Genomic DNA, 57,461 nt, shown 5'->3' with positions numbered 1-57,461 from the left:
TTTCCAACCGCTGGGCATGGCAGCCACGTCATCAAGGCACTCTGATTTTGTGGCGCAGACCAATCGCAGCGCGCTGCACATGCTGGATGATGGCCATTGGGCAGCGCTGCTGGTGCGCGACGCTGACGCACAAGCACCAGCCGGCGGCATCAGTTCCACTGTTCGCGATCTTGCGGAATGGATGAAGCTGGAGCTTTCCGGCGGTATTTACAATGGCAATCGGCTGATCCCCGCGGATGCCTTGTCTGCCACGCACCAGCCTTTGATGACCCGCGGCAACAATCCGGTAACAGGCGCCAGTTCGTTTTACGGGCTTGGCTGGAATGTGGAATTTGAACGTTACGGGCTCAGCTGGGGCCATGCCGGGGCGTTCAGTGTCGGCGCGCGCACTCTTGTTACCCTCTATCCACATTCGGGGCTTGGCATAGTTGTTCTCGGCAATTCGTTCCCATCCGGAGTACCAGAGGCGCTGGCGGCGAGCTTTTTTGACCTGGCGTTTGAAGGACGTGTGACCCGCAACTGGGCCGAGCCGTGGAACGCGGCCTATGCCGGCCTGTTTGGCCCGGCGATTGCAGAGGCAGAACAGACCTACGCCAAGCCGGAAACTGTCAAACCAGCACTGGACCTTGACGCTTACGCAGGCCGTTACGCCAATGACTATTTCGGGGAAGCAGAGATTGCGGTGTCGGATGAAAAGCTGGTTCTGACGATGGGGCCAGACGCCCACAGCCGCTTTGACCTGACGCATTTCGACCGCGACATCTTTCTTTACCACCCCGCGCCGGAAATGCCTGAGATGCCGGTTGCGGTCAGCTTTACCATTGGAGCGGATGGGCGCGGCGCAACGGTGACAATGGATGATCTGAACAGTTCCGGCCTTGGCACGCTGACACGCAAACCTTGAGGATCCTTTCCCAACGCATGAAAACAATTGGTATCCTTGGCGGCATGTCGGCCGCATCAACGCAGATCTACTATCGGGAACTGTGTGCCCTTACAAAGCAGCGCCTTGGCGGTTTGCATTCGCCGGAACTGCTGATCCGATCCCTGGATTTCGCGCATATTGAAACCTTGCAGAAATCCGGCCAATGGGACGAGGCTGGCGAGGTGCTGAACCGCGAGGCCACGGCGCTGGAAAATGGTGGGGCGGATTTCATCATTCTTGCCACCAACACCATGCACAAGCTGGCAGAGCAGATGATGCAGGGCGTCAGCATCCCTCTCCTGCACATCGCTGATGCAACAGCATTCGCCATTCAGGAACGGGGCCTTAGGGCACCGGGGCTGATGGCGACGGCGTTTACAATGGAGCAGTCATTTTATCTGGACAGGCTGAAGGTGGCAGGGCTGGAACCGATTGTGCCGAACGCTGCGGACAGGGCAGCAACCCATCAGATCATTTATGAAGAACTGTGCCGCGGCATTGTAACCGAAGAGAGCGAAGCAGCCTATGTGTCCATTGCCGCCAGGTTGGAGACGCGTGGCGCGGACTGCCTGATCCTTGGCTGTACAGAGGTTGGCATGTTGCTGAATGAATCAAACGTGCCGATCCCGGTATTTGATACAACGTTGATTCACTGCAATGCCGCTTTGGATATGGCTCTGGGTGTCTAGCTCCCGGCGAGTTTTATCGAAAGAGCGGCGGGCTGTGGCGATTAACGGCCGCCAATCATCATCGGCGATTTTACCGTATTTTACTTCAAACAAAGCGGGCCCGGGCTTACTCTCGACCATCCAACAAACACGGAGCCGAGGATATGTCACCGAACACTCTCGATCCAAACACACCCGTTCCAAGCGCGGAAGCCCTGCGCAATGAGATGTTTGAGAAGCGGCGCGCTGCGACGGAACTTGAGAACAAAAACCGCAACAGCAGGCAGGACGAGCTCTCGAAATTTGCTGACGAGTTTTTCAATCAGCATGTGGGCGAAAAGGAACGCGCCACCATCCGCAACCTCGTAACGCGGGCGTTGAAAGACGGCAAGATGGAAGCCCTGGTCTACAGTTTTCCATCCGACTTCTGCAGCGACAGTGGACGCGCCATCAACAGCGGCGATCCGGACTGGCCGCAGACTCTGCAGGGCAAGGCCAAGGAACTTTACGACCGGTTCAAGGAAGTGGCGCAGCCGCAAGGCTATCGGCTGAAAGCCATGGTGATCAATTTTCCGGGTGGCGTTCCCGGCGACATCGGCTTTTATCTCAACTGGGAACCGCCAGCCAGCTGACCCGGAAACCTGCTCAGTTCGACGCGCAGAAAATCACCCCCGAGGCGGATTCAGGTCAACCAGCGAATCCTCTGCACGGGGCGATGGCACTGCCGACACGTAAACCCCTGCTTTGCGCAGCCCTGCAATAAAATGCTCCTGATCTTCGTCGCGTAGAATGCGCGATGTCACTTCCTTGCGGGTATCCTCCAGATATTGCGGGGCATTGAGTTCCAGCCATCCTAGTTCCACCTGAGCCTCCAGCATCTTTCCGCGCTGGCCGTAAATAGCGATCATGATGAGATGGTAAATCGGATTCCCACTCAGGTTCGAGGTGCGGGCCCAGCGCTCGGCTTCCGCATAATCGCCGCCAATATATGCGCAGATTGCCATCGCTGACTGGAAATACTCCATCGGACCGGGATTTCGATCAATGCTGAGCGAGATCAACTCACAACCACGTTCCCATTCTCCCGACAGAGCCAGACGAAAACCATATTCCGCAGTGAATTCCGTATCATTCGGATTGATCGCATAGGCACGTTCGCCAATGTACAAAGCATTTTTGACATCGCCGCTGAAAAATTTGGCGAGCATTTCGGCCTGCAAAGCACGCACATTGCCGGGGTCGAGTTCCGCAGCACGATCGGCGGCCTCCACCGCAAGATCAATAGGTGGCGGCCCGGAGGATTCAAGGCGATAGCGAAAACGCAACTCGTCCAGATAGGTCAGTGACAGCAATGCCCAGGCAGTTGCATAGCCTGGATAATCAATGACAACCTGCTTGAGACAATCCTGAACTGAGGTATGCGTCTGCCGGTTAAGATCAGAGCGATATCCGTAATAGGACAAGGTACAGGCATACGCTTGAGCGCCCTTCACCTGCGACTTCACGAGCTCGGACGCCGTTGCCTGAAAGATCACCCCATAGGGTTGGGCCAGGGCAGTTGCCACCTCCCCGGCAAATTCCGTTTCAATATCAAGCAGCTCGCGTCGGCCAAGTGCCGCATCATAAGATTTTGTCCAGATAATCGCCTTGCTTGAGCGGTCGATCAGGCGCGCCGAAAATCTCAGACGGTTGTCATCCAGACGAACGCGGCCTTCCAGTCCGTAAAGCGGCAGTTCGGAACCGTGGCCCGGCTCCGTCATTGCGCTTCCTGAACGATCGCCAGCCAGAATAACAATCTCTTTGAACCGCGCCATCTGGCCGATCAGTTCATCGGTTAACCCTCGAGCAAAAAGTGACGAGCTTTGTGTACCTGTAATATCTTCAAAAGGCGCGACAATGACCGTGGGAATGGGCGGTACGGCTTTCAAAGCAATATCTGGTTCACTTGCCCGGAACGTTGGCACAATTGAACTGCTGAACACGACCCAGAGGCCAGCGCCGATCAACAGCGCAGCAGCGGACATCATGCCCGCCGTGCGGGCAGTGCCCTGTACCAATGGTGGACGCCTGGGATTAAGTTCACTCGTCATGGCCTTCAATTCGTGGAAACGAGTGAAAGCCGGGACATAACCACCTTTCGGTATGGTGATCAGGATGGGATCCTGCTGCCCCTCCAGCAGATAATAGTGTTCGAGAGCTCGCCGAACCCGACCAGCTTCGATGCGAACGGCAGGGTCGTTCTGTGCATCAAAGGACGCATCGCGCCCGAACACCTCCAGCGCGATGGAATAGGCCTTGATGCGGTCGGCACGCCCCTGCAACGTTTCTTCGATAACGTAGGACAGGAATTTTTGCGCACGATCAGGCGCATCAAAGGCCCGGCTCGATAAAACCCTGGATAGTTGCTGACGTATCTCATCGTCGGCAATTGGCACATGCAACGGCGGATCTGCTGGACGCACGAAATTCATCGTTTCACCCCCATGCATCACCAGGACCGGCAGTCCCCTGCGCATCCCGGAGTACCGGGTATATTATGCGGCATTAAAGCGCAGATCAATCATCGTTTTCGCCTTGGCTGGCCCGGTTTACTCCTGGACGATGACCCACTGATCCGAAGGATTAAACGTTCGGATTTGCTCACCTAAGGTTGCGGACTCATCTCCAAGGTCAGCCTCGTAGACGATGCCGCTTTTGTTGACGACGAAGGTTTTGACGCCGGTAATTCCGTATTTTGCGGGCCAGGCGACAAGCCCGAAACCGGCGATCATATTGCCGTTAATGGCGTAGTCGAATTTTCCGCCGGCAACATTGTCGCCCTGGCCGGTAAGGATACGGTAGTGGTAGCCGTTATATCCAAGTCCCGCTTTGGCGTCTTCCAGCGCGCTTCCCTCCATCAGTCCCGAGCCCGCCGGGCTTTCGTCGCCATCGCCCTGTTCGTCGGGCCAATAGAGTCCGTCGTGCTGGCCTTCGGTGCTGATCAGCTTTTGCGCATATTCCAGAACACCATCATCGTCTCGGTCGCGCGATGCGTAGTCCTCCTGGGCATCGACATAGAACCGCATTGTGGCAATGGTCGCCAGCTCGTTCTCTCCCACGCGACGATCGGCGATCTCTTCAAGCCCGGCATAGGTGTCGAAGACCCATTTTCCATCATCCATCCGCACCAGTGGAAATGGTAGCGGCCATAGCTGATTGCCGATTTCCAGAACCTTGCCACCGTCCTGATCTTCGGCGAGCACCACTTTTTCCTTCACGCCTGCCTGTATTTTCGCGTAATTGTCTCTCGCGCCATCACTGGCTTTCGCCTTCGCTGCATCCAGGCCAAGCAATTGCGTCAGCCTGTCAAAATCGCCGCCGATGATGGTTGATTTAAACGCCTCCACCGCTTGCTCAGGTGTATCAAATGCCGGTGGATCTTCCGCCGACAGATATTCAGTAAGCGGCGGATCATTGTCATCCGCAGCGGCAGCAGCCACCGCCACCATCATTGTGCTGAAAAGAAGCGCTCCGAAAACCGGAAGCACCCGTGTTTTGTGTGCCGTGTTCTTCATCGCCCGTTCCTTATCGAAGCTGTTAACGACGACGACCGCCGCCATGCGGCATAGCCCGCCCGCCACCGCCCCGGTGGCTGCCCATGGATTGCGGCCGGCGATGTCCGCCGCCATGCATCGACTGACGGCCGCGGCTGGACGACATCTGAATCTGCCGCTTGTTGCCGACATTGCCAATCGCGGAGCGATTGCCGGGTTTCATCACCTGACCGCCGGGCTTTGGCCGGGTTACCTTTCGATTGACGTTCTTTGGGGCATTGGAAATTTTCCTGTTGGCTGCCGCCGGCCGGTTGGCGACCGCCTTGCTGACATCACCGCGATTGACACTTGCCGCCCGTTCGCGCTCGGGGCGGGTCTGCCTGGCTGCGGCCTTGCTCTTGCGCACATCGTCAATTGATATCTGCGGCCTGTTGGAAACCCTGTTGCCACCATTGGGCAGAGCCTCCCTGGCCCGTGTGGCCAGATTGTTGCCACGGCTCGCCTTGAACTCGTTCTTGAACTGGCCGCGGTCGATATTGGCAAGCTGGTTCTTGTCCAACCTGATCTTCGAGCGGTCAATGTTCTTCCAGTCGACATCGCCCATTTTGAATTTGTCGCGGTTGATGTCGATGTTGTTGAAGCATCTGTCGCAATCCACATCGACATCGCCGTGCCAGCGGCCGCCCCATACGCCCCAGTCGTCCCAGTCGACGGCGGCCGCCCATATGGCAGCGCCGGTTATGGCGGCTGCGAAATACGGCGCGGAAGGATAGTAATAGCTTGGATAGGGTTCGCTGTAGTAACCGATAGGCGCCTGAACGTAGCCGGGTTGATAAAGCATCTCCGGCTCGTATTTCGGCACGTAGATTTTTTCCGGGTCGACTGGCCGGATCACCACCGCCTCTCCCTCGGTTTCCACTTTCAGCTTGTCATCGGTTTTGATGATGCCGTTCGCCACGGCCTTGTCGCGCAGATCCTGAATGGCCATCAGCACGTCTTTCTGCTGATAGGCAAGTGCGCTTCCAAGCGCCTGCGTCCAATCGAGATCGTCGCTCATCATTTTTACAATGTCAGGATAGTTGAGCAGCGAAATCACGCTGTCGTCCCAATTGTCCTTGGGCACCAGATCCGCGTTGGTTTTCTTCTGCTCCAGAAACCTCTCCGCTTCAATGATTTGCAAAGGGTAGACAGAAGCGGAAGATATCAGCGCCACCAGTTCGTCTGGATAAAGCGTGATGCGCGCCACCAGCACTGCAAGTTCATCCGCTGTCAGAAGGTCCGGCGCTGCATCCTCCTGATTGCCGGCCGCAGCAACCGGTGTGGTCTGCTGTGCCCGGACCGTGGCATTGATCCCCAGGCCAGAAGCAACAGCCACGAGGATACTCAAGACGCGCATAAATGGTGAAAGGCCGTGCAATCGCATCACATCAATCCTCATGCTCGCCAGCGCCACGGATGGCGCGTCTGTGAAGAAGTTGCCGACAAATGCCCGAAGATGTTTCCAGGACCATGCCCGGAAACGGAAACAGAGAATAATCTCAGAACAAACTGATTTTGCATCCTGCGCCTTCAATCCCTTCAAGAACAGTGTGCTGCTGAAAAATATATGCAATCCCGTCAGCGCCGCTGTTTTGTCTGGTCAAGGTCAGGGGGCGCTCGCGCTGGCAGCCCCCCCGATCAGGCGACTTTCGGCACAACACGCCGCGGGCTGGTGTCTTCAATATAATCGCTCGGACGCTTTTGCCGCTTTCCCAGGTTGGGTGGGTCGAATTTCACCCGCTCGTAGGGGATGGACTGAAGAATGTGGGAGATGCAGTTGATGCGCGCCCGCTTCTTGTCATCGGAAGGCACAATCCACCACGGGGCGTGTTCACTGTCCGTCATGCGCAGCATCTCGTCATAGGCGAGCGAATAGTCCCACCATTTCCGGTAGGATTCGACATCCATGGGGCTCAGTTTCCACTGGCGCACGGGATCATCAATGCGGCGGCGGAAGCGGCGCTCCTGTTCGTCCTCGCTGACCGTCAGGAAATATTTGAGAAGGATCGTCCCGCTTTCAACAATTGTCGCCTCAAAGCGTGGAGCAAGTTCCAGAAAGCGCCGTGCCGCCTTCTCGCTGCAGAAGCCCATGACCCGATCGACACCGCCTCGATTGTACCAGCTTCGATCAAAGATCACGACTTCGCCGCCGGCTGGCAGTTTGGCGATATAGCGCTGCATGTACATCTGGGTTTTCTCGCGATCGCTTGGTGCCGGCAATGCGGCAATGCGAAAGACGCGGGGGCTGACCCGCTCGGTCAGGCGTTTGATGATGCCGCCCTTGCCTGCTGCATCACGCCCTTCAAAAATCAGGACGATACGGGCGCCCGACTTTTTGACCCAGGCCTGCAGATGGGCAAGCTCCACAGCGAGCTTCTCCATTTGCCCGCTGTAATCGTTAACCTTGTCATCGCTGCGTTCTTCGGCAGGCGCAGCTTCAGCTTTTCCATGCTTCCTTCCCATTGCCGCATCTCCTCAATCTTCATTCGATGCTTGATCCTAAAGGTTTTTGAAATCGGGAAACCGTAGCATCGTGTAGGTTCTATTGAATTCCTGAGCATGATTGACGCCTGTGAGGTCTTGCCCCCGGCCAATTTCTGCCTCCTGAAACCACTGAAGTCATGGCCGAATGATGCGAGCACGCGCGTAGTCTCAAGTATATTACGTCACGCGTTTTCACGGAGGCACTATTCTGAGTGTCTGTCGAGATGGCCCATATCCCCCGACGAGAGGCTTTCCATGACGCAACGAAGCGGATCAGATTTGAATGATGAAGGCCTGGCCTCGGCCCTCCGGCGGTTCCCCACGCATGCGCCGCAAATTCGTGACCTCATCATGCGCAACGAGAATTTCCGGACAATCTGCGATGACCTTGCGTGTGCGGAACAGGCGCTGCTTGCCGTAGATCGCCTGCAGGTCGGCATCCGGGAAGCCCGGCGGCGTGAGTTCAAGGAAATGGTTGATACACTCTCCACGGAGATTGAGCGGCTGCTGACCCAGACAAAGGTCATCAACATCAGTGGCTGGCATGACAAGCAACAATAGGTCTTGCCTTCAGTTTGCAGTGTGGAGGAAAAAATGATCCGCCTTTGAAAGTCGGCACGGATTTGATGACAATCCCGGGGTCTTTCCTTGCGGAGTTTCCCGCTTTTGTTACGTGTCCAGGCAAGCGTAACATTCCGTATGCTACCCCTTCAAACAGGGCATCTCTCTATCAAGCAGCTTTTGCTTTTCATAAAATCTCCACAACCCAAAATCTAAGCCCACCTGTGCGATCGCCAGCTTGGCAAGGGTGCGCAAATTGGAGGAAAGCGAGATGCGAGACGCAGGAATTTATGCAAATTTTGTGGATCTCAGCCCGTTCGAGATCAAGGACGAGCTCATCAGGCTGGCCCAGACCGACAAGGCGGGGCGTGCATATCTCAATGCCGGGCGCGGCAATCCAAACTGGATAGCAACCAAAGCGCGTGAAGCTTTCTTTCTGCTTGGTCAATTCGCTCTGACCGAGTCAAAACGTGTTCTTTTCGAAGAGGAAGCCGGCCTCGCGGGAATGCCACCGGTTGAAGGCTGCTATAAACGTCTGAAAGCGTGGGTCGAAAAGCGAAAGGGCGATCCGGATACACCCGGTGCCGAGACGCTGGAAGCCACGGTGGATTTTGCAATCAAAAAATTCGCGTTTGACCCGGACAAATTCGTCAATGAACTCACGGACTCCATTATCGGTGACCACTATCCGGTTCCCGATCGCGCACTTGTGCACAACGAGGCAATCACACACGAATACCTGATGTGGGCAATGTGTGCGGGTCACCGCCCAAGCGCCAAGTTTGACCTTTACCCGGTCGAAGGTGGCACAGCCGCCATGTGCTATATATTCAAGGCGTTGAAGAACGCCCGCCTTCTCAATTCGGGCGACACGATCGCGCTCGTTACCCCTATCTTCACCCCTTATGTGGAAATGCCGCATCTTGAAGATTATGCGCTGAAGCAGATCCACATTTCAGCAGAGGCGGAAGACCGCTTTCAGTTAACGGATGAAGACCTGAAACCGCTTGAGAACAAGTCGGTGAAGGCGCTGTTTATTGTTAATCCTGGAAACCCGTCAGCCGTTGCGATCGATCGGGAAAGCATGGATCGGCTCATCAATTTCGTCACGTCCAAACGGCCTGACCTGATGATCTTGACGGATGACGTCTACGGCACCTTCGTGCCGAATTTCGAGTCTGTGATGGGTCATTTGCCACACAACACCATCGGGGTTTATTCCTACTCGAAATATTTCGGCTGCACCGGGTGGCGCCTCGGCGTTGTTGCCGTTGCGCAGGACAACATCTTCGACAAGATGATCCAGGCTCTGCCCGAGTCGACGCAGAAGCTGCTGGACGCGCGCTACAAGGCACTGACCCCCAACCCGCGCACTCTCAAATTTATCGACCGGATTGTAGCCGACAGCCGCGACGTGGCGCTCAACCACACGGCGGGCCTGTCTTTGCCGCAGCAGGCGATGATGTCGCTGTTCGGCCTGGTTGAGATGATGGACGAGGACAGAACTTATCAGAAAGCCTGCATGGCCATCTGCCAACGTCGTTTCGACAAGCTGATGAATGGAATGGGAATCGAGTTTGCTGCCCGGCCGTATTTCGACAGGTATTACGGCATTATCGACTACGAATACTGGGCGCGAAAATATGTGGGCGACGAAGTGACCGACTGGGTGAAGGAAAACATACATCCGCTGGACATTGCCTTCAAACTTGCTGAAGACCACGGGGTTGTTGTTTTGAACGGATCTGGCTTCGAGGCGCCAGGCTGGTCTGTGCGCGTATCCTTTGCCAACCTGCCGGATGATGCTTACGACTCTATCGGCCGGGCCATTCGCTCCGTCGCACGGGGCTATCTTCAGGCCTATCGTGCTTCCAAGGGGGATCTGGCGCAACCCTAGAACAGGCCGGCTTTCCAACTGCGGCAGCATTGGCCACCCGGTCAGTGCCGCCAGTTCATCGGTGGATCCGCCATGTTTGCGACAACGTCCTGATAGTGGCGGATTCCCGATTGAGCCGTTGCAAACATGCGGTTAGCACCGAGCCGCTCTGCAAATCCCGATGCGCGCACATAGTCGAGGACGTCAGGATTAAGCCCGGCCAGCCAGAGCACAACCCCTTGCGCCGCAAGATTTCGTTCGCTCTCCACCATCATCTGCAGCGCTGAATATTCGATATCGAAAACCCTGCTCAGGTCGAGCATAAGAACGCGCGGCCTTGCCTGAAGTACCCGTGCGCGAATTCCATCGGCAACGTGCTGCACATTGACGAAAAAGAGCCTTCCCTCCGGCCGCAGGATCAGCAATCCTTCGAAGGTCTCGTCATCGGGGTGCCTGGGCGAGGCCGGACGCAGAACATCCTCTCCGCGTTTTCGGCCTATCACATGGATGCGCGGGTTCGCCGCCTGACTGGACAGTCCGATCAGGGACAGGATGATGGCAACGACAATTCCCTGCAGCGTGCCGAACACAAGCACGCCGAGAAAGGCAGCCAGCGCCCATCGAAATTCCATTCTGCGAACCCTGCGGATATGCAGAAACTCGCGCGGCTGGATCAGGCCGACTGAATAAACGATCACAATTGCGGCGAGCACGGCTTGCGGCAGAAGACTGAGCAAGGGTGCCAGAGCCAGCATGGTTGCCGCGGAAACCGCCGCGGTGACCATGGAAGCTTTCTGCGTTTGTCCGCCAACGGCGCGAACCACTGCAGATTGCGAAGTTCCGCCGCCGGAGGGCATCGCTCCGAAAAAGCCTCCGAAAAGATTTGCAGCCCCGGTCGCCACAAGTTCACGGTTTGGCCGGATTGGCGGCTCAGCCTGCTTGGCAAAGGCGCGCCCGGCGGCAATCGTTTCGGTGAAGCTCATAAGAGCAATACCAATTGCGCCGGGAAGCAATTGCCTTGCCAGATCGATATCGGGCAATGTAAGCGACGGCAGCGCTTGAGGAATATGACCAACGACGGCGACGCCTTGCGAGGTCAGGCCGAAAGACCACGAGGCCAGAATGCCGGCGCCAACCACTGCCAGCGGCGCGGGCGAGTGCGGCCACAGCCGCTCCATGAAGACCAACAGGACAAGAGCCGTTCCGCCTACGGCAAGTGTTACACCCGAAGTGTCGGGAAGGTGTTGGAAAAGTGCCAGTATATCCCGGAAAAAGCCTTCCTTGACGATATGGACACCCAGCAATTTCGGCAGTTGGTCAAACACTATGACCAGCCCTATGCCGGCCTTGAAGCCTGTCAGGACCGGTGTGGAAATGAAATTTGCGACAAAACCCAGCCGCAATGCCGAGGCGGCGATCAGCAGAAGCCCGGTCAATACTGTCAATGTGGCTGTGGCGGTGATCAATCTTCCAGCGTCACCATCCGGTACGGCCAGCGAAAGTTCCGTTGCCGTCAAAATTGCAAGGGTGGTCGTCGAGCTGACACTCAGGACCCGCGAAGTCCCCAGAAATGCATAGATGATCATCGGCACGAACGCCGTATACAAGCCGACACTGACCGGCAAACCGGCAACCGTCGCATAGGCCATGGCTTTGGGCAGCACGACCGCGGCCGCCGTCAGACCCGCAATAAGGTCCGGGCGCAGTGTGCCGATTGACGGCGTAATGCCTTGGATGGCGCGTGGCGACCAGCGCATGGTGTTCTTTCTCTTGAATGTCGTGGCCGCTGCGGTTGATGGCGCGCAGCCACAGGCCGCGCTTGCCCGTTATCGTTTTGCCCGGGCTGCAACGGCGTCGGGTTTGACCAGCTTCAGCCCTCTGGCTTTCTCGTAGCCATGGATTTCTTTCACATCCAGCTTGCGCATGAAATCAATGGTCTCCTGCGTCAGCACCTGGCCCGGCACCATGATTGGAAAGCCCGGTGGATAAGGGATGACGAAGTTGGCCGAAACCATGTCCGGACCCTCACGCAGCCGCCGGTCGCATTCATCACCGTTCAGCGGCACATATTCGCATATGGAGGCATCATAGGCGTTGAAGAACGCGGTGCGCATATCGCCTTCAGGCGTCGTTTTTCCCGCATCGCCTCTGTACACGTCGTGGAAGTGACTGAAATTTGGAAGGTCGGGCACGTCGGTCATCAGTGACTTAACCCGGGCTGCAAATGCCGTCCGTTCACCTTCGCCACCATCGGCCAGACGCTTTTCGATGCCATGGCAGATTTCAACAAGCACGCGGACAAGATGCGCAACATCGCTGCGCGTATTGTTGATGTTCGATTGCAGCAATACGCTGTTGCGCGATGTTTTGTTGATCTGGATACTGTACTGGTTAGCCAAAAGACCCTTGAACTGGGTTCCATCGAAACCGGCCGTGCCGCACACAAGGGTCATGCGGGTGGGGTCCAGATAGAACTCATCCTCCCGCATGGCCTTGACCGCTGTGGCCCAGGTGGTGCCCGGCGTCAGGTAATCTGTAAATCCTGACTGCCGGTAGGCAGCGGGTATCATTTCGTCGGCACCAAGGACGCGAAAATATTTTGAAATCAGGGGGTGCTCGTTCACGGCCTGCCGGATTTTCAGCGCAATCTCGATCGCGTTCATCACCAGCCCGTAGCCATCTAGTTCCATCTGCCGCCGCGCCACGTCCAGGCTGGCGATCAACTGCTGGTTAGGACTGGTTGAAGCATGCGTGAACACGGCTTCATGGAATTGCGCTTCCACAGTGTGGAAATCGACATCCTTGACGAGCAGCATCGAGCCCTGCCGGATCGCGGACATAGATTTATGGGTTGAATTGGTCTGGTAGACACGCAAACGCACAAGGCGCGGGTCAGGGATCAGGTGGGTGGCAAGCAGCACATCGTCGGAAGCGTCCTTGCCGATCTCCTCCTGCTGTTTTTCGTAAGCCTTGATCGAAGCGGGGTCGCGCAGCCATTCCTCAAGATCGGCCGCCGCCCCCATGGCGGTGCGTGGACGCAGGAAGGGCGAGAAGCGAGCAAAACCGGACCATGCCTCATCCCATAGAAAGATAAGGTCCGGCTTGATGGCAAGGCATTCCTCCATAACGCGACGGACATTGTACATATGCCCGTCAAAAGTGCAGTTGGTCAGGTCCAGCAGCTTCAGACGATCAAGACGCCCTTCCGCCTTCAGCGCCAGCAAAGCGCGCTTGATGGTGTCGAGTGGCACTGCGCCATACATCGAGTATTCCGTCATCGGAAAGGCTTCGACATAATATGGTTGGGCACCGGTGAGGACCATGCCGTAATGGTGGGATTTGTGGCAGTTGCGGTCCACAATTGCGATATCACCGGGCGCAAGAAGCGCCTGCACCGCCATTTTGTTGGATGTGGATGTGCCATTGGTGACAAAGAAAACGTGGTCAGCACCGAAGGCGCGAGCGGCTAGCTCCTGGGAGCGTTTGATGGTGCCAGTCGGCTCCAACAGGCTATCAAGTCCGCCCGTCGTCGCACTGCTTTCCGCCAGAAACAGGTTGAGTCCGTAGAACTCACCCATGTCGCGGATCCACTCCGATTTGAAAACAGACTTGCCGCGAGCAATGGGCAAAGCGTGAAACGTGCCGATCGGCCGCCGCGCATACTTCTTCAGATTGTCGAAAAACGGTGTTTCGAAGCGGGCCTGCACGCCTTCCAGAATGGCGAGATGCAGTTCCAGCGGCTCTTCGACAGCGTAGAAAATGCGCCGCACGGCATCCGCTGCCCGGTCACCGGCTATTTTTTCAACCTGGCGGTCGGACAGCAGGTAAATGTCAAGTTCGGGCCTTATCCGCTTCAGCGCGCGCGAAAGGTGAAGCGCGGACATGTCAGGGCTTTGCGTTTCGCCCAGCGGGTCCAGCACTGTGCGCAGAACCGGCGCGTCATGGCGCGAGCGGTAGGGGAAGCCTTCGGCAAGGACAACGGAAACTATGTCCGGGTTCAAGGCGGCTGCGCAGATCGCATCTTCAAAAGAGCCGACAAAAACCGGCTCATAAATGAAAGCATCCTCCGGCCGGCGCAATCTGCGGATTTCAGCGGCCAGAGCGGGCCACCGCGCGGCTGGCTGGCTGTTAACGTAAAGGACTTCAAAATAGGGGCGGCGGCCATTCGTTTCACCCGTTGCGGGCGGCATGACATCGACCACTTCCTCCGGTGACATCACGTCATGGACGTCCCATTCAGCCGCGCGCCCCTTATAGGCGCGGGTCAGAAGCCCGTTCGATATGCGCCGGGCCAGCTTTGCCGAGCCACCTGCGTCGTTCGTGGCGATACGCTCTTTCAGCGCTTCAAGCAGTTTTGCGCCGGGATAGGCGTTATATTCCTCGATAATCTCCAACCCGGCCAGCGCCTCCTCCAGCGCCGCCCTCTCACCACGCTTGGCCGCCCAGGCATCGGCGAGCGTTGTGACCTCGCGCCAGTTGTCGGCTCGCGCCGAATGCATCTGCAGAAACTGATTTTTGTGTGCGGGCTTGCCTGACATTGCTTCACTCCCACCATTGGTTCGGCCCGTGAATGTGTGGCCGTAATGTTCATTCGTCTGGTCAGATTTCCGGCAATTGCGGTCAGGCAAGCAAAAGCACCAGCACCATGCCCCAGATGGTCAGAAGTGTGTTGCCGACGGCGTAGGTGACTGTATAGCCAAGACCAGGGATCTGACTTTTGGCCCGATCATTGATCATGCCGAGCGATGCCGTCGTTGTCCGCGCGCCGGAGCAGCAGCCGAGCAGAATAGCCGGGTGAAAACGGAAGATGTATTTGCCGACATACATCGCAAGAACCAGTGGCACCGTGGTGACGACGATGCCCCACAGAAACAGGCTGAAACCGAGTTGCTGGAGTCCGGCCACAAATATTGGCCCGGACGATATGCCGACAATTGCGATGAAAACATTCAGACCGACCGAATTCATGAACCAGACCGTGGGCGACGGAATGCGCCCGAATGTCGGGCGCACGGACCGCAGCCAGCCGAAGAACAGTCCGGATATCAACGCACCGCCCGATGTGGACAGGGTGAGCGGCACACTGCCGACCCTGAAGGTCAGTGCACCGACCAACGCACCGATTGCTATTGCGGCGCCTATGAATGCCACGTCAGCCACATCGGTTTGTGCGTCCGGGCGCCCAAGGTCCTTGGTTGCGGCAGCCGTGTCCTGAGTGCGGCCGACGATTGTCAGAATGTCGCCACGATAGATTTTCGTATTGGGCAGAATTGGTATTTCAGTCGCGGTGACACCACGCACGATCTTGCGCAGGAAGACCCCGCGCGCCGATGGCCGCGTTGAAAGTTCCGCAAGTGTTTTCCCGTCCACTTCCTTGTTCGTGATGTAGACGTCAATACCATCGGCAGCCACAGCAAGCAGTTCGCGGTCGTCAACTTCGGAGGCAACGGTTCCGATCAGGTCAACCAGAACTTCACGACGGCCTGCAATTGCAACAATGTCACCCGCAGCAATAACCGTGTCAGTGGTCGCGTCTTCGATAACACCCGAGCGGCGAATGCGTTCAACGAAGACGCGCTCTGAGGGCAGCAGGCTTTCAGCCTCCAAAGCCGTCATGCCGACTATCCGTGCACCGTCTTTGACGCGATACGCGCGCAGTTCAAAGTTATGCCAGGCAGTTCCAGCGCCACCGAGCGCTTTTTTGCCGCCATTCTCTTCCTCGTATCGCTTGCACTCCGCTTCCAGATCAATGTTCAGCAGTGCCGGCCCGAAGAGAGCCAGCACAATGGCCGAGCCAACGGTTCCGAAAATATAGGTGACAGCATAGGCGACAGGCATGGCATCCAGCATGGCCTTGCTCTGTTCCGGTGGCAGACCCAGGCGATTGATGGCGTCTGTTGCAAGCCCCATGGAAGCGGATATCGTCTGCGAGCCGGCATAGAGACCAACCGCAGAGCCGATGTCATATCCAGCAATCACCGCGCCGAAATATGCCGATGCAAGGCAGAACAAACAGACGACAACGGCAAACAGCGCCTGTGGAATGCCGTCTTTTGCAATACCGCGCACAAATTGTGGTCCAACCCCATAGCCGATGGCGAAAAGAAACATCAAAAAGAAAAACGGCTTCAGAGGCGGAGATACTGTGATGCCCAACTGGCCAATCAATACGGCGGCGATCAGCGTTGCCGTTACGGCGCCAAGACCAAGGCCCTTATAGGTGAAGGAACCGAAGTAATAGCCAAGACCCAGTGCCAGAAAGATTGCAATTTCCGGATATGTCCGAAGCGTAGTGACAAACCAGTCTATCATCAGAGTTACCTCTTCATTGATGACATCAACTACAGGGTGAATTTTCGTCGGACCCGCGACGCTCATCTGAAATGACTTGCGGTTCAACGCATCGATACGAGTTTCAGACCTGAACGGAGCCTATGGCCAGACCGTTACCGACGGGCAGCGAAAATCTTGTATTTTACGGAGAGACTACTGGTCAGGCTCAGCAATCAATGCATGCTGGCGGTTGATCTGCGGATGCTTACGACTGGAGAAAGATTTCTCACACGCCTGCCCTGTTACCAGAATGGCAGCCGTTTGCTGAATGACGCATTTGAGCTTGCTGGCAGGAAACAGTGTAAAACTATTCGCCCGTGTTCATGCACAGGTTGTCATAAGCATCGCAGCGCCTTTAGGATCTGGCTCAGGTTCCGCTTAATGGCGCACGGCACTTGATAACGTTACGCAGGGGAAACTCATGCAACAACTACCATTTGTCCTACCGCGCGGTGTACTGTTGCTTCTCTTCCCGTTACTGGCTTCAACAGGCTCATTGTCCGCACAGGAACTGGCCAAGCCGGCGGATGACAGCAAGCGTGCAGAACAGCTGATCCCCAAATTGCGGGTTGGCGATGATACGGCCTATCTGGAATTTTACGGCCAGATCAACAAAGGCATTCTGTATTCCGACGATGGCGGCTCTTCAGAAACCTATTTTCCTGTCGATAATGGTAATTCATCCTCGCGTATCGGCCTTCGCGTCTACAGCCTGTTGGAAAACAACCTGTCGATCGGGGGAAATCTCGAATGGGAGTGGAATCCTTATTCGACCAACTACGTGGATCAATTGAACAAGGATGACTACGACTGGGACACCAATCTGCTTCGCAAAGCGGAAATTTATGTTGAAATGCCAGACCTGGGAAAGCTTTGGTTTGGACAGGGCAGCATGGCTTCTGACGGGACCGCAGAAGTCGACTTTTCCGGAACAACCGTCGTTGGTTACTCTCTGGTCTCCGACATGGCCGGTGGCCCGTTCTTCCGATCGACCGATGGCACGCTTTCAACCGTTCAGATTAAAGACGCGTTTTCCAACTTCGACGGAGTCGGGCGCAAACTGCGCGTTCGGTATGATACCCCCTCATTCGCAGGTTTCAGCTTCGCGACTTCGGTAGGTCAGCAGGTGGTTCCTGAAGAATCCGGCACGACCGTGTGGGACATGGCCGTGCGCTATGACGGAACTTTTGACGACTTCAAAGTTGGCGGCGCTATAGGCTTTTCGAGACCGGGCGACAGCACCTCGATTTATGATGCTTCGGTCTCAGTCCTCCATCAGCCCACCGGTCTGAGTGTTACGCTTGCCGCAGCCTATTCAGACAAGAAGTCGTTTGATGGCCAATACGGCTACGCCAAACTTGGTTATCAGACCGATATTTTCGAGGTCGGTAAAACGGCGTTTTCCATCGACGCCTATTTTGGAAGCGACATCGCCGGAAACAATACAGACAGCGACTCATACGGCATTCAAGTCGTCCAAAATATCGACTACCTGCAAACGGAAGTTTACCTGGGCGCCCGAAGCTATTCGTATGAGGATGAGGCGGCAGATTACGAGGATAGCTTCGCTTTCCTTGCTGGGGCACGGGTGAAATTCTGACACGGCGGCGCCACGCCTGAAAATGCGGTGGGCTTCGGTGCGTGCGGGAAACGTCTGGAACTTGTGGTTGGCTACAAGCTTATCGTTGATGACCGGCAATAAGCTTTGCACGTCAATCCTAAGGAAAGGGCTGTTTATGAAACCGCTATTGGCTACGGCCGCAACATACGTTCTGCTGACCACGGCCGCCCTGGCACAGAACACTGGCACGGCAAATTTCGTTGACGCAGAAGGCAAACCCAGTGGAGCCGCAACACTGACCAGCACGTCCACCGGCGTTCTGATCGAGTTGGAGGTGAATGGCCTGCCGAGCGAGGAATGGGTTGCCTTCCATGTCCACGAAACCGGTAGCTGCGATCACACAACCGGCCATGATTCCGCCGGAGGCCACTTCAATCCCGCGGATGTCGAGCATGGTTACATGACAGAGACGGGTCCCCATGCTGGAGACATGCCGAATATCTATGTTCCCGCCAGCGGAACGGCGAAAGCGCAGGTGTTCAATTCGCTGGTGGCACTGGATGACAGTGAAAATGGAATAGTCGGACGCGCGCTGATGATCCATGCGAATGCTGACGATTACAGCAGCCAGCCGTCGGGCGATGCTGGCAATCGTCTGGCCTGCGCTGTCATCGAGTGATCCAGCACCTGACAATTTCCTGATATTGTACCGCCGCCAAAAGGCGGCGGTATGGACCGCAACAATTCAATGTGCAAAGCTGCGACTAACACTTTCCGCCTGCTCGCTGTTTTTCTGGCATGCGCCGAATATCAGGTCGATAATGACCCCGGAGGTACACAAAGCTCTTGGGCAGGTCGTTCACCTGCTTTCACCAACAGCAGAGGCGAAGTTTTCAGCGGCCACTTGACTTTGCCACATCAATATAAGCTACCTTGGATACTTACAGAATTCGAGATCGCGGTTGATAAGGGAGACATAGTCTGATGATGAGAAAAGCGAGCGTGGCGCTGGGCCTCGCCGGCATGCTGGCGTTGGCTGCGTGCCAGTCCACCGGAACCAGCAGTGAGAAAAACCAGGAATTCAACTGCATGGCCGGCACGATTGGCGGAGCGGTTGTCGGCGGGCTTCTGGGCAGCACAATCGGCGGCGGAAGCGGTCGGGTTGTGGGCGCAGCGCTTGGTGCCGGTGGTGGCGGGCTGCTTGGCAATCGCCTGGCTTGCCAGTGAGGGAGATCCACATGAAAAAGACAGCTCTAACTCTAGCCTTCCTTTTTCTGGCGGGCCCTGCCCTTGCTCAGGCCACGGGTGACCTGACGCAGCAGCATTTTGATGCGCTCGACAGAGACGGCAATGGCACCATCAGCAAAGCCGAATATGATGCCTTCATGGGCGAGGCGTTTGCGAAGATGGACCGGAATGGCAACGGCACACTCTCGCCGCAGGAAACGACAGGCATTCTGACTGTTGAGCAATTTGCCGTTGTGGACGCCAACAGTGATGGCCGCATCACGCGAGAAGAATTTATGACCCAGGTGTCTCAGGATTTTGCGCTTGGGGACCGTAACCGGGATGGCAGCCTGAACTAAGAGAGTCCATTGTTGTTTCAGGTGGTTTCGCGATCACCTGAAACGCTTTACCTCACCGTTTGTCACTTTCCCTTGCCGTCTAAACGAAAAATTACCTGACTTTCTTTGCCGAATACAAAATTTGGCAGCACGGCTGCCCAGAAGATGTGCCTGATCGATGCATGCTGAAAAACTCATTGGCAACGCAATCGGGGGTCAGCTATCAATGCAGGTGCACTTGGCCCAAACGCTTGGCATTCGCGTCAAAGCCTGAAAACAGTTGCCGACAATCCGCGATCAGGAGAAAGCCCCACGCTTCTTAAGCTGTGATCAAGCTACAGTAGCTATCAGAAGGTGAAAACAACAAACGGGGTCAGCGAAATGAAACTCCACTCAACTCCTATGAATTTACTGTTTGCGTCGATGATCAGCGGCGCAACTCTGTTGCACCCGTCATCTGCAATGGCAGCACCGTCGGTCAGGCTTGGCGTCCTGACCTGCGATGTCTCGAAGGGCATAAGCAACTTTGTAGAACAGAAAGAAAAGCTGACCTGCGTGTTCCAGCCGGATGGCGGCAAAGCGCCCGTGAATTATGTTGGCACAATCGACCAGTATGGGCTTGAGCTGGGAACAGTTGAAGAGGGGCGACTGGTCTGGACTGTCGCCGGTCTCGCACGCGATAAAGACTTCAGTTCGCTGGCCGGCAAGTATGCCGGGGTGGAGGCAAGTGTAGCGGTAGGCGTGGGCTTGGGAGCCAACGCGCTGGTTGGCGGGATTGACGAGGCTTTGGCCCTGCAACCGCTCTCGATCGAAGGAGAAACGGGTGTGAACTTCGCGGCTGGCGTTGAGACCGTTACTCTGGAACTGGCGAACTGAGGCCCATCGGCAAATTTCGATTGAACCTGGAGAACGGGCTTTCAGAGCACTTCGCCGGATCGGGAAATCGGTGAAAGCGCTCCAAGGGCTACCGCTTTGCACGGCCTTCGCTGCCAGATTGCGGCATTGATCCAAGCAGTTCATCTGTGGAGGCGCTCAATAAGTCTACCCGTAGAACAGGCAGATCCGCTTTCCATCGATTTCCCGAACGTCGATGTCCATCTCGTAGATATCCCGCAATACGGGGGCCTGGATGATATCCTCCGGACTGCCCTGCCGACAGACCCGCCCTTCACGCATAGCGACAATATAGTCCGAGTACCACGCAGCGAAGTTGATATCGTGGAGAACCACCACCACTGTCTTGCCAAGTTTGCGCGCCGCCTCTCGCCACAGTTGCATCATCGAGGCGGCATGCTTCATGTCAAGATTGTTAAGCGGCTCATCAAGAAGCACATAGTCGGTGTCCTGGCACAGGACCATCGCCACAAAGGCCCGCTGCCGTTGCCCACCCGATAATTCGTCGAGGTAGCGGCGCGACAGGTCGTCGAGCCCCATATGCTTGAGCGCCCTGGCAACATGGGCGGCATCGTCTTCCGTCGGCCGCCCGCGCGAATAGGGGTAGCGGCCGAAGGTAACGAGGTCACGTACAGTCAAACGCGCCGTCATGTGGTTGTCCTGACGCAGAATGGCGAGACGCCGCGCGAGGACATCACTTGCCGTTGTCGCGACGTCGAGCCCGTCAACCATCACACGGCCGACGTCGGCACCGACAAGGCGCGCCATCAGAGAGAGAAGCGTCGATTTTCCCGCCCCATTTGGTCCGATGATCGACGTGATCCCGCCTTTCGGCAATGCGAGTGTCACGTCATCGACAACGAGCGTGTCTCCATAACGCTTCGAAAGGCTCTCAGCTTTGATCATCTGGCTGCTCCCCGAACGATCAGGACAATAAAAACGAGGCCGCCAAGAAACTCCACGATGATGGAAAGCGCGGTGTCGAAAGAGAAGACCCGCTCCAGCACGGCCTGACCGCCAACGAGCGCAATGATGCCGAGAAGAACAGCAGCAGGAAGCACATGCCGGTGCTGGCTATCGCCGAGGAAGGTGCGGGCGAGGCTGGCGACGAGCAGCCCGAAAAAGGTAATGGGTCCGACAAGGGCCGTTGACACGGCGACGAGAATTGCCACCGCCATGAGGATTGTCATCACAGTGCGTGGATAGTCGACACCAAGGCTGATCGCCTGAGCCCGTCCCAGCGCCAGAACATCGAAGGTGTGCGAGATCCGCCATAGAACGACCGCCACCGCGAGAAGAAGAAACGCGGATATGCCCAAAAGCGTTGTGTCGACGCTGTGAAAACTGGCGAAGAGAGCGTCCTGAAGAACCTGGAAGGCGTTAGGGTCGAGGATCCGCTGCAGAAAGTTGGAGATCGACCGAAAGAGAATGCCGAACACGATCCCAACCAGGACAAGAAGATGGAGGCTGCGTTCCTCACCAAGGAACAACCAGCGAAAGAGAAACCACGCGAACCCGGCCATTATGACGACTTCGCCCAGGTAGCGCGTTGTAGGATCTGTCACTGCCAGTGCGGAAACGCCGAGGAAAAAGACGACACCCGTTTGCACCAGAATGTAAAGCGCGTCGAAGCCCATGATGGAAGGCGTCAGAATGCGGTTGTTGGTGACAGTCTGGAAGAGCACAGTTGACACCGCAATCGCTGTCGCGACGAGCATGAGAGCGAAAAGCCGCTTTCCTCGAAAGGCCAGAACGAAGCTCCAGGAACCCTGCGCGCCAAGAAGCAGAAACGCCGCGATTGAAGAAAGAGTGAGAAGCGCCAGAGCACAGAGCACAACTGCGCTTCGGCTCGGAAGCCATCGCATTTCGCGCGTCTGGGCGCCCGTCGCCGTCATGCCCGCCCTCCATGACGTTTGCGCAAGATAAGAGCGAGGAATATCGCGGAACCGAAGATACCAACGACGACACCGATCGGTATTTCGTAGGGGTAGCGCACGATGCGACCGAGAATGTCGCAGATGAGCACAAAGAAGGCTCCGAAACTCGCGACCAGAGGCACCGTGATGCGCATGTTGTCGCCGACCATCAGGGAAACGATATTCGGCACGATCAGGCCTAGAAAGGGTATGGACCCGACAGAGATGAGCGTTACAGACGCAATCACGGAAACAAGCACCAGTCCAAGCGTCATTATCAGCTTGTAGTCGAGCCCGAGATTAATTGTGAAGTCTCGCCCCATGCCCGCCACGGTGAAACGGTCAGCGGCGATATATGCCATCACGGTGGCGGCGAAGCCGAACCAGAGAAGCTCGTAGCGACCCCGGATGACGCCGGAGAAGTCGCCGATTGTCCAGGCGAGAACCGACGGCAGAAGGTTGAAACGGTAAGCAAAAAACATTGTCACCGCGCCGATCACTCCGCCCAGCATAATGCCGACAAGCGGCACAAGCATCGTGTCACGCAATGGAACGAAGCGAAGGATGCGCAGGAAAAGGGCCGTACCTGCCAAGGCAAAAAGAGCAGAGATGCCCATCTTGGCCATGAGTGGCCAGCCAGGTGCAAAGATCGTGACCACGAGGAAACCAAGCGAGGCCGATTCAACGGTGCCAGCTGTCGAGGGCTCCACGAAGCGGTTGCGAACGATGATCTGCATGACAAGGCCGGCAATTGCGAGTGCAGAGCCCGCGAGCAGGATCGCTGCCGTGCGCGGGATCCTGCTGACGAGAAGCACCCGTATCGCTTGCTCCTTATCTCCTCCGCCGATGATTTTCGCGATCGAAACTTCGCTGATGCCGATGAACAGGCTGACCGCCGCCAGAACTGTTGTCAGAACAATCACTACAGCAAGCAGCCGGGAGCTCGACCCATTCCGCAGACCCAAGGTGGACATCGCCGTGTCCCTCAAGAGGCGCGCTTGTAACCTTCTATAATCTGGTCGAGAAGAAGCATGAGGCCGCTGTATCCATGCATTGTGACATAGGCAGCCGCAGGATCGAGATAGATGATCTGATCGTTCTGCCAGAAGTTCGTGCCGTGGATGAGTTCGTTGTCGAGAAGCGCCCGAGCTGCGCCCTTCCCGCCGACGCCCGCGTCGCGATCCACCACGAACAACCAGTCGGGGTTGGTCTCCAGTAGATACTCGAAGGAAATAGCATCACCTCCATGGTCGCGGTCGTCAACATTCGCCAGGACAGAGGGAACGCCGAGTGCATCATAGACCCATGCGACACGGGAGCCCGGCCCGTAAACACCAAGATTGCCGCCGTTCGTGACGATCACAAGACCTGTGCCCTTACCGGATGCGGCAGCGCGGGCCTCGCCTATTTTGGCGTCAAGCGCCGCGATGAGCTCCTTGGCGCGGTCCGGTCGCGCAAAAATTTCCCCCAGCTTTGTCAGATTGGACTTTACGCCGTCGATCAGATTCTCGTTGTCTACCGTCATATCGATCGTCGGCACAAAGCCGGATAGCGTAGGATAGGCCGTCCGCGACCGTGAGGCGACGATCACGAGGTCTGGATCGGATGCGACGATTCCTTCAATGTCCGGCTGCTGAAGTGAACCAAAGGTTTTTGCATCCTCCGCCAGATGTTCCTCAAGATAGGATGGCGTAGCGGAAGATGGTACGCCGGAAACCTCGACGCCGAGCGCCTGTAAATTGTCAAACGCCGCCCAGTCCGTGACAATTACGGTCTGGGGCGTCGGCTCGACTGAGGTAGTGCCCTGCGGGTGGTCGATCTCAAAAGGCTGGGCAACCACACCGGACGAAAAGCCAAGCGCTGTCGCAAAGATGGCGTGGCGCAGGAACGCTCTGATCATGGAAAGGCTCCGGGTTCGATATATTCCGGACCGTTGAACATACTTGACAGAAGTTGTCCAGTTTTTGATGATGGCAGAGCTACACCCAGAAGTTGCCGGGTCATAAACCAGTTGTTCGAGGACACATGACGTCCAGCCGCGCTCACATTCTCACAGCTCACGCCAGCCGATACCTGCAACAGCTCTGCAAGCACTGGGCGCATAAGTTCGAAACCGAGCACACCCCGACGCATGCCCGGATCGCTCTGCCTCTCGGCGTTGCAGAACTGGAAGCCAACGATGCATCGCTGACAATTACGGTCAGCGCTACCGGAGACGCAGACCTGACGACAATGCAGCAAGTGGTCCAGAGCCACGTCGAGCGGTTTGCTTTCAGGGAAACCCTGGATTTCTCGTGGCAGTAAAGCCGTCTTCAATCCCTTGCCGGTGTTTCGGAGCAGATCACCCATAGTCCGCGTCGCAGCGGACGAGACAGCAAGACTTCCCGTGACCAGAAGCGGCCATCCACTTTGCGTCGGATAGCCACTCAAATTCATGTCAAGCAACTGCCATGGACTGCGCGTCCAGAGCCCCATTTCTAGAATTCGATGGCTGCCGAGACGGTGAAGGTGCGCGAAGCTCCTGCTGCCAGGAAGCCGCGCGCCGACGACGCCCAGTAATCCTCGCCAAACAGATTTTCGATATTGGCCCGCAACTCCACAGGCTTCTCGTAAGGGCCAGTGAAGGCATAGCGCACGCCAGCGTCGAAGCGCGTCCAGGCATCGATCTTCTGGGTGTTGGCCTGATCGTACCAGGTACTGCCCGTATAGATCATGCGACCGGTCAGCGTCAGGCCCGGCGTCATCCAGTCAACGTCATATTCGCCGTAGAGGTTGATTGCGACGTTTGCGACACCTGGCACGTCGTTGCCGTCAAACCGGCCGCCGGCGGTACGCTCCAGCTTGGCGTCCAGCAACGTGACGCCGCCCAGCAGTCGGACGCCGTCAGCCACTTCGCCGAAGACGCTGAACTCCAGCCCGCGATTAACCTGCTGACCGCCAACAGAAAAAATACGCGTGACGGGATCGGTGAAGCCGCTGGCCTGCGTGATCTCGAACAGAGATGCGGAGACTGCCAGGAAGCCAAAGTCGTACTTGACGCCCACTTCCTTCTGGTCGTTCACAACCGGTGCGAAGACCTCGGTGGCATTGATGGCGGTAGCCGGCGCGATGGGCCCCTCCGTCAGGGATTCCACGTAATTGCCATAGACCGAAAGGCTGTCGGTCACGCGCACCAATGCGGCCACGGCGGGGCTCAGGCGAGAATCGCTGTAATAATAGTTCTGCTCGCCCAGCGTCGGGCCTGGCACGGTTGAGAAGCCGCGCGAGCGGATATCCTGGTAACGCCCGCCCAGAGTCAGCTGGAATCGGTCGTCGAACATGGACAGCGTGTCGGTGAGCGCGAAGCTGGTTACCAGCAGGTCGGCGAATTTCGGCCTGCCGCTGGCGCGCGGGAATGCGCTGGTGTCGATGGGACTGCCGACGAAGAAGGTCGGGTCGTAGATATTCGTCGGGAAGCTTGGAAGAACCACGCGCGGGAAGCCGCCGCGGTAATTCTCGTTCAGCGCCTGCGAGGCCGAAACGTTGAGCTGGTGGCCCACCCCACCCGTATCGAACTGCGACCGCGCGCCGACTTCGCCGGTAAAGCCTTGGATCTTTTGCGGCTGGATGGCCAGGGTGGCGGTGGCATCCCCGTTTTCATCTTCTATCAGATAAGAGGACGTCAGGAAGTCTTCCCGATAGCGGCTCGCGCCGCCGGCAATGTATATCGTGGTGCTGTCCAAAATGTCGTATTCAATGCGTCCTGCCGCCATCTGGTGGACACTGTCGATATATTCGAAGGAGTTGGCGGTGTTGATGCTACCGCTCGGCGCGCCGGGAATTGTGATGCCCGGAATCGCGCCGTTGAACAGCGATGTCGGCGCGTCGATCTTCTGGTTGGAATAGTTAAGATCGAGCGAAGCGCGAAGGCGTTCGCCGCGATAGTCCAGCCCCACCGCGCCGACGCCGCGCTGAATTTCGTTGCGGTCCAACGTGGTATCCCCTCCCAGGAACGACCCGTTCACGCGGATGCCCCACTCGCCCGTCGCACCGTAGCGGCGGCCAATGTCGAAGTGCGGCCAAAACTGCGAATCGCTGATATAGGTCGTCGTCAGGCGTGTCAGCGGCGTGTCGGTGGCGCGCTTGGGAACAAGGTTGATGGTGCCGCCCACGCGTCCCACGCCACCGTTCAGGAGAGCGGATGGTCCTTTGAGGATTTCGACACGTTCGATACCCTCCAGATAGCTCCGACGAGGATTCGCAATATAGAAAAGACCATCATAGGCGGTATCCAGATTGGTCACTGAAAAGCCACGGATGAAGAACGAGTCTCGCTCGCTGAATGCCGGCGCGTCATTGCGCACCGACGGATCGTTCAGCACAACGTCGGCCAGCGTTCGTGCCTGCTGGTTTCGGATCAACTCATCCGTGTAACTGGTGATGTTGAAGGGCGTTTCCATAAAGCTGCGGTTGCCAAGCATGCCAAGCCGAGCTCCCGAACCCACCTGACCGCCCGCATATGGGGCCGGCGGCTGACCAAGCGTGGCGGTGGTTGGCAATCCGCTGCCCACCTGACCCGCGTCCTGGACGACAACTTCGTCCAGCAGCACGGACGTGACTTGCTGCGCATTTGCGCAGGTGACGGAGACGAGCGCGAGGATCGATGCTCCTGCTTTCAGAAAGCTGTACTTTACGGATTGAGTGGACATGTCCCGGCCTTTGCGAAGGATGTTTTGGCTGCCTTACGATGGCGGGATTGTGATGCTCAACAAAGAACGACTCTAAACATGACAAATTAAGTCATATTTTTGTGATCAACTGAGGATTGGTGCCAAATGCCTCCAGCGGTTGTGCTGTGAATATGCAGGCGGCCAAATCGGGGGAAGCGTTGGGCGCTCGGTTGGAAGAGATCGACCCCAAGCACGCACTTTGGCGGATTCCCGCCACACGCATGAGAGACGGCTGTGATCATCGTGTCCCGCTCCCCCTCGTGCCGTCGATATGCTGCACGAACTGAATTTTGCACGCCTGAACGAATTTGTTTTTCCCGGCCAAAAAAGCATAGTTCTCTTTCCTCCCATGCCCGACCTCATATTTGTGTCAGTGTGGCTAAAGTGCTCTAAACATGGCTGGAATAGTCGACTCGCACCATCTCCTCAATTTTGCGACCGGCTGTGTGCAACAGTTCGAGGCACTTTGCGAGGTGGTCTCCATCCATTCGCTGGCTGATGGAACTAACGCTGAATGAGCCGAAGGGGCGGCCGGTCTTATCTCGGAGCGGCTTTGAAATGGTTCTTGCGCCCAAGGCAGTGATGTCGCGGATCACATGCCCGGCCCGCCGCGCAATATCAACCTCCTCACGAACCTGAGCCACCGTTTTTCCGAGCTCTTCATAAAGGGCTGAGTTTCGCTCTATTGCTGCATCGCACTCGTCCACCGGCAATGCTGATAAAACGGCCAGACCGCTAGCCCCCACCCCAAGCGGTCGACGCAGCCCCACATCGGTGATCAGGGTTTTGATTGGGAATGAGCCGCTGGTGCGGCTGACACAGACCATGTCATTGCCGCTCACGCGTGAGAAGAACACAGTATCTCCGGTCTGTTCTGCCAGTGCCGTCGTGATGTTTCCGGTCAGGCCTTTCAAGTCAAACCGGGACGAGGCGGTTAGCCCCAGATCGTAAACAAGGGGACCCAGAACGTAATTGCGATCCTCCAATTGAAGAGCGAACCCGACATCCACCAATGCCCGCAAGATTCGGTGTACAGTTGGTCCGGTCAGTCCCGTCGCGGTCGCAACCTCGGTCATCCCGGATCCGTAACGGTCGCGCTCGGCAATCGCCTTGAGAACTGCGACTGTCCGATAAATTGATTGGGCGCCTTGCTCCATAGAAACTCCACAATATGGATCACAAATATAAAGTTAATCCACAGTGTTGACGATCAAACAGAACTTGACTACCGTGGATTTACGAACATTATATAATCCATATTGTGGAGTTTGTCTATGCTCACCAACGTTCCCGTCAACACATCTCCAGGCGCCCGCTTCCGCCAAGCACTGCGGGAAGAATCGCCATTGCAGATCATGGGGGCGATCAACGCCTACACTGCCTTGATGGCAAAGTCTGTCGGCTACAAAGCGCTCTATCTGGCGGGAGCCGGCGTCGCCAATGCATCGCATGGCCTGCCTGATCTCGGCATTACGACCATCAATGATGTGCTCATTGATCTTCGCCGTATTTCCGATGCAGCCGACCTTCCCGTTCTGGTTGATGTGGATACAGGCTTTGGTGGAGCCTATTCCATCGCTCGACTTGTTCGCGGCCTTATCAAGGATGGCGCTGGCGCCATGCACATGGAAGATCAGGTTGCGCTCAAACGCTGCGGCCATCGTCCCGGCAAGGAAATAGTGACCAAGGATGAAATGCTGGATCGCATCAAAGCTGCGGTTGACGCACGTTACGACGAAAATTTCGTCATCGTGGCCCGGACCGATGCCTTGGCTATCGAAGGACTTGAAGGCGCTATCGACCGCGCAGCGGCTTACATGGAAGCTGGCGCGGATATGATTTTTGCCGAGGCGTTCACGGAGTTGGGACAGTACCGGACCTTGGCCGATACGCTCAATCGACCGCACTCGGTTCTGGCCAATATAACCGAATTTTCCAAGACACCAAACTTTACGACTGACGAATTGCGTGATGCCGGAGTTTCAGCCGCGCTGTATCCTCTGTCTGCCGCCCGCGCCATGAACGCAGCTGCCCTGCGGGTTTACGAGACAATCCGCACCCAAAGGACGCAGAAGGACGTGCTGGAAATCATGCAAACCCGAGAGGAACTCTATGGCTTCCTCGACTACCACGCATATGAGCGCAAAATCGACGAGCTGTTCGCATCTCGCAGGTAACTGAAGCATTTCCGGATAAAGCGTCAAGGGAGGAAAAAATGACGTTTGCAACTCGGCTATCAAGCCTGCTTTTGGCCTTGGGTCTTATGGGCGGCGTCGCCGTCGCCCAGGACTTTCCAAGCCAGCCCGTTAAATTTGTGGTGCCGTTCAACGCCGGAGGCGGCACGGACGTCACCGGTCGTATTGTCGCGGATGAGATGACTAAAATACTTGGCAAGCCTGTGCTTGTTGAGAACCGGCCGGGAGCACAGGGCATCCCGGGAACTCGCTATATTGTCGATGCCGCGCCGGATGGGTACACCATCGGCTTTGTGCTGCAGGCAACGATGGCGCTCAATCCAGGCCTATATCTCGCCACCAATTACGACCCCATCAAGGATCTCGCTCCTGTCTCGCAGATTTCTGAATCGCCCTATGTGATCGTGGTTCACCCCAGTCTCGGTGTGGAAAATTTGGATGGTCTGATTGCTTTGGCGAAGGCCGATCCCGGAAAAGTCAATTATGCCAGTGGTGCTGCGGCCTCGCATCTGGCTTCGCTGCTCTTCCAGCAAGCGGTCGACATTGAGATGCAGCACATTCCTTATAGTGGTTCGGGGCAGGCAATTACCGATCTGCTGAGCGGACGTGTCGGCGTCATGCTGAGCAGCCCGGTTTCCGTGCTTCCTCATATTGAAGCCGGCACTCTGGTACCAATTGCGGTTACGGGTATTGAACGCTCGGCCTCGCTTCCGGATGTGCCAACCGTTGCCGAAAGCGGCTATGACGGCTTTGAAGTGTCAGGATGGTACGGCATCTCAGCCCCCGCCGGTACTCCGGATGCTGTGGTTGCAAAGCTCAATGAGGCGGTCGTTCAAGCGCTTGCCAATCCGGCAATCCGCGAAAGCCTTCAGGCTGCCGGGGTAGATCCCAAATCCTCTACGCCTGAAGAGTTTGCGGCATTTATTGCGGCTGAAAACGAGCGCTGGACAAAACTGATCCAGGATAACGGCATAAAGGCCGAGTAACCCAGTAAAGCCAGCAACGCCTCCGGGAAACGCCGCCGGAGGTCCTCTCAAAACTCATCTTTAGGAAAAAGCACATGCCGCACATTTGGATCGAATGCTCCAAAAATCTGGTTGATGAGCCGGAGGTCAAAGCGCTCAAGCAAGTCATTTACGAAGCAGCGCTGGAAACCGGCATCTTTCCGATTGGCGGCATACGGGTACGCTTTCAGACTATTGACGATTACGTGGTTGGCGATGGTGACCCATCCAATGGCTTTGTTCATGTGATCTTGAGGATCGGCCATGGCAGAGACCTTGAGACACGGCGAGCTGCAGCCGACCATGTCTTCGAAAAGGTCAAGGCGCTTTTGACTCCGCTGAACGGCCGCGCGCCGCTGGCAGTCGCTTTCGAGCTTCAGGAAATGAGCTCTGATCATAACTACAAATACAATAACCTGCATGACTATATTGCGCGGCGCGGCAACGCTGCCTGATTGACTATTGCTTCAGATCTATGCGGGAGGTCGCAGTGAACATCAGACGTGACGTTGCAGCAGGGCTGTTCTTTACCGTCATCGGACTTTCAGCATTGCTAATGGCCGTGAATTATCCATTCGGAACTACATTCAATATGGGGCCGGGCTATTTTCCGATTATCGTTTCCGGATTGATGCTGGTGTTGGGAGTGCTCCTGACGATCACGGCTTTTCGAGCCAATGCCGGTCCTTTGCTCAACGACATTGCCTGGCGACCTCTGATCATCATTCTGGTTGCCGTTGTTGGTTTTGCACTGCTGATCGACCGTGGCGGCATGCTGCCAGCGCTCGCCTTTCTCACGATCGTCGGCTGGTATGCCAATCCCAATCGCAACCTCAAGGTGCTCCCGATCCAATTCCTGGTCAGCATTCTCGTGCCGGTGCTTATCTTCCGGGTTGCGCTAGGCATGCCAATTCCGCTGTGGAGGTTCTGATGCTCGACGGTTTGATACTCGGTTTTCAGGTCGCCCTTTCCGTCGACAACCTGTTGTATTGTTTGCTCGGTGTTACGCTCGGCACCCTAATCGGGGTGCTACCCGGTGTGGGCCCTCTCGTCACCATTGCCCTGCTTTTGCCCCTGACATTCGGCTTGTCGCCAGAAGCCGCTCTGATCATGCTCGCAGGCATCTACTACGGCGCCTCCTATGGTGGATCGACCACCGCTATTCTGGTTAATCTGCCCGGAGAGTCCTCATCGGTGGTGACGTGTCTGGATGGCTACCAGATGGCGCGAAACGGACGCGCTGGCCCTGCGCTCGCTATCGCCGCTCTGGGCTCGTTCGTTGCCGGATGCATCGGCACACTCGCCATTGCCCTTTTCGCTCCGATGCTGGGCCGCGCAGCACTCAGTTTCGGTGCGGCTGAATACACCTCGCTCATCATCATGGCGCTGGTCGCTACTGCAATTCTGGTGCATGGCGCGCTGGTTAAGGGACTGCTCATGGCCTTGCTGGGCATCTTGATCGGCCTTATCGGCATGGATCTGAATTCAGGTACATTGCGCTACACATTTGGCATGACCTCGCTGATGGATGGCATCGACTTTGTTGTCGTGGCTGTGGGCATGTTCGCCTTCTCCGAAATCGTTACTCAGTTGTGGAATGCCAGAAGCGAAATTCCGGTGGCGACCAAGGTCGCCAGCCTTATGCCCAGCCGTGCCGAGCTGAAGGCTTCGGCCATGCCGATCATGCGCGGCACCGGCGTCGGAATGTTCTTCGGCATCCTGCCAGGCATCGGTACAACCATCAGCTCATTCGCCTCCTATATGCTGGAACAGCGTGTCGCCAAGGATCCCTCACGCTTTGGCAAAGGAGCCATCGAAGGGGTGGCAGGGCCTGAATCTGCCAACAATGCTGCGGCCCAGGTCTCCTTCATTCCCACCCTGACCCTGGGCGTACCGGGCAGTGCCACAATGGCCTTGATGCTGGGCGCCCTCATGCTTCAGGGCATCACACCCGGCCCCAACATGATAACCGAACGGCCTGCGCTGTTCTGGGGTCTGGTTGCCAGCATGTGGATCGGAAATGTTCTGCTGGTCGTCCTGAACCTGCCCTTGATCCGCGTCTGGGTTGCCTTGCTCAAAGTGCCCTATGCCTGGCTTTACCCCATCATTCTCTCACTGGCGTGCTTTGGCATTTACTCGCTGTCCAACTCATCCTTCGATGTGCTGCTCGGTGCCTTGTTTGGTCTGTTCGGCTACCTGGCCATCAAGATTGACTGCTCACCGGCACCGTTCATTCTTGGATTGGTGCTTGGGCCGATGCTGGAAGAAAATGTGCGGCGGGCCCTACTGATCTCTCACGGGGATGCGTCCACATTTGTGTCCAGCCCTATCAGCGCCACCTTCCTTGGAGCCACCCTCCTCCTGCTCGTTCTGATGATCCTGCCAGCTATCCGCAAGCGCCATCAAAAGCTTGATCTGGAACTTGAATAGGCCCGATGGCCGCCACTGAAATAAAGGACTTCCCTCATGAAATATCTGAGCTTTCACGCCGAAGGCCGGGACCGCTTTGGCTTTGCCACAGTAAATGGTGTCTTCGACCTTTCCCGGCGAACTGCCTACACATCTCTGCGCGACTTTATCGCCCGTGGCAGGGCTGATGAGGCCCGGTTAATCGCAAAAACAGACACTGCCGACTATGCGCTGGCAGAGATCACCTTTCTCACCCCGCTACCGGACACCGACAAGATCGTCTGCGTCGGCGTCAATTATCCAGACCGGAATGCGGAGTACAAAGACGGCTCAGAGCTGCCCAAATATCCGAGCCTGTTCCTGCGCACCCGCGGCTCATTTGTTGCGCATGGTCAGCCGATCCAGTTGCCGCCAGAGTCCAGCCAGCTCGATTATGAAGGAGAGATTGCTCTGGTAATCGGCAAGCCGGGCCGTCGCATTAGTGAGGACAACGCGCTCGATCACATTTTCGGCCTGACACTGTGCAACGAGGGTAGCGTTCGCGATTGGATGCGCCATGGCAAATTCAACGTGACGCAGGGCAAGAATTTCGAGGCTTCCGGCAGCATCGGGCCGTGGATTGTGCCGATCGCAGATGTCGGGCCGCTTGGTTCGGTTGAGATCAAAGCCTTCGTCAATGGCGAATTGCGGCAGGAAGACAAAATGGAACGCATGATGTTCCCTGTGCGCCGGCTTATCAGCTATATTTCAAACTTCACCGCCCTGCTGCCAGGCGACATCATCGTATCCGGCACACCAACAGGTTCAGGTGCGCGGTTTGATCCACCTCGCTATCTGGTGGCGGGCGATGTGGTTGCAGTGGAGTCCGACATCGTAGGTCGACTGGAAAACCGCGTCGAGTTGGAAAGGGCCTGAAGCGTGAAGAGACCAGGCTGGATCGAGGATGCTGCCGATAGACTGGACAGGGCAGAAAAATACCGGACACAAACCGGACTGTTAAGCCTTGCGAATCCTGAAATGTCGATGGATGACGCCTACGCGGTTCAGTCAGCCTGGATAAAACGTAAGCTTGCCACGGGTGAAACGACCATCGGCTGGAAGATCGGGTTGACGTCAAGAGCCATGCAGCAGGCGTTGAACATTGACGTTCCAGACTCGGGCGTTCTTCTCGATTCCATGTGGTTCGAGGACGGCTCAACCATCCCCGCCAGACGGTTTATCCAGCCCCGAGTGGAAGCTGAAATTGCCTTTGTGATGAAGAAACCACTGAGCGGTCTGAATCTCTCCATTGATGCGGTTCTCGATGCTACCGACTATGTGGCCCCAGCGCTTGAAATTCTCGACACCCGGATTGTTCGGGCAGACGCGGCCACCGGTCGGATGCGCAATTTTTGCGACACCATCGCGGACAATGCCGCAAATGCCGGAATCGTGCTCGGCAAACACAGAGCAGATCCTGAAACGCTTGACTTGCGCTGGATCGGAGCGATCGTATCTCGTGATGGCGTTATTGAAGAAACAGGGCTTGGCGCCGGAGTGCTTGGCCACCCGGCAACCTCGGTGTCCTGGCTTGCAGCCCGGCTGACTCAATATGGCCATCAGATAGAACCGGGACAGATTATTCTTTCAGGCTCGTTCATCAGGCCGATCGAGTGCCCGCTCGGAACCGATATCCACGCCGATTTCGGACAATTCGGAACGGTCGGCTGTCATTTTGCGAAAGAGGACTGAATGCCTGCGCCCAGAAACACCTTCAAAGAAGCTCTTGCAAACCGCCGCCGCCAGATCGGCCTCTGGCTTGGACTGGCAGATTCCTATAGCGCTGGACTGCTGGCTGGAACCGGTTTTGACTGGCTTGTTATCGACGGAGAGCACAGCCCGAACGATCTGCGATCAATGTTGGGGCAATTGCAGGCAATAGCGCCGAGTGCAACTGCACCTGTCATCCGCCTGCCAATTGGCGAAACATGGATGATCAAGCAGGCGCTGGATATTGGTTGCCAGACCATTCTTGTGCCGATGGTTGAGACAGCAGAACACGCCACAGCTCTGGCAAAAGCCATGCGCTATCCACCGCAAGGCACGCGAGGCGTTGGGGCTGCTCTGGCACGAGCATCGGGGTTTAATGCTATTCCCGACTATCTCCACACCGCAAATGATGAGGTTTGCCTGCTGGTACAGGTGGAAAGCGTCGCCGGTTTGTCCGCGATTGACGCAATATCCGCTGTGGACGGTGTGGACGGCATCTTCGTCGGTCCGGCGGATCTTGCAGCTGATATGGGTCTGCGTGGGCAGGCCGACCATCCGGATGTTCAAGAGGCGATTTCTTCGGCATTGCAGCGTATACACGCCGCAGGCAAACCGTCCGGCATTTTGACATCAAACCAGACACTGGCGCGGCACTATATCGATTTTGGCGCCACCTTTGTGGCGGTCGGTTCCGACATTGGGTTGCTGCGACAAGCGGCGGCATCGCTGCGCGCAGCGTTTGACTGACCGGCACGCCGGTCAATTGCCCTCAAATCAATATTTGAGCTTCTTGTCGCAGATGAGTTCCACGCGGCTTTTCAGCTGTGACCAAGCTACGGTTGAACCGTCCCGGCTTTGCCGGAGGCTCTAACTACTGTGAGAGCGGAGCTGCAGGCTTTTGCCGATTGCCCCATCAATCTACTACGAGAACGTCGCCAAGCGTCTGGATGTGGATCGCCTGTCGGACCGAGCCCGCAGCGATATCGTCATGAAGATCGAGATACGCCGGGTGTTCGATGAGAACTTCCAGGTCTAAGGAGTGCGTCAAGGAATTACGGTTTAGCACACCGTCGCCTAAGCCTGTCTCTGTCTGTACGGCAGTATGCGGATTGGCTGCTACTTTACAAATGATCAAGGTTCTAATGCTGTCGAGATTAAGCGCGCACGGCAACCCGCTGCAGTGAATGATTTGGCGGAGAGGGTGGGATTGTCTGTCGCGACCGGATTAACCATAGGCCCTGCAAGCAGACGACAGGCGGCGTCAGCATGGCTTAGATATGCCCGGCGCGCTTGGTTGCACCATAGAACAAATAAGGCCTCGCAAGCTTTGCTCATGCGCACCCAGGCCGCCCAGGCGTCGTTGCCGTCTCCTAGAACCTCCACCGCAAATCCGCCTGCGCGCCATTGACGGTCGAGTTGTCGGCGTATTGGCCGAGGTAGGAGACGCCGATGCGCACCTGGTCGTTGAGGTCGAGGTCGAGGCCGATCTTGAGAAGCGCCGCGTCCCTGGAAAGCGGCGCTCCGGCCACTGTGAAGTTGGCCGTCGGCACGCTGATAAACGCCATCTGCGACTCCGGCGTGACGTCGCCGAACGCGTGCTGCCAGGTGACCTCTGCATGAGGCTTCAGCGTCTGGCCGCCGGCCAGCTGCATCGTCGTCGCGGCCCGTAGGCCGAGCGAGGAGTAGCCAACGCCCATCGAGCTCGACGCGCCGCGCAAGCCGGCCGAAGCGCCGGTTTCGGTGAAGCTGTCGGTCGAGACGTGCACGTAGGCGAGGCCGGCGAAGGGCTCCAGTGCGACCTGCTGAACGTCGAAGCCATGACTGACCTCGGCGAAGACCTGCGCGACGCCGCCGTCGTATTCGGCCTTCGCCTGCTCGGAAAAGCCGGAGATGGTGCGCGAGGCTTCGATCTGGCTGAAGGCGTAGCTGCCACCAAAGCGGAAGTTGCTCGGCCCCAAGCTGGTCCCGGCGTAAAGCCCGACCAATAAGCTGTCGACGTCACTAGAGCTGACAAGCGCATCGACATCGGCGCTGGAGCGCGTGTAGCCGAGGGCGCCGCCAACCAGCCAATCGCCGAGCCTGGCGTCGAGTCCGGCGACGATCCCGCCCAAGGTGACGTCCACGCCCGCGGTCGATGCGGTGGTGTCATAGTCGCCCGCGCCGCCGAAACCCTGCGCCCAGAACGTGCCGTCAATGCTGCGTTCGGCGGGCGCGGTGAGGTTGCCGGCCTCGTCGGGGCCATAGGCAAGCGGGCCGCCAAAGGCGAGCGTGCCCAGGGCACCCTCGCCCGCATAGCTGCCCTGGCGCAGGCGCGCGAGGATGGACTGGCGGGCATAGAGGCTGTCGCCCAGCAGCACGGACCGCTGGCTGGCATAGGCCTCGCCGGACAGCGCATCGAGCGCGCCCGGCAACTGGCCAACAGTGAGCCCGTAGAGCGGGGCCAGCGCGTCGGGCAGTTCGGCCAGCATGTTGCCCGACGTGGTGTTTATGAAACCGTCGAGCGCCGCGCCGACCACGCGCTGGTTCGGCGTGCTGTTCGCCAATTCCGCGAGATCAGCGGCGACGTTCATCGTCACGGTGGTCGGGGCGTAGTTGAGGGTCGCGCCGAACAGGGCCGGCAGTCCGCTGGTGGTAAAAGTGTCGAACCGCCCGGTAATTTCGTCCGTCGCGTCGATGAGCGTGTAGCTCTTCAGGAGGTTGGCTGTCTGGAACGAGGCCGCCATCGTGCCGTCGAGCCGGATCGCGCCGGTCACTTCCAGCCTGTCGTTGCCGTCGTCGGTTATGCGCGCGGCATAGGTGCCGGCCGCGGTCTGCACGAGGGTGCCCTGGAAGAGGTGCTGGATCGACACCCCATTGCCGGAAACGCCCAGCCAGCCGCTGTTCTCGAACCGCTTGCCCGCCCCCGCGGTCGCCGCGATCCGGCCATCGATGATGCCCGTATTGACGATGGTCGTGCCTTCGGCCGTGAGACCTGTGCGCAAGGCGTCGGCCTCGGGCGATGAGGTCTGCAGCGTGCCGGAATTCAGCAGGGTGCCGTATTTGCCATGCATCTCCGCCGCCGCGCCGGCGAGACCGCTGGCGGTAATGACGGCGGAATTGGAGATCGCGCCGTAGGTTTCGCCTCTGATGCCGACACCGCCCGCGCCGGTTGCCGTGATGTTGCCGCTGTTGATGATGTCTTCGCCCCTGACGCCGTCGAGGGCCGTGGCATTCTCGTCGGCGAAGTCGATCGCGTCGGTGTTGCGGGTCGGGTTATAGATGCCGGGAATGGTGGCGAGATAGCCATGGATGCCGTCGTCGTCGACATAGATGCCCACGACATTGTCGCCATAGGCGGAGTTGGACGACACGACAGCTCCGGGTATGTCGATCTCGTGCCAGGAGTGAACGCCGGTCAAGAAGTTGACATGCATCACCCCCGGATGAACGACGCCGTCGGCAGTCACCCAGTTGACGACGAGATTGTATTCGTCAGGGCGACCGGCGCTGGTGATACCTTCGAAATGGGTCGCGACCGCCTCTGGGTGATGGAAGCTCTTATATTCACCGGTAGTCTGGTCATAGATGTAGCCGCGCTCCGGCCCCAATCCGCCACCGATCTGGGGCAGTGTTGCATAGCCGCCGGCGATCTTGTCGCCATAGATCCCATAGGCGGTGGTGCTGACGGCGCCGTCGATGTTGAAAGCTTCATATCCACCGGTATCAATGTTGTAGATGAAGGCGTGGCCCTCATCGAGCTGGGTGTCGTAGTTGCCGACGACCTGATTGCCAAAGTTACTGTGCGCAATGGTGAAAAGCGTCGGCTCGTCCCCGTCCGGATAAACCAGTTCCGTGAGCTGCTCGCCCGGAGCGGCCGCTGCATCATAAATGTAGCTTAGATCGAATTCCCCCGAGGCGGTGGTCTTGTAGCTGCCGACCACGCGCAGCACGCCACCCGGATTGCCGAAGTGCGGTCCATAGGGCGATGAGCCGACGGCACCGGGATAGTTGGCGTTGTTGGGCGTGGCCACCGGCATCGCCGACCAGGTCTGCGTCGTGATGTTGTAATAAAGGCCGCCGGTCTCGTTCGTGCCGGGAATTGTGTAGTTGCCGACGATATTGTCGCCGCGGATGCCGGTGAGGAATGTCCCGTTCCCCTCGAAATTCAGTGTCAAATAGCTTGTGGGGCCTGCATTTGCAATTTGTGTGAGGCAGGTCGTGCTGAGGCCGATGGCAACAAGTCCAAGCGCGCGCGCGCCCGGCGCGCCGCGATAAAGCAATTGAATCATTATGTTTGCCCCGCCAACTCAAATACTGCGTAGGGTTTTATCATTTTTTATTGGCGCATTTCCAAGTTTTATTTTGGCCCGGCAATTAAATTATTGTGGTGCGCCTCGACAGTGATTCAGATGCACTTTTTCCAGCTGGTTCGTCGTCGAGAGGATGAGCAGCTATTTTGCGAGGTTGCCGAGCGGCACGCCGGTGTCGGCGGCGCGGCGCAGCAGTGTCTTCATGTGCTCAGGCGTGTAATAGTCGGCCTCTAAACTGATAATGCCTTCGCCTTCTCAACTCGGCGGTTCATATGTGCGAGAGCAGCGGCTTCAGAATTGCCCGGGTCGCCGGATAAGGTGTCAATATGCCTCGGTCGTGGCTGGCCCTAATAACCCAACAAATCCAGCATTTGCGATAGACCGGCCAATTGAAGGCAAATCTGAATAAGTTATTGTTATAATTAAACAAAAATGGCGGAGAGGGAGGGATTTGAACCCCCGATGCCCTTGCAGGCATGCCGCATTTCGAGTGCGGTGCATTCAACCACTCTGCCACCTCTCCGGCCGCCGGGCAAAACCCGTTACGTGGTCAACGCCATCAGGCGCGAGGCGCTGCATATCAAACAGCTGCACCAATGCACAAGAACTATTTCAGGCAACACCCCAATTGATTTGTGAATGCCTTTAAAATCCGGCACTTCACCTTGACCAGAGGCCCTGCCTCGTTTATGCAGCCAATCGGAATTGTGTGCCAGCCACAAGGCTCGGTGCAAAAACTCCAGAAAAACCAAAAGAAGATGGTCCGGAACTTCCGAGAGCCAATCCGACGAAAGGTCGATTATGTTCGCAGTCATCAAAACCGGTGGCAAGCAATACCGCGTTGCCGCTAATGATCAGTTTGAAATTGAACGTCTTGCTGGAGAGGCTGGCGACAGCGTTTCCTTCGCGGAAGTTCTCATGGTCGGCTCGACCATTGGTGCGCCCTTTGTGGCCGGCGCCACTGTCGTTGCCGAAATTGTTGAACAGACACGCGGCAAGAAGGTTATTTCCTTCAAGAAGCGTCGCCGCCAGAATTCCAAGCGCACGCGCGGTCACCGTCAGGACCTGACACTGATCCGCATTTCGGAAATTCTGACCGACGGCAAGGCCCCAAGTGCAAAGGCCGCCCGCAAGGAAGCCGCCGCCGAGGCACCAGCAGCTGAAGCTGCTGAAAAGCCAAAGCGCGCAGCAAAGCCAAAGGCAGAGGCCGAAACGGCAGAAGCCGCGCCGAAGCGCACTCGCGCCAAGAAGGCCGAAACGGAAAACAAGGACGCCTGAGCGTCTAAATCCACCCGGTGGCATCAATGCTTCCGGCACTTTGAAATTCAAGCGGCAGGTGCCGAGCGGCCCAATCATGGACCCGGCACCGCCACACAGAGCAGATCAGGAGACCTGAACTATGGCACATAAAAAGGCAGGCGGTTCTTCCCGCAACGGTCGCGATTCCGAATCCAAACGCCTGGGCGTCAAGAAATTTGGCGGTGAGCATGTTCTCGCCGGCAACATCATCGTGCGCCAACGCGGCACACGCTGGCACCCGGGTGTGAACGTGGGCATGGGCCGTGACCATACCCTATTCGCCACCGCGGAAGGCGTCGTTTCCTTCCAGAAAAAGGCCCAAGGCCGCACCTATATTTCGATTATGCCGATCGCAGAAGCCGCCGAGTGACGATGGCAGCTCCAAAGCGCCGGCGTCCCACCGACCCAGCGCTTTGTACCGAATAAGACTCGGCTAAAGCGAAAAACCGGGGAGATGGGCCGCCATCTCCCCTTTTTCGTGACATGCGAGAGTCCTATGCCCAGCGACGATTTGTGGATAGATGAAGAACTGAGGCCGATAACGACAAGACGGCTGACGCTGCGTCTGGTCAAATTGACCGACGCGCCTGCCATTGCTGCCTTGGCCAACGACCGGCATATTGCAGAAATGACGGCACGCATTCCGCATCCTTACAGTCTTTCCGATGCCGAAACCTACCTGTCATCTTTGCGGCATGAATTGGTTTTTGCTATTTTGCGCCGTGAAGACAAAAGGCTGATGGGCCTTGTTTCGCTGCGTGAAAAGGACAACAGCGACGCGCTGGATCTTGGTTACTGGTTGGGCCGGGACTTCTGGAACAGCGGCTATGCCACGGAAGCTGCCCACGCGCTGATTGATTATGCGTTTGGAGAATTGGCGGCTGAAGCCGTGGAAGCGCGTTGCAGGGTGATCAACGGTGCATCGCGCCGCGTCATTCACAAATGCGGCTTTCAATATACCGGGGTCGGCATGGATGTTCTGTCGCTGGCAGGCAGGGTTTCCAGCGAATCCTACCGGATGGACCGGCGCTGCTGGCTCTCCCTTAAGTCGTGGGGGCAGGAATCCTCCGCTGTTCCGTTGGAAGAACTGGACAGGGCCCACTGAATACGTACAAACCCGAACTGGAGCGGACGATCCCGGTCAAGCCTGGTTCCCCTCTCGTTTCACGCAGTCGAAAGCCGTCAGATCCATGAAGTTTTTAGATAGAGCAAAAGTCTATGTTCGTTCCGGCGATGGCGGTGCAGGGTCCGTGTCGTTCCGGCGTGAAAAGTTCATTGAATTTGGTGGGCCGGACGGTGGCGATGGCGGCCGCGGCGGCGACGTGTTTGTCGAAACCGTTTCCGGCCTGAACACGCTGATTGATTATCGCTACCAACAGCACTTCCGGGCCAAAACCGGCATGCATGGCATGGGGCGCAACCGCACGGGCGGCAAGGGTTCTGACGTCACTTTGAAAGTGCCAGTGGGCACACAGATTTTTGCCGAAGATGGTGAAACCCTGATCTGCGACCTGACCGAAGTCGGACAGATTTTTCGCATTGCCGCTGGCGGCAATGGCGGCTTTGGCAATTGGCAGTTCAAATCTTCCATCAATCAGGCACCACGCCGGGCCAACCCTGGCTTGCCGGGTGAAGAACTGACAATCTGGCTGCAGTTGAAACTTATTGCAGATGCAGGATTGGTCGGGCTTCCCAATGCCGGCAAATCCACTTTTCTGGCATCTGTCACCGCTGCCAGGCCCAAGATTGCCGATTACCCGTTCACCACCCTTTATCCCAATCTGGGCGTGGCCACGGTGGATTCTGTCGAATTCATCATTGCTGACATTCCAGGTCTGATTGAGGGCGCGCATGAAGGTGTGGGCATTGGCGACCGGTTTCTCAGCCATGTCGAGCGAACACGCGTGCTGCTGCATCTGGTTTCCGGCGTGGAAGAGGACGTTGCCCACGCCTATCGCACGGTGCGCCGGGAGTTGGAGCTCTATGGCGGTGGTTTGACCGATAAACCGGAGATTGTGGCCCTGTCGCAGGCAGATGTGCTGACACCGGAGGCCAAAGCCGAAAAAATTGCCGAACTGGAAGCAGAAGTTGGCGGCAAGGTGCTTGCGCTCTCTGCGGTCAGCCGCCAAGGTCTGCCCGAAGCTTTGCGCCTGTTACAGCGTGAAATTGATAATGTTGGCCAGAACGATGAAGATTTGCAGGCGGCAGAAGATGCAGCCCGTTTTGGCCAGAAGATGAGCGAGGAGGACTGGCGAAGATGACTGGCATTTCCCTCGCCGGCCATAAGCGCATTGTCATCAAAATCGGCTCTGCGCTTCTGGTGGATCATGAAACCGGATTGCGCCGTCAATGGCTGGAAACGCTTGCTGACGATGTGGCGCGGCTTGCAAAGGCCGGTCATGAAATCCTGATCGTTTCATCAGGCGCAATTGCGCTGGGCCGCAAGGTGCTGAAGCTCCAACCAAAGGCTTTGCGGCTGGACGAAAGCCAGGCTGCGGCAGCCATCGGCCAGATTGCACTGGCACGGGCCTATTCGGAAGTTCTGAGTGTCCATGGCTTGGAAGCCGGGCAAATTCTGCTGACACTGGGCGATACCGAAGAGCGGCGGCGCTATCTCAACGCCCGCGCGACCATTTCGACATTGCTTGGCTTCGGCGCAGTGCCGGTGATCAACGAAAACGACACGGTGGCAACCGCTGAAATTCGCTACGGCGACAATGACCGTCTGGCAGCGCGCGTGGCAACCATGATGTCGGCCGATCTGCTGATTCTGTTGTCGGATATTGATGGGCTGTACACCGCCCCCCCTGCCTTCAACCCAGACGCAGTGCATATTCCCCATGTTCACGCCATTACCCCGCAAATCGAGGCGATGGCAGGTGCAGCGGCATCGCAATATTCGCGCGGTGGCATGAAGACAAAAATCGATGCGGGCAAAATCGCAACGCTGGCTGGTGTGGCAATGATCATCACCGCGGGCAATCGCCTGCATCCGCTGGCAGCAATTGAAACCGGCGAACGCGCGACGTTCTTTGAACCGGCAACCAACCCGGTCACTTCGCGCAAGCGCTGGATAGCCGGTCACTTGAACACTTTGGGTCGACTGACGGTGGATCGCGGCGCAGTGGACGCGTTAAGGCGTGGCCGCAGCCTGTTGCCCGCCGGAGTTCGTGCTGTGACTGGCACCTTTGGCCGGGGTGATACGATAGCCGTGGTGGATGAGCACGGCGTTGAAATTGCGCGCGGCCTTGTTGCCTATGATGCGCACGATGCAGCGGCCGTTGCGGGACGTCGAAGCAGTGATGTTGAGCGCATTCTGGGCTATGCGCCCCGCACTGCAATGATACACCGCGATGACCTGGTCATGAGCGGTGCGCCGCAGCGCAGCCACAATGATGAAGCAGCGGAGAGCACCAATGCTTGACCGGATCGAGGGTGGCGATGTTACCACCATGATGCACGCGCTGGGACAGCAGGCGCGCACTGCCTCGCGCAAACTTGCGATGGCACCGACACTGCAGAAGCAGGCGGCTTTGCGCGCAATGGCGGCAGAACTGCGCAAAAGTGCCGTTGCAATTTTGCAGGCCAATCAGGAAGATCTTGCACGCGCAGCGCAATCCGGCCTTTCACCAGCATCCATCGACAGGCTGGCCCTGAACGACGCACGAATTGAGGCTATGGCTGCCGGAGTGGAGGCAATTGCCGCCCTTCCCGACCCGGTCGGTTCAATCTCCGCTGAATGGACACGCCCGAATGGCTTGCTGATTCAGCGGGTACGCACACCATTGGGCGTTATTGGCGTGATTTACGAAAGCCGGCCCAATGTGACTGCCGATGCCGGGGCTTTGTGCCTTGCGGCAGGCAACGCGGTTATTCTGCGCGGCGGATCTGATTCCGTTGCTTCATCTCGCGCCATCCATGCGGCGCTTGTTAGCGGCTTGATAGCCGAGGGGCTACCGGCCGAAGCCATTCAACTGGTGCCGACCACGGATCGCGCTGCTGTTGGCCTGATGCTTGGCGGCCTGCATGGCACCATTGACGTCATTGTGCCACGGGGTGGACGCAGTCTGGTAGAGCGCGTGCAATCCGAAGCCCGCGTGCCAGTGTTCGCCCATCTGGAGGGGCTTTGCCACGTCTATATCGACGGCTCGGCAAAGCCGGAAATGGCTCGGGAAATTGCGGTGAACGCCAAGATGCGGCGCACCGGAATTTGCGGGGCTGCCGAAACGCTGCTGATAGACCGGGCAGCTTCAGCCTCTGCCCGCCCAATTCTGGATGCCCTGGCCGAAGCCGGGTGTGAAATCCGTGGAAGCAGTGAAATACTGGCGCTCTATCCGGAAGCCGCGCCTGCTACTGAGGCAGATTTTCAAACGGAATATCTGGACGCGATCATTTCTGTGGCGCTGGTTGATGGCGTGGAAGGTGCAATTCGGCATATCGAGCAATATTCATCTCACCACACTGAGGCGATAGTTGCGGAGGATGCAGAGGTTGTTGCGAAATTCATGCAATCTCTCGACTCAGCTATTTTGCTGCACAACGCATCCACCCAGTTTGCAGACGGCGGCGAATTTGGAATGGGTGGTGAGATTGGCATTGCTACGGGAAAAATGCATGCGCGTGGACCTGTCGGTGTTGAGCAATTGACCAGCTTCAATTACCGCGTGCATGGGAACGGACAGTTACGTCCGTGAACTTCATGCCCGATTCACCCGCGCAGGCTGGCGCCCGCTATCAGCATGACTTGCGCATTCCTCATTGCACGCCGGGCATGAAAATCGGCTTGCTGGGTGGATCGTTCAACCCGCCACATATGGGCCATCGCCTTGTAGCGGAAATGGCATTGCGCCGGCTTGGTCTGCAAAAACTCTGGTGGATGGTGACGCCGGGCAACCCGTTGAAGGATCATGGGGTCCTGGAGCCTTTGTCCGAAAGATTGCGCCTGTCGCGCGATATTGCGGCCAACCCGCGAATTTCTGTCACCGGTTTTGAGGCAGCCCATAAAATCCGCTATTCGGCCGACACCGTGCAGTTGCTCAAGGTTCGGTGCCCCGGTGTGAAGTTTGTCTGGATCATGGGAGCCGACAGCCTGGCCACGTTTCATTTGTGGCAGGACTGGCAGGATATTTTTACCGCCGTGCCAATTGCCATCATAGATCGTCCTGGCTCAACTCTTTCGCTGCTGTCTTCCCCCGCAGCACAGACTTTCAAAAAATTTCGCCTGCGCGAAGAGCGCGCTGCGAGCCTTGCAACAATGCGCCCGCCGGCCTGGGTGTTTCTGCACGGACCGCGCTCCTCGCTTTCTTCCTCAGCCATACGCGCTGCGGAAAAATCATGAACGCCACAACTTCAGGAAACTTGCCTCGAAGGCCAAACTGGCCCACAATAGAGCATTGCGTGATGAAAGAAGGAACTGTGAATCTGACCCCCGCGCCTGACACGAACGACGTCACAGACGTTGCTTCCGAAGTGCCCTCCGACGACCAGAAGGTTGAAAGGACCGCAATCCAACTCGTACTTGCCAGTCTTGAAGACTCGAAAGCAGAAGAAATTGTTTTCATAGATCTCAAGGGCAAATCCGCTCTGGCCGATTATATGGTCATTGCGTCTGGCCGCTCGCACCGGCATGTGAGCGCTGTTGCCGATCATCTGCTTCGGGACATGAAAGAAAACGGGCTTGGGTCCGCCAAGGTTGAAGGCCTGCAAAACGGCGACTGGGTGCTGATCGATACGGGCGATATCATTGTCCACATTTTCAGACCGGAAGTCCGCTCATTCTACAATATTGAAAAAATGTGGTCGGCGGCTGATCAGGAATCGCAGGTTCACTAGACCGTGCCAGGCGATGCAATATCGCCTGAACGCTTGAGCTTCCTGTGTGCTCGCATTGTCCGCCGTTCAAACCTGTCTGTTTAAACGAGAAATGCTGTAGCACATGCGAATCACCATTCTGGCCATCGGGCGTATGAAAGCCGGCCCGGAACAGGAGCTCGCTGCACGATATCTGGACAGACTGAAAAAGTCGGGTTCTGCTTTGGGCCTCGACTTTTCTGGCGTTGTCGAACTCCCGGAATCCCGCTCGGCGTCTGTTGATGCCCGCAAAAAGGATGAAGCAGAGCGCTTGCTGGCAGCGACGCCTGACAAGGCTGCGCTGATGTTGATGGACGAAACCGGCAAAACGCCGAACTCGGAACAATTTGCCCGGCAACTGGCGGACTTTCGGGATGAACCTCTGCGCGATCTTGCCATCATCATTGGCGGACCCGACGGACTTCTGCCGGAACTGAAAGAGAAAGCTCGTTACACTCTGGCACTTGGTCGGCTGACCTGGCCGCACCAGTTGGCGCGAATTCTTCTTTCCGAACAGCTATACCGGGCAACCACGATTCTTTCCGGACATCCGTATCACCGCAATTGAAAAGGCCTGAAGTCTGTTTGATGACAGCGACTTCCTTCAGCGGCAGGGCAATAAGAAAAACAAAGGCCAAAGCGCCACAGGGTGACTGGACGGTTGTTTCCAAACGGTCTGAAGGCGCATCCGGGTCACAGCGGCGGGCAAAATTTCAGTCCGCGCCGGTATAGATGGATTCTTAATTTCGAACCTTTTATCCTGCCTGCACGAGATGATGGCAGGAGAAACAGGATTCTTGCAGCGTGGACCCCGCGGTGGCTAACCGAACGGCTGCAAAGCTGCGCTGTCGGCTGCGCTGTTTGCATTTTGACCCTCGCTGCATTGCCCACTGCCTCTTCGGCTCAGGAACAGCATGCGCTGGCAGCCCCGCCTTCTCAGCCTGGCAGTCTTTCCGGGCCGGAAGGACAACGGTTGAGACTTCAGGCAGAGCTGAACGACATTCGCAATCAGATTCGCATCACACAAAGCACGATGAGCGGGCTGGAAGCAGAAGCAGCAACCCTGAGCGAGGATGGCGCAGCCATAGCGCTGCGTCTGGTGGAAACCGCCACAGAAATTCGAAATGCCCGCGAGCAGGTTGTGCTGCTGGAGAAGAATCTGGAGGCAAATGTCCTGGCGGAAGAACAACTGACCGCCAGCCTGAGCGACCAGCGCGAGTTGCTTGCTGGCTTGCTCGCCGCGCTGCAACGCATTGGCCGTTCGCCTCCGCCGGCTTTGCTGGTTCAGCCGGGTGATGCAGTGGGCGCTCTGCGCAGCTCGGTCATGCTTGGATCTTTGCTGCCAGGTGTGGAAACACAAACCCGCATTCTGCAAGCTGATCTGATACGCCTGCAAGAGCTGAAAGTCCGTATTGAAACGGACAAGCGACAATATTCCCAACAATTGCTGCGGCAGAAAATGCAGGATGCAAGGCTGACCAGCCTGCTGAATGAAAAGCAGCGCCGACAGGCAAGGATGCCGGATGAACGGGTTGCCCTGGAAAAACGGGCAGAGGCGCTGGCCAACAGAGCTGACAGCATGGAAGCATTGATTGCAGTGCTCGGCACCACTTCAGGCAGCCAGGCAACGGCCGCATTGACGCCGGATGGCTATAATATTGGCCAGTTGCGCCATACAATGAAAAAATTACCGGTCAATGCCGCATTTTCGACATTGAAGGGCTTATTGCTTCCTCCTGTGTCTGGTCAACCGGTTGTAATGTTTGGCGAACCGGGCAATGGTGGACGGCCGACGACCGGAATGATCTTTCGAGCGGCTGCCGGAGACCTTGTAACAACCCCGGCGGATGCCGAAATAATGTACTCGGGGCCGTTTCGGTCCTATGGTCACCTCTTGATCCTGAACGCCGGCGATGGCTATCATATCGTCATGGCGGGAATGGCCCGAATAGATGTGAACATAAAGCAGTTCGTCCTTGCCGGCGAACCGGTGGCCCGAATGGGTGACCGACGTATGGCGAGCGCAATTTGGAATGACGGGCTGCCTGATGACGAACCGGCGTTGTACGTAGAGTTTCGCAAGGATGGCAAACCGGTCGACCCGGCCCTCTGGTGGGCCAAGCGGCAAGCTGGAAGGACTAGGAATGATACGTAAGCTCTCCATTCTCTTCGCGGGGGCGCTGTTGGGTGCAACGGCCATGACGGCATTTGTCGGGCCACATGCCGGCGCTGCCAATGCCGCAGGGGCTGACACCTATCGCCAGCTCGCCATTTTCGGCGATGTGTTTGAGCGGGTCCGGGCCCAATATGTCGACCAGCCGGATGATCAGAAGCTGATCGAAAGTGCCATCAACGGCATGCTGACATCGCTTGATCCTCATTCCAGCTACATGAACCCGGAACAGACCGTCGATATGCGCACGGAAACCCGCGGCCAGTTTGGCGGCTTGGGTATTGAAGTGACAATGGAAGACGAATTGGTGAAAGTCATTTCACCTTTTGAAGGCACGCCCGCTGACAAGGCCGGCGTTCTTGCAAACGACATGATTGCGGAAATTGACGGTGAACAGGTGCGCGGTTTGACGCTGTCGCAAGCTGTCGACCGTATGAAAGGCGATGTCGGAACCTCGGTCGACCTGACGATCATTCGCGAAGGCGCCACGCAGCCTGTACGGCTGACAATCGTGCGCGACGAGATCAAGGTTCCATCCGTTCGCCACACCGTTGAAGACAATGTTGGCTACATCAAGCTTCTGCGCTTCAATGAACAAACCACGATCGGACTTGAGGAGGCCATTGCCGACATCAAGGAAAAGATCAACGATGACGAATTGAAGGGCTATATCCTGGATCTGCGGCGCAACCCGGGCGGCCTGCTGGATGAGGCAGTCAGCGTTTCCGACGCCTTCCTGGAAAAGGGCGAGATCGTTTCAACCCGTGGACGCAATTCGGAAGAGACACGGCGCTATAACGCCCGCACGGGTGACGATATTGACGGCAAGCCACTTGTTGTCCTTGTGAATGGCGGTTCGGCTTCGGCATCTGAGATTGTGGCGGGTGCGCTTCAGGATCAAGGCCGCGCGACAGTTGTTGGTTCACGCTCATTCGGCAAAGGCTCGGTCCAGACAATCATCCCCCTCGGGGCGAATGGCTCGCTGCGTTTGACAACCGCGCTCTATTACACCCCATCGGGCTCTTCGATCCAGGGCCGTGGCATCGACCCGGACATCACGGTTGAACAGCCACTGCCGGAGGAAATCCGGGCACAGATGGGGCTTTCTGCTGATGATGAGTTGAAGCGCGGTGAATCCTCCCTGCGCGGGCACATTCAAGGCGCGGAAGAAGGCGAGGAAGGATCCGGTTCGCTGGATTACGTACCGCCGGAAACCAAGGATGATCTGCAGTTGCAATATGCGCTGGAACTGCTGCGTGGCACCAAAACTCACGCTGCATTCCCGCCAAAGCAGGACTCTGAATCTGCTGCGAACTGAGACAGGCCCTTAGCCTCGGAAACAAACAAACCCTTGAAGAACTTCTTCAAGGGTTTTCTTTTGCATTCAGGAACCTTCGATGACCTCAATAGACCCAAACACGCTTCCCTACAGACCCTGCGTAGGCATCATGGTGCTGAATTCTGAAGGCAGGGTCTGGGCTGGTAAGCGAATTGCACTTCCCAGTGGTGAACTGGACGGCGAAGAACGCCTTTGGCAGATGCCACAAGGTGGAATAGATGAGGGCGAAGAGCCGTTGCCGGCAGCGCTGCGCGAGCTGTACGAGGAAACGGGCATCAGGTCGGTTTCCCTCCTCGCTGAGTCGCACGGATGGATTTCCTATGATCTTCCTTCCCATATGATAGGGATCGCGCTGAAGGGGCGTTTTCGGGGCCAGAGGCAGAAATGGTTTGCCTTCCGCTTTGAGGGAAATTCTGCGGAGGTGCAGATCAATCCACCGCCCGGTGGCCATATGGCAGAGTTCTCAGAGTGGGGCTGGAAAAGCATGGATGACATTCTGTCGCTCATCGTGCCGTTCAAGCGTGAACTCTATTCAAAGGTCATAGATGAATTTCGCCATCTCGAACCATCCACCTGACAGCGTTGTTGAGATTTATGAACGCAAAAAGCCCGGCTTCTGCCGGGCTTGAAATTCATGCTCAGTCCGAAAGTCCATCCGGAGGCTTTTTCGCCAGTCTGCCCGGGGCCTAGAGATTCAGAGCGGCACGCGCATTGTGAAGATCTGCCAAGCGCATTTCTGCCCGGCTGCGTGCATCAGCATCGTTAGCGTCTGCCACATCTTCCTCGGTGTTTCTGATCTGCTGATCCAGTTCCGCCGCTGAAAGATCTTCCACAGCCACGGCATATTCAGCCAGAAGCGTGAAACCATCCGGGTTCATGTCAGCGAAACCACCGCGAATGAAAATGCGACGCTCGCCGCCAGACGCAAGAGTGGCATGCACAACGCCCGGCTTGAGCGTGACGACCAACGGCGCATGGCGGGCCATGACCGTGAAATAACCTTCGCTGCCTGGCGCAATGACCGCAGTCACCTGCTCCGAAAGAAGCAACCGCTCAGGAGATACGAGTTCGAACTTGAAGCTATCAGCCACGGATCGCCTGCCTTCAAAGCAATGCCTTCACAAAAGCATTGCAGCGTTTCGAAAGTAAGGCGGTGCAGAACACTATGCGCCCCGCCTCGATGTCTGGAAAGGCATTGAAGACCGCACAGCCTTCAATGCCATATCCTGTTTGCCTTATGCAGCTTCCGCCGCAAGACGCTGTGCCTTCTCGATAGCCTGATCAATCGATCCAACCATGTAGAAAGCAGCCTCTGGCAAATGGTCATACTCGCCTTCGACCAGACCCTTGAATGAGCGGATCGTGTCTTCCAGCGGAACCAGCTGACCTGGAGAACCGGTGAACACCTCAGCCACAAAGAATGGCTGCGACAGGAAGCGCTCGATCTTGCGGGCGCGAGCCACCGTCAGCTTGTCTTCTTCCGACAGTTCGTCCATGCCCAAAATCGCGATGATGTCCTGCAAAGACTTGTATTTCTGCAGGATCGACTGAACATTACGAGCAACATTGTAGTGCTCTTCACCAAGGATCATCGGCGAAAGGATGCGGGACGTTGAATCCAGCGGATCAACAGCCGGGTAGATACCCTTTTCCGAGATGGCGCGGTTCAAAACCGTGGTCGCATCAAGGTGAGCAAAGGATGTTGCAGGCGCCGGATCGGTCAAGTCGTCGGCAGGAACGTAAATTGCCTGAACCGAAGTGATCGAGCCCTTGGTGGTCGTGGTGATGCGTTCCTGCATCTGACCCATGTCGGTTGCCAGAGTTGGCTGGTAGCCCACAGCCGAAGGAATACGACCGAGAAGCGCCGACACTTCCGAACCCGCCTGTGTAAAGCGGAAGATGTTGTCGACGAAGAACAGAACGTCCTGACCCTGATCGCGGAAATTTTCTGCGATCGTCAGACCCGTCAATGCAACGCGTGCACGGGCACCCGGAGGCTCATTCATCTGACCGTAAACCAGCGCAGCTTTCGAACCAGCGGTTGAACCGTTGTTCTCGTGCGGGTCTTTGTTAACGCCGGACTCGATCATTTCGTGATAGAGATCGTTACCTTCACGCGTGCGCTCGCCCACACCGGCAAACACCGAGTAACCGCCGTGCGCTTTCGCCACGTTGTTGATCAGTTCCTGAATGAGAACCGTTTTGCCAACGCCGGCGCCGCCGAAGAGACCAATTTTACCGCCGCGGGCATAAGGTGCCAACAGGTCGATGACCTTGATGCCGGTAACCAGGATCTGGCTGTCCGGTGACTGGTCAACATAAGGAGGAGCTGGCTGGTGAATGCCACGCTTGATTGCCGTATTGATCGGACCAACTTCGTCGATCGGCTCGCCGATCACGTTCATGATACGACCAAGGGTTTCATCACCGACCGGAACCTCAATCGGCCCACCGGTGTCCCTGACTGGCTGACCGCGCACCAGGCCTTCGGTCAAGTCCATGGCAATGGTGCGAACTGTATTCTCACCAAGATGCTGGGCGACCTCCAGAACCAGCCGGCTGCCGTTGTTCTCGGCTTCCAGAGCGTTCAGAATTTCCGGCAGATGACCGTCGAACTCGACGTCAACGACGGCACCGATAACCTGCACGACTCGGCCGGTCGCCACGGTCTTGTTCAATGTGTCAGCCATTTGGCCTCCTCTTAAACGAGCTTGAACCGCACGTCCGGCTCTACAGCCTCCCCGCGCGCCTCGATGTTGCATTGTCCGGCAGCAACACTGGGTTGCAGCCTGAATTCACCAATTACAGAGCTTCAGCTCCGGCAATAATTTCAATCAGTTCGGTCGTGATCTGCGCCTGCCGCTGCCTGTTATAGGAAATCGACAGTTTGTTGATCATGTCACCGGCATTGCGCGTGGCATTGTCCATCGCGCTCATGCGGGCGCCTTGCTCAGATGCTGCATTTTCCAGCAAGGCCCGGAAAATCTGCACCTTGATATTGCGCGGCAACAGCTCTTCCAGAATGGCTTCTGGTTCAGGCTCATACTCGTAAAGCGCGCCACCAGCACTTGCGTCGAGCGCAGCACCTTCAGCAGCAACCGGCAGACTGGCAGGAATAACCTGCTGGGCCGTTGGCTTCTGGGTGATCACGTTGACAAATTCCGAATAGAAAATTGTCGCCACGTCATACTCACCCGCAGCAAAGCGGTTCATGACCGTTTCGGCAACACGCTCTGCGTTGGAAAAGCCCGAAGCCTTGGGGTCAGCAAATTCAACGCGCTCAACAATCCGGTTGGAAAGGTCACGACGAATCTGGTCGTAACCCTTTTTCCCGACAGTGACGATCTTCACTGTCTTGCCGCTGGATTCCAGCCGCCGAACATGCTCACGCAGCAGGCGGACGATCTGTGAGTTGAACCCGCCACACAGGCCGCGATCAGAGGTGAACAGCACAAGAAGATGCGTCTGGTCATTGCCGGTACCAGCCATCAATGCCGGCGCTTCGCCGCCATCCATGGCACCCGCAATGTTGCCCAGAACGGACGCAATGCGTTCCGAATAAGGGCGCGCTGCTTCTGCCGCCTCCTGAGCGCGACGCAGTTTTGCTGCCGCGACCATTTGCATGGCCTTGGTAATTTTCTGCGTCGCCTTCACCGAGGCAATGCGGTTTCGCAAGTCTTTAAGCGAAGCCATGTCTCTCTAGCGTCTCCGGTTCACGCCGCTTTGGCAGTTCAAGCGAAAGATTTGGCGAACTGGTCAATAGCCGCCTTCAACTTGCCACGAGTCTCATCAGACAGCGCCTTTTCAGTGGCGATTGTCGTCAGGATTTCCTTGTGCTCCGTGCGCAGCGAGGTCAAGAGACCCTGCTCGAACGGACCGACTTCAGAAACCTTGAGCTTGTCCAGATAGCCCTGTGTGCCTGCGAAGATCACGGCAACCTGTTCTTCCGTCTTGAGCGGCGAGAACTGTGGCTGCTTCAAAAGTTCGGTCAGGCGGGCACCGCGGTTCAGCAAGCGCTGGGTTGCGGCATCCAGATCGGAGCCGAACTGCGCAAAGGCAGCCATTTCACGATACTGGGCAAGCTCACCCTTGATCGAACCGGCAACCTGCTTCATCGCCTTGATCTGGGCGGCAGAGCCAACGCGGGAAACCGACAGACCAACGTTCACCGCCGGGCGAATGCCCTGATAGAACAGGTTGGTTTCCAGGAAGATCTGGCCATCGGTGATCGAAATCACGTTGGTTGGAATATACGCCGAAACGTCGTTGGCCTGAGTTTCAATAACAGGCAGAGCCGTCAGCGAGCCCGCGCCCAACTCGTCGTTCAGCTTCGCTGCGCGCTCCAGAAGGCGGGAGTGAAGGTAGAAAACGTCGCCTGGATAAGCTTCACGTCCTGGAGGACGACGCAGCAGAAGCGACATCTGACGGTAGGAAACAGCCTGCTTGGACAGATCGTCATAACCGATCACTGCATGCATGCCATTGTCGCGGAAATATTCGCCAATGGTGCAGCCAGCAAATGGTGCAATGTACTGAAGAGGCGCAGGATCGGATGCCGTAGCAGCGACAACAACCGAATAGGCCATTGCGCCGCGCTCTTCCAGAGTGCGCACAAACTGCGCAACAGTCGAACGCTTCTGACCGATCGCCACATAAATGCAGTACAGCTTCTCTGATTCAGTACCCGCATCATGCGCAGGCTTCTGGTTCAGGAAAGTGTCGAGCAGAATGGCCGTCTTGCCGGTCTGACGATCGCCAATGACCAATTCGCGCTGACCACGACCGATCGGGATCAGGGCATCAATTGCCTTGAGGCCGGTGGACATTGGCTCATGCACCGACTTGCGCGGGATAATGCCAGGAGCCTTGACGTCAACGCGGCGACGCTCGGTGTACTGGATCGGGCCCTTGCCGTCGATCGGGTTGCCCAGACCGTCAACAACGCGGCCCAGAAGACCTTTGCCGACCGGCACATCCACAATGGCGCCGGTGCGCTTTACGGTGTCGCCTTCTTTGATTTCACGGTCAGAGCCGAAAATAACGACGCCGACATTGTCGCGTTCCAGGTTCAGGGCCATGCCACGCACGCCACCTGGGAACTCGACCATTTCACCGGCCTGAACGTTATCAAGGCCGTAAACGCGGGCGATACCATCACCTACGGAAAGGACCTGACCGACCTCTGAGACCTCAGCATCATTGCCGAAGTTCTTGATCTGGTTCTTGAGGATTGCGGAAATTTCCGCGGCGCGGATGTCCATCAGCCGACCTCTTTCAGCGCGAGCTTAAGGGAGTTGAGTTTGGTGCGGAGCGACGTATCGACCTGACGCGACCCGATGCGAACAACAAGTCCGCCGAGAATCGCAGGATCAACAGTCTCCTCCATGGAAACGGTTTTGCCAGAATAAGAAGAAAGCGCAGCCGACAATTCCTTGCGCTGCTCTGAAGTCAGCGCGAGGGCGCTGGTCACTTCAGCCTGCACCTCACCACGTTCGGCCCTGGCAAGCTCAATAAACGCAGTGATAATCTGGGGCAGAATGGCCAGACGGCGATTTTCAGCCACGACCTTGAGAGTGTTGCCAAGCAGGGGCAAAGGCTTAACAGCCTCAACCACAGCAGACACGGCCCGAAGCTGTTCTTCAGACGTGAAAGCCGGGCTTTCCACCAACCGGCGAAAATCAGCATTTTCGCCAATCAGCAGCTGAAACTGCTTCAGCTCCTTTTCCATCACCTCAATCGAGCCTTCATCGCGTGAAAGTTCGAACAGGGACTGGGCGTAGCGCTCTGCGACTCCGGAAACCGGAGAGGATGATTTAGCCACGGACGACCGCTTTTCTTCCTAATGTTCAAATTTCCCTTCGGTGAAAACCGGTACAGGGAAATTCAAATCAGATTTGTGAGACTGAAGTGAAGCGACTTTCTGCAGCTTCACCGTTCCAATCGAGCGTTCGTCTAGCATAGCGATCCGGCCGCGACAACATAGGTTTGGGCAGTCTTTCACGATGATTCAGCCGGTTTTTTTCAGCCAGCGGGCGCAAATCCGAAAAACGGCCCCATAAACAGCACCGTCAGAGCGATATTGAAAAGCAGGATAGTCGCGCTGCGAGCGCTGACCCCAGAATCAGCCACAATGGAAAGCAGGCGGCCCATGGTCGCGCTGGCCCATGCAAGACCAAGCACGATCTGCACAATCGGCTGATCGTAAAACAGCAGCGCTGCAAACCCCGCACCGGCATGAAACCCGCCTACAGAGCCGCGCAACTGCCCTCCGCTCCCGGCTGCAGGCTCAAGTCCGGCAAGCCGTTGCGCCTGCCGGGGCATGATCATGATCACCAGTCCGACGATGAATGTTGCAAGCGCCGCAATAAGCGGCATCCAGTCTGCGTTGGTAAGTGGCAATGAGAACTGCATGTTGGCGTGACCTGACAATTTGCTGAGGCTGAAAATGCGAATCGCTTGCCGGCAGTCCGGCGCACATGGTCCGGACTTATAGACGCATTCACCTTGTTGTTACTGGAAACTTTGCCCGGGTTTTACAGGAAACTTTGTGGATCAACGTCAATTTGAACCTGCACCGAGCCACGGGGGCGCGGCGCAGCAGCGAACAGGCGGCGCAGAAAAACCTGCATCGATTCCTGTCGTGACCCTTGGCAAAGCAGCCGGAAGCGATGCCGCCCACGCAGAACCGCCAAAGGCGCCTCCGCCGGTCCCAGCACGTCAATGCCACCGTCATCGGGAGCTGCGGCCCGCAACGCGCGTCCGTAATCTTCCGCCTCGCGCCGGGTTGCCGCCGACACGATAATTGCTGACAGGCGCCCGAATGGCGGCATACCCGCTCTTTCCCGCTCTGCCAGTTCCCGCTCATAGAATCGCTCTTCATCACCGGAAGCGATTGCCTGCATGACCGGATGCTCCGGCTGCCAGGTTTGAATCAGGCCGCGGCTGGCACGGCCAGAGCGCCCTGCTCTTCCGGTCACCTGATGCAGAAGCTGAAAGGTTCGTTCAGCCGCGCGCGGATCACCATTGGCAAGCCCAAGATCGGCATCGATTGCGCCGACCAGTGTCATCAACGGAAAATGGTGACCTTTGGCGACCAATTGGGTGCCAATCACGATATCTGCCCCGCCATCGGCAATGGCTTCCAGTTCCCGGCGCATCCGCTTCGGCCCGCCGGGCAGGTCGGATGACAGAAGCACTGTGCGGGAATTGGGAAACCGCTCCAGCATTTCCTCGGCGATTCTTTCAACGCCCGGCCCGCATGCCACAAGGTGGTCCATTGTCCCGCATTCCGGGCAGGATTCCGGGCGCTTTTCAGTGTGGCCGCAGTGATGGCAGCTCAATTGCCCGCGCAGCCGATGATCCACCAGCCATGTCGAACATTGCTGGCAGTGAAACCGGTATCCGCACGCGCGGCACAATGTCAGAGGTGAGTATCCTCGCCGGTTCAGGAACAGCAATGCCTGCTCGCCCCGTGCCACGGTCTGCTCAATCGCGGTCAGCAATACAGGAGAAACAAAACGTCCGCGCGCGGGCGGATGCCGCCGCAGGTCCACCAGCGACAAGTCTGGCAAAGCTGCCTCCTCGTAGCGGGATTGCAGGCGCAAATGCTCGTAACGGCCTTGTGAAGCATTCACCCGGCTTTCCACGGATGGCGTAGCCGACGCCAGTATCACCGGCACTTTCTCAAGAGAGGCCCGCACAACCGCCATATCCCGTGCGTGATAGAAAGTCCGCTCTTCCTGTTTGTAGGCCGGGTCGTGCTCCTCATCGACAATGACCAGACCCAGCTCACGAAACGGCAGAAACAGTGCCGAACGCGCACCGGCAACCACCCGCACGCGGCCTTCGGCCGCCTGCCGCCAGATTTTTTCGCGCATTCGCGGCGGCATGTCTGAATGCCATTCTGCGGGCGGCGCGCCAAAGCGCGTGTGAAACCTGTCGATAAATGCCTGTGTCAGTGCAATTTCGGGCAGGAGAATCAGGACCTGCCTGCCAGCATCAAGCGCAGCAGCAACCGCCTCGAAATAAACTTCGGTTTTGCCGGACCCGGTCACGCCTTCCAGCAGCGTCACGCCGTAATCCGCGTTAAC

The 57,461-nt window shown here is 57.1% G+C and carries 52 protein-coding genes, 1 tRNA gene and 1 pseudogene (2 of these 54 only partly in view); 32 read left to right on the top strand and 22 right to left on the bottom strand.

The annotated features are described in order from the left end of the window. The 3 genes from FPY71_RS14895 to FPY71_RS14885 all read left to right on the top strand — a co-directional run. Positions 1-904, top strand: the 3' portion of a protein-coding gene (locus tag FPY71_RS14895) for a serine hydrolase (protein ID WP_246160568.1). 680 nt of this gene lie to the left of the window's left edge; the window shows 904 of its 1,584 coding nt (coding positions 681-1,584); its start codon lies off the left edge, out of view; it ends in the stop codon at positions 902-904. Between the two features lie 17 nt (positions 905-921). Further along, positions 922-1,614: an aspartate/glutamate racemase family protein gene (locus FPY71_RS14890; protein WP_149301075.1), complete on the top strand. Its 693-nt coding sequence runs from the start codon at positions 922-924 to the stop codon at positions 1,612-1,614. A 143-nt stretch (positions 1,615-1,757) separates the two neighbouring features. Next, positions 1,758-2,225 (top strand): histidine kinase, encoded by a 468-nt coding sequence (locus tag FPY71_RS14885; protein ID WP_149301074.1) that lies wholly within the window; start codon positions 1,758-1,760, stop codon positions 2,223-2,225. Between the two features lie 33 nt (positions 2,226-2,258). Here FPY71_RS14885 and FPY71_RS14880 read toward each other — a convergent pair whose 3' ends face one another. The 4 genes from FPY71_RS14880 to ppk2 form a co-directional block, all read right to left on the bottom strand. Then, positions 2,259-4,064: a hypothetical protein gene (locus FPY71_RS14880; protein ID WP_149301073.1), complete on the bottom strand. Its 1,806-nt coding sequence runs from the start codon at positions 4,062-4,064 to the stop codon at positions 2,259-2,261. Positions 4,065-4,181: 117 nt separating this feature from the next. Then, on the bottom strand, positions 4,182-5,147 hold the full coding sequence (locus FPY71_RS14875) for a DUF2950 family protein (RefSeq protein ID WP_149301072.1): 966 nt from the start codon (positions 5,145-5,147) through the stop codon (positions 4,182-4,184). A gap of 22 nt (positions 5,148-5,169) precedes the next feature. Continuing rightward, positions 5,170-6,564: a DUF3300 domain-containing protein gene (locus FPY71_RS14870; protein ID WP_425457890.1), complete on the bottom strand. Its 1,395-nt coding sequence runs from the start codon at positions 6,562-6,564 to the stop codon at positions 5,170-5,172. Positions 6,565-6,803: 239 nt separating this feature from the next. Then, the gene (ppk2, locus tag FPY71_RS14865; RefSeq protein ID WP_149301070.1) at positions 6,804-7,628 is read right to left on the bottom strand and encodes a polyphosphate kinase 2; all 825 of its coding nucleotides are present in this window, start codon (positions 7,626-7,628) and stop codon (positions 6,804-6,806) included. A gap of 276 nt (positions 7,629-7,904) precedes the next feature. Here ppk2 and FPY71_RS14860 point away from each other — a divergent pair, with 276 nt between their 5' ends. Beyond that, positions 7,905-8,210, top strand: coding sequence for a hypothetical protein (locus tag FPY71_RS14860; RefSeq protein ID WP_149301069.1), 306 nt, complete (start codon positions 7,905-7,907; stop codon positions 8,208-8,210). 271 nt (positions 8,211-8,481) lie between these two features. Continuing rightward, positions 8,482-10,107 carry a bifunctional aspartate transaminase/aspartate 4-decarboxylase gene (locus FPY71_RS14855; RefSeq protein ID WP_149301068.1) on the top strand — a complete coding sequence of 542 codons (1,626 nt, stop codon included), beginning with the start codon at positions 8,482-8,484 and terminating at the stop codon, positions 10,105-10,107. Between the two features lie 41 nt (positions 10,108-10,148). Here the strand turns inward: FPY71_RS14855 and FPY71_RS14850 are convergent, their stop codons facing one another. The 3 genes from FPY71_RS14850 to aspT form a co-directional block, all read right to left on the bottom strand. Then, positions 10,149-11,843 (bottom strand): SulP family inorganic anion transporter, encoded by a 1,695-nt coding sequence (locus tag FPY71_RS14850; RefSeq protein ID WP_149301067.1) that lies wholly within the window; start codon positions 11,841-11,843, stop codon positions 10,149-10,151. 69 nt (positions 11,844-11,912) lie between these two features. Continuing rightward, a complete protein-coding gene (locus FPY71_RS14845) occupies positions 11,913-14,624 on the bottom strand; it encodes an aminotransferase class I/II-fold pyridoxal phosphate-dependent enzyme (protein ID WP_149301066.1) in 2,712 nt (903 codons plus the stop codon). Between the two features lie 82 nt (positions 14,625-14,706). Beyond that, positions 14,707-16,398, bottom strand: coding sequence for an aspartate-alanine antiporter (aspT, locus tag FPY71_RS14840; RefSeq protein ID WP_149301131.1), 1,692 nt, complete (start codon positions 16,396-16,398; stop codon positions 14,707-14,709). A 442-nt stretch (positions 16,399-16,840) separates the two neighbouring features. Between aspT and FPY71_RS14835 the strand changes: the two genes are divergently transcribed. The 5 genes from FPY71_RS14835 to FPY71_RS14815 all read left to right on the top strand — a co-directional run bounded on the left by FPY71_RS14835 (position 16,841) and on the right by FPY71_RS14815 (position 20,421). Further along, complete coding sequence (locus tag FPY71_RS14835; protein ID WP_149301065.1) at positions 16,841-18,019, top strand: porin; 1,179 nt, start codon at positions 16,841-16,843, stop codon at positions 18,017-18,019. 136 nt (positions 18,020-18,155) lie between these two features. Next, a complete protein-coding gene (locus FPY71_RS14830) occupies positions 18,156-18,659 on the top strand; it encodes a superoxide dismutase family protein (protein ID WP_149301064.1) in 504 nt (167 codons plus the stop codon). 308 nt (positions 18,660-18,967) lie between these two features. Beyond that, positions 18,968-19,207, top strand: coding sequence for a glycine zipper 2TM domain-containing protein (locus FPY71_RS14825; protein WP_149301130.1), 240 nt, complete (start codon positions 18,968-18,970; stop codon positions 19,205-19,207). An 11-nt stretch (positions 19,208-19,218) separates the two neighbouring features. After that, complete coding sequence (locus FPY71_RS14820) at positions 19,219-19,566, top strand: EF-hand domain-containing protein (RefSeq protein ID WP_149301063.1); 348 nt, start codon at positions 19,219-19,221, stop codon at positions 19,564-19,566. 381 nt (positions 19,567-19,947) lie between these two features. Beyond that, positions 19,948-20,421 (top strand): DUF992 domain-containing protein, encoded by a 474-nt coding sequence (locus FPY71_RS14815; RefSeq protein WP_149301062.1) that lies wholly within the window; start codon positions 19,948-19,950, stop codon positions 20,419-20,421. A gap of 165 nt (positions 20,422-20,586) precedes the next feature. Here the strand turns inward: FPY71_RS14815 and FPY71_RS14810 are convergent, their stop codons facing one another. Genes FPY71_RS14810 through FPY71_RS14795 form a run of 4 tightly spaced genes read right to left on the bottom strand, consistent with a single transcriptional unit; the run spans position 20,587 to position 24,255 of the window. Continuing rightward, on the bottom strand, positions 20,587-21,345 hold the full coding sequence (locus tag FPY71_RS14810; protein ID WP_149301061.1) for an iron ABC transporter ATP-binding protein: 759 nt from the start codon (positions 21,343-21,345) through the stop codon (positions 20,587-20,589). After that, positions 21,342-22,334: an iron chelate uptake ABC transporter family permease subunit gene (locus tag FPY71_RS14805; RefSeq protein ID WP_246160564.1), complete on the bottom strand. Its 993-nt coding sequence runs from the start codon at positions 22,332-22,334 to the stop codon at positions 21,342-21,344. The genes FPY71_RS14810 and FPY71_RS14805 overlap by 4 nt, the downstream gene beginning before the upstream one ends. Continuing rightward, entirely contained in the window at positions 22,331-23,329 is a 999-nt protein-coding gene (locus FPY71_RS14800) for an ABC transporter permease (protein WP_149301060.1), read from the bottom strand. Before FPY71_RS14800 ends, FPY71_RS14805 begins: the two co-directional genes overlap by 4 nt. Positions 23,330-23,340: 11 nt before the next feature. Then, positions 23,341-24,255: a siderophore ABC transporter substrate-binding protein gene (locus FPY71_RS14795; protein ID WP_149301059.1), complete on the bottom strand. Its 915-nt coding sequence runs from the start codon at positions 24,253-24,255 to the stop codon at positions 23,341-23,343. Positions 24,256-24,380: 125 nt separating this feature from the next. Between FPY71_RS14795 and FPY71_RS14790 the strand changes: the two genes are divergently transcribed. Further along, positions 24,381-24,659, top strand: coding sequence for a DUF2218 domain-containing protein (locus tag FPY71_RS14790; RefSeq protein ID WP_149301058.1), 279 nt, complete (start codon positions 24,381-24,383; stop codon positions 24,657-24,659). 173 nt (positions 24,660-24,832) lie between these two features. Here FPY71_RS14790 and FPY71_RS14785 read toward each other — a convergent pair whose 3' ends face one another. Together FPY71_RS14785 and FPY71_RS14780 are read right to left on the bottom strand one after the other, a co-directional pair. After that, positions 24,833-27,043 carry a TonB-dependent receptor gene (locus FPY71_RS14785; RefSeq protein ID WP_149301057.1) on the bottom strand — a complete coding sequence of 737 codons (2,211 nt, stop codon included), beginning with the start codon at positions 27,041-27,043 and terminating at the stop codon, positions 24,833-24,835. Between the two features lie 410 nt (positions 27,044-27,453). Next, positions 27,454-28,221 carry an IclR family transcriptional regulator gene (locus tag FPY71_RS14780; RefSeq protein ID WP_149301056.1) on the bottom strand — a complete coding sequence of 256 codons (768 nt, stop codon included), beginning with the start codon at positions 28,219-28,221 and terminating at the stop codon, positions 27,454-27,456. Between the two features lie 117 nt (positions 28,222-28,338). Here FPY71_RS14780 and prpB point away from each other — a divergent pair, with 117 nt between their 5' ends. The 9 genes and pseudogenes from prpB to FPY71_RS14735 all read left to right on the top strand — a co-directional run. Continuing rightward, positions 28,339-29,241: a methylisocitrate lyase gene (gene prpB / locus FPY71_RS14775; RefSeq protein ID WP_149301055.1), complete on the top strand. Its 903-nt coding sequence runs from the start codon at positions 28,339-28,341 to the stop codon at positions 29,239-29,241. Between the two features lie 38 nt (positions 29,242-29,279). Then, positions 29,280-30,245, top strand: coding sequence for a Bug family tripartite tricarboxylate transporter substrate binding protein (locus FPY71_RS14770; protein WP_149301054.1), 966 nt, complete (start codon positions 29,280-29,282; stop codon positions 30,243-30,245). 74 nt (positions 30,246-30,319) lie between these two features. Next, positions 30,320-30,718, top strand: a complete 399-nt coding sequence (locus FPY71_RS14765) for a 5-carboxymethyl-2-hydroxymuconate Delta-isomerase (RefSeq protein ID WP_149301053.1) — start codon at positions 30,320-30,322, stop codon at positions 30,716-30,718. Positions 30,719-30,753: 35 nt separating this feature from the next. Further along, positions 30,754-31,194, top strand: coding sequence for a tripartite tricarboxylate transporter TctB family protein (locus FPY71_RS14760; RefSeq protein ID WP_188052360.1), 441 nt, complete (start codon positions 30,754-30,756; stop codon positions 31,192-31,194). Beyond that, positions 31,194-32,693, top strand: coding sequence for a tripartite tricarboxylate transporter permease (locus tag FPY71_RS14755; protein ID WP_149301051.1), 1,500 nt, complete (start codon positions 31,194-31,196; stop codon positions 32,691-32,693). The genes FPY71_RS14760 and FPY71_RS14755 overlap by 1 nt, the downstream gene beginning before the upstream one ends. Positions 32,694-32,729: 36 nt before the next feature. After that, a complete protein-coding gene (locus tag FPY71_RS14750; RefSeq protein WP_149301050.1) occupies positions 32,730-33,587 on the top strand; it encodes a fumarylacetoacetate hydrolase family protein in 858 nt (285 codons plus the stop codon). A gap of 3 nt (positions 33,588-33,590) precedes the next feature. Then, positions 33,591-34,403 (top strand): 2-oxo-hept-4-ene-1,7-dioate hydratase, encoded by an 813-nt coding sequence (hpaH, locus tag FPY71_RS14745; RefSeq protein ID WP_149301049.1) that lies wholly within the window; start codon positions 33,591-33,593, stop codon positions 34,401-34,403. Further along, complete coding sequence (gene hpaI / locus FPY71_RS14740; RefSeq protein ID WP_149301048.1) at positions 34,404-35,168, top strand: 4-hydroxy-2-oxoheptanedioate aldolase; 765 nt, start codon at positions 34,404-34,406, stop codon at positions 35,166-35,168. Between the two features lie 133 nt (positions 35,169-35,301). Then, positions 35,302-35,454, top strand: a pseudogene (locus FPY71_RS14735) (IS3 family transposase); the annotation flags it as partial. Between the two features lie 337 nt (positions 35,455-35,791). Here FPY71_RS14735 and FPY71_RS14730 read toward each other — a convergent pair. Together FPY71_RS14730 and FPY71_RS14725 are read right to left on the bottom strand one after the other, a co-directional pair. Next, on the bottom strand, positions 35,792-38,689 hold the full coding sequence (locus FPY71_RS14730) for an autotransporter family protein (protein WP_149301047.1): 2,898 nt from the start codon (positions 38,687-38,689) through the stop codon (positions 35,792-35,794). 454 nt (positions 38,690-39,143) lie between these two features. Further along, positions 39,144-39,233 (bottom strand) — tRNA-Ser (locus tag FPY71_RS14725). 278 nt (positions 39,234-39,511) lie between these two features. On the opposite strand from FPY71_RS14725, the gene rplU reads away from it, so the two are divergent. From rplU to FPY71_RS14665, 12 genes are all read left to right on the top strand, one after another. Next, a complete protein-coding gene (gene rplU / locus FPY71_RS14720; RefSeq protein WP_149301046.1) occupies positions 39,512-39,988 on the top strand; it encodes a 50S ribosomal protein L21 in 477 nt (158 codons plus the stop codon). A 121-nt stretch (positions 39,989-40,109) separates the two neighbouring features. After that, the gene (rpmA, locus tag FPY71_RS14715) at positions 40,110-40,379 is read left to right on the top strand and encodes a 50S ribosomal protein L27 (RefSeq protein ID WP_149301045.1); all 270 of its coding nucleotides are present in this window, start codon (positions 40,110-40,112) and stop codon (positions 40,377-40,379) included. Between the two features lie 126 nt (positions 40,380-40,505). Continuing rightward, positions 40,506-41,114, top strand: a complete 609-nt coding sequence (locus FPY71_RS14710) for a GNAT family N-acetyltransferase (RefSeq protein ID WP_149301044.1) — start codon at positions 40,506-40,508, stop codon at positions 41,112-41,114. Positions 41,115-41,199: 85 nt separating this feature from the next. Next, positions 41,200-42,270, top strand: a complete 1,071-nt coding sequence (obgE, locus tag FPY71_RS14705) for a GTPase ObgE (protein ID WP_149301043.1) — start codon at positions 41,200-41,202, stop codon at positions 42,268-42,270. Next, on the top strand, positions 42,267-43,433 hold the full coding sequence (gene proB, locus FPY71_RS14700; protein WP_149301042.1) for a glutamate 5-kinase: 1,167 nt from the start codon (positions 42,267-42,269) through the stop codon (positions 43,431-43,433). Before obgE ends, proB begins: the two co-directional genes overlap by 4 nt. Beyond that, positions 43,426-44,703 carry a glutamate-5-semialdehyde dehydrogenase gene (locus FPY71_RS14695; RefSeq protein WP_149301041.1) on the top strand — a complete coding sequence of 426 codons (1,278 nt, stop codon included), beginning with the start codon at positions 43,426-43,428 and terminating at the stop codon, positions 44,701-44,703. Before proB ends, FPY71_RS14695 begins: the two co-directional genes overlap by 8 nt. Before the next feature lie 5 nt (positions 44,704-44,708). Next, complete coding sequence (locus FPY71_RS14690; RefSeq protein ID WP_188052359.1) at positions 44,709-45,347, top strand: nicotinate-nucleotide adenylyltransferase; 639 nt, start codon at positions 44,709-44,711, stop codon at positions 45,345-45,347. 62 nt (positions 45,348-45,409) lie between these two features. Beyond that, on the top strand, positions 45,410-45,841 hold the full coding sequence (rsfS, locus tag FPY71_RS14685) for a ribosome silencing factor (RefSeq protein WP_149301040.1): 432 nt from the start codon (positions 45,410-45,412) through the stop codon (positions 45,839-45,841). A gap of 103 nt (positions 45,842-45,944) precedes the next feature. Next, positions 45,945-46,427, top strand: a complete 483-nt coding sequence (gene rlmH / locus FPY71_RS14680) for a 23S rRNA (pseudouridine(1915)-N(3))-methyltransferase RlmH (protein ID WP_149301039.1) — start codon at positions 45,945-45,947, stop codon at positions 46,425-46,427. Positions 46,428-46,832: 405 nt separating this feature from the next. Further along, on the top strand, positions 46,833-48,014 hold the full coding sequence (locus FPY71_RS14675) for a murein hydrolase activator EnvC family protein (protein WP_149301038.1): 1,182 nt from the start codon (positions 46,833-46,835) through the stop codon (positions 48,012-48,014). After that, positions 48,004-49,350 carry a S41 family peptidase gene (locus FPY71_RS14670; RefSeq protein WP_149301037.1) on the top strand — a complete coding sequence of 449 codons (1,347 nt, stop codon included), beginning with the start codon at positions 48,004-48,006 and terminating at the stop codon, positions 49,348-49,350. The genes FPY71_RS14675 and FPY71_RS14670 overlap by 11 nt, the downstream gene beginning before the upstream one ends. Positions 49,351-49,429: 79 nt before the next feature. Continuing rightward, positions 49,430-49,948 carry an RNA pyrophosphohydrolase gene (locus tag FPY71_RS14665; protein WP_149301036.1) on the top strand — a complete coding sequence of 173 codons (519 nt, stop codon included), beginning with the start codon at positions 49,430-49,432 and terminating at the stop codon, positions 49,946-49,948. 109 nt (positions 49,949-50,057) lie between these two features. Here the strand turns inward: FPY71_RS14665 and FPY71_RS14660 are convergent, their stop codons facing one another. The 7 genes from FPY71_RS14660 to FPY71_RS14630 all read right to left on the bottom strand — a co-directional run. Then, positions 50,058-50,462 carry a F0F1 ATP synthase subunit epsilon gene (locus tag FPY71_RS14660; RefSeq protein WP_149301035.1) on the bottom strand — a complete coding sequence of 135 codons (405 nt, stop codon included), beginning with the start codon at positions 50,460-50,462 and terminating at the stop codon, positions 50,058-50,060. A 144-nt stretch (positions 50,463-50,606) separates the two neighbouring features. Next, a complete protein-coding gene (gene atpD, locus FPY71_RS14655; protein ID WP_149301034.1) occupies positions 50,607-52,061 on the bottom strand; it encodes a F0F1 ATP synthase subunit beta in 1,455 nt (484 codons plus the stop codon). A gap of 112 nt (positions 52,062-52,173) precedes the next feature. Further along, positions 52,174-53,064, bottom strand: a complete 891-nt coding sequence (locus tag FPY71_RS14650; RefSeq protein WP_149301033.1) for a F0F1 ATP synthase subunit gamma — start codon at positions 53,062-53,064, stop codon at positions 52,174-52,176. A 38-nt stretch (positions 53,065-53,102) separates the two neighbouring features. Then, positions 53,103-54,632 (bottom strand): F0F1 ATP synthase subunit alpha, encoded by a 1,530-nt coding sequence (gene atpA / locus FPY71_RS14645; RefSeq protein WP_149301032.1) that lies wholly within the window; start codon positions 54,630-54,632, stop codon positions 53,103-53,105. Further along, a complete protein-coding gene (locus tag FPY71_RS14640; protein ID WP_149301031.1) occupies positions 54,632-55,192 on the bottom strand; it encodes a F0F1 ATP synthase subunit delta in 561 nt (186 codons plus the stop codon). Before FPY71_RS14640 ends, atpA begins: the two co-directional genes overlap by 1 nt. 200 nt (positions 55,193-55,392) lie before the next feature. Beyond that, positions 55,393-55,770 carry a hypothetical protein gene (locus FPY71_RS14635; RefSeq protein WP_149301030.1) on the bottom strand — a complete coding sequence of 126 codons (378 nt, stop codon included), beginning with the start codon at positions 55,768-55,770 and terminating at the stop codon, positions 55,393-55,395. A gap of 134 nt (positions 55,771-55,904) precedes the next feature. Further along, positions 55,905-57,461, bottom strand: partial view of a primosomal protein N' gene (locus tag FPY71_RS14630; RefSeq protein WP_149301029.1) — the 3' portion only. Its footprint extends 648 nt past the window's final position; the window shows 1,557 of its 2,205 coding nt (coding positions 649-2,205); its start codon lies beyond the right edge, outside the window; its stop codon occupies positions 55,905-55,907.

Source organism: Aureimonas fodinaquatilis, assembly GCF_008369445.1.
Classification (GTDB): Bacteria; Pseudomonadota; Alphaproteobacteria; order Rhizobiales; family Rhizobiaceae; genus Aureimonas; species Aureimonas fodinaquatilis.
This window is presented reverse-complemented; position numbering and strand designations above follow the sequence as displayed.

Excerpts from the sequence above, each read along its gene's own strand:
- FPY71_RS14890 (WP_149301075.1), top strand. The coding sequence starts at position 922 with ATGAAAACAATTGGTATCCTTGGCGGCATGTCGGCCGCATCAACGCAG.
- FPY71_RS14885 (WP_149301074.1), top strand. The coding sequence starts at position 1,758 with ATGTCACCGAACACTCTCGATCCAAACACACCCGTTCCAAGCGCGGAA.
- FPY71_RS14880 (WP_149301073.1), bottom strand. The coding sequence starts at position 4,064 with ATGAATTTCGTGCGTCCAGCAGATCCGCCGTTGCATGTGCCAATTGCC.
- FPY71_RS14875 (WP_149301072.1), bottom strand. The coding sequence starts at position 5,147 with ATGAAGAACACGGCACACAAAACACGGGTGCTTCCGGTTTTCGGAGCG.
- FPY71_RS14870 (WP_425457890.1), bottom strand. The coding sequence starts at position 6,564 with ATGAGGATTGATGTGATGCGATTGCACGGCCTTTCACCATTTATGCGC.
- ppk2 (WP_149301070.1), bottom strand. The coding sequence starts at position 7,628 with ATGGGAAGGAAGCATGGAAAAGCTGAAGCTGCGCCTGCCGAAGAACGC.
- FPY71_RS14860 (WP_149301069.1), top strand. The coding sequence starts at position 7,905 with ATGACGCAACGAAGCGGATCAGATTTGAATGATGAAGGCCTGGCCTCG.
- FPY71_RS14855 (WP_149301068.1), top strand. The coding sequence starts at position 8,482 with ATGCGAGACGCAGGAATTTATGCAAATTTTGTGGATCTCAGCCCGTTC.
- FPY71_RS14850 (WP_149301067.1), bottom strand. The coding sequence starts at position 11,843 with ATGCGCTGGTCGCCACGCGCCATCCAAGGCATTACGCCGTCAATCGGC.
- FPY71_RS14845 (WP_149301066.1), bottom strand. The coding sequence starts at position 14,624 with ATGTCAGGCAAGCCCGCACACAAAAATCAGTTTCTGCAGATGCATTCG.
- aspT (WP_149301131.1), bottom strand. The coding sequence starts at position 16,398 with ATGATAGACTGGTTTGTCACTACGCTTCGGACATATCCGGAAATTGCA.
- FPY71_RS14835 (WP_149301065.1), top strand. The coding sequence starts at position 16,841 with ATGCAACAACTACCATTTGTCCTACCGCGCGGTGTACTGTTGCTTCTC.
- FPY71_RS14830 (WP_149301064.1), top strand. The coding sequence starts at position 18,156 with ATGAAACCGCTATTGGCTACGGCCGCAACATACGTTCTGCTGACCACG.
- FPY71_RS14825 (WP_149301130.1), top strand. The coding sequence starts at position 18,968 with ATGAGAAAAGCGAGCGTGGCGCTGGGCCTCGCCGGCATGCTGGCGTTG.
- FPY71_RS14820 (WP_149301063.1), top strand. The coding sequence starts at position 19,219 with ATGAAAAAGACAGCTCTAACTCTAGCCTTCCTTTTTCTGGCGGGCCCT.
- FPY71_RS14815 (WP_149301062.1), top strand. The coding sequence starts at position 19,948 with ATGAATTTACTGTTTGCGTCGATGATCAGCGGCGCAACTCTGTTGCAC.
- FPY71_RS14810 (WP_149301061.1), bottom strand. The coding sequence starts at position 21,345 with ATGATCAAAGCTGAGAGCCTTTCGAAGCGTTATGGAGACACGCTCGTT.
- FPY71_RS14805 (WP_246160564.1), bottom strand. The coding sequence starts at position 22,334 with ATGACGGCGACGGGCGCCCAGACGCGCGAAATGCGATGGCTTCCGAGC.
- FPY71_RS14800 (WP_149301060.1), bottom strand. The coding sequence starts at position 23,329 with ATGTCCACCTTGGGTCTGCGGAATGGGTCGAGCTCCCGGCTGCTTGCT.
- FPY71_RS14795 (WP_149301059.1), bottom strand. The coding sequence starts at position 24,255 with ATGATCAGAGCGTTCCTGCGCCACGCCATCTTTGCGACAGCGCTTGGC.
- FPY71_RS14790 (WP_149301058.1), top strand. The coding sequence starts at position 24,381 with ATGACGTCCAGCCGCGCTCACATTCTCACAGCTCACGCCAGCCGATAC.
- FPY71_RS14785 (WP_149301057.1), bottom strand. The coding sequence starts at position 27,043 with ATGTCCACTCAATCCGTAAAGTACAGCTTTCTGAAAGCAGGAGCATCG.
- FPY71_RS14780 (WP_149301056.1), bottom strand. The coding sequence starts at position 28,221 with ATGGAGCAAGGCGCCCAATCAATTTATCGGACAGTCGCAGTTCTCAAG.
- prpB (WP_149301055.1), top strand. The coding sequence starts at position 28,339 with ATGCTCACCAACGTTCCCGTCAACACATCTCCAGGCGCCCGCTTCCGC.
- FPY71_RS14770 (WP_149301054.1), top strand. The coding sequence starts at position 29,280 with ATGACGTTTGCAACTCGGCTATCAAGCCTGCTTTTGGCCTTGGGTCTT.
- FPY71_RS14765 (WP_149301053.1), top strand. The coding sequence starts at position 30,320 with ATGCCGCACATTTGGATCGAATGCTCCAAAAATCTGGTTGATGAGCCG.
- FPY71_RS14755 (WP_149301051.1), top strand. The coding sequence starts at position 31,194 with ATGCTCGACGGTTTGATACTCGGTTTTCAGGTCGCCCTTTCCGTCGAC.
- FPY71_RS14750 (WP_149301050.1), top strand. The coding sequence starts at position 32,730 with ATGAAATATCTGAGCTTTCACGCCGAAGGCCGGGACCGCTTTGGCTTT.
- hpaI (WP_149301048.1), top strand. The coding sequence starts at position 34,404 with ATGCCTGCGCCCAGAAACACCTTCAAAGAAGCTCTTGCAAACCGCCGC.
- FPY71_RS14730 (WP_149301047.1), bottom strand. The coding sequence starts at position 38,689 with ATGATTCAATTGCTTTATCGCGGCGCGCCGGGCGCGCGCGCGCTTGGA.
- rplU (WP_149301046.1), top strand. The coding sequence starts at position 39,512 with ATGTTCGCAGTCATCAAAACCGGTGGCAAGCAATACCGCGTTGCCGCT.
- rpmA (WP_149301045.1), top strand. The coding sequence starts at position 40,110 with ATGGCACATAAAAAGGCAGGCGGTTCTTCCCGCAACGGTCGCGATTCC.
- FPY71_RS14710 (WP_149301044.1), top strand. The coding sequence starts at position 40,506 with ATGCCCAGCGACGATTTGTGGATAGATGAAGAACTGAGGCCGATAACG.
- obgE (WP_149301043.1), top strand. The coding sequence starts at position 41,200 with ATGAAGTTTTTAGATAGAGCAAAAGTCTATGTTCGTTCCGGCGATGGC.
- proB (WP_149301042.1), top strand. The coding sequence starts at position 42,267 with ATGACTGGCATTTCCCTCGCCGGCCATAAGCGCATTGTCATCAAAATC.
- FPY71_RS14695 (WP_149301041.1), top strand. The coding sequence starts at position 43,426 with ATGCTTGACCGGATCGAGGGTGGCGATGTTACCACCATGATGCACGCG.
- FPY71_RS14690 (WP_188052359.1), top strand. The coding sequence starts at position 44,709 with ATGCCCGATTCACCCGCGCAGGCTGGCGCCCGCTATCAGCATGACTTG.
- rsfS (WP_149301040.1), top strand. The coding sequence starts at position 45,410 with ATGAAAGAAGGAACTGTGAATCTGACCCCCGCGCCTGACACGAACGAC.
- rlmH (WP_149301039.1), top strand. The coding sequence starts at position 45,945 with ATGCGAATCACCATTCTGGCCATCGGGCGTATGAAAGCCGGCCCGGAA.
- FPY71_RS14670 (WP_149301037.1), top strand. The coding sequence starts at position 48,004 with ATGATACGTAAGCTCTCCATTCTCTTCGCGGGGGCGCTGTTGGGTGCA.
- FPY71_RS14665 (WP_149301036.1), top strand. The coding sequence starts at position 49,430 with ATGACCTCAATAGACCCAAACACGCTTCCCTACAGACCCTGCGTAGGC.
- atpD (WP_149301034.1), bottom strand. The coding sequence starts at position 52,061 with ATGGCTGACACATTGAACAAGACCGTGGCGACCGGCCGAGTCGTGCAG.
- FPY71_RS14650 (WP_149301033.1), bottom strand. The coding sequence starts at position 53,064 with ATGGCTTCGCTTAAAGACTTGCGAAACCGCATTGCCTCGGTGAAGGCG.
- atpA (WP_149301032.1), bottom strand. The coding sequence starts at position 54,632 with ATGGACATCCGCGCCGCGGAAATTTCCGCAATCCTCAAGAACCAGATC.